This window comes from Listeria rocourtiae FSL F6-920, assembly GCF_000525975.1.
In the GTDB taxonomy this organism is placed as follows: domain Bacteria; phylum Bacillota; class Bacilli; order Lactobacillales; family Listeriaceae; genus Listeria_A; species Listeria_A rocourtiae.
In genome coordinates, this window is record NZ_AODK01000012.1 from 57,672 (window position 1) to 105,373 (window position 47,702).

Below are 47,702 nucleotides of genomic sequence, written 5' to 3' on the forward strand. Positions count from 1 at the left end.
GCAGCGATTTTTATTATTGTTTGGGCATTTATTAGATTTCGCAAGTTTTTCTGGCTTCATATTACGTATTTAGTTTCTACGATTATTGGTGCGTTCATCATGTTTTCAAATGGAGCTTATGCAAAGATTTTTAGTGGAGAAGACACATATCGCAGTGTTGATAGTGACATGGGTATTTTTGCGAAAATGTATGACACGTTTAAAACGACAATGTATCAATATCTTGTGATGAATAATGTTGGTTTGAATATCGTACTAGCTGTTATTGCGATTTTTATTTTAGTGAAAGTAGCGCAGAATATTTCAACAGTTCAACTTGTTTTCAAAGGGTTTTTCATCATAGTTTTAACGATTTATCCTTTATATCAGCCGGTTGTTAAGGGAATATTTGATATTTCATCTGAAACAACAACCACATTTGAAGCTTATTTATCCTTATTATTCTACTTAGTGTTAGTTGCGACTGTGTTGATGTTTATTCCAAAAAACGGTTTGAAAGCAGAGTTAACTTTCTATCTTATTTCTGTTGTAACGCTTGCAGCACCATTATTCTTTGTTACGCCATTCGGACCACGTAACTTTATTATTTGCTACATGTTCTTTGTGCTTTTCGCTGTTCGGACGGTACAATTTTTACAAGAAGAAGGGTATCTCAATTTACGAGCGCTTTACTTGCCTCTATTTGCTTTAGTTATGGCGTTTGTTTTAGCATATTCTTACGTATTCACACAAATTGGTCAAGCAAACGATGCGCGAGTTAAAAGCATGAAAGAGCAAGCGGCAGCTGGTGAGAAGGTTATCGTTGTGAAACGGTTACCATATCAACAATACTTATGGATGAGTACACCGATTCAGGATGGTCCTCATGCACCAATTTTTGCGGAATATTATAAATTACCTAGTGGAGTGACCTTAAAAATAGTTCCTTATAAGACCACAAAATGACACCATTGTAATGTTGTTTTAACTCCCAAAGTGTGAAATAATAGAGCTGTACGCAATTTATTTCAAGGAGGTAAGGGTCAATCAGAAAAAAAAATAGTAACAATGGCGTTAGGGTTTGCTGCGACGTGTGCGGTTTTTGTGATGAAAGAACCGTTGCAGGCTGATGCGGCAACTCCGAGTTCGTGGGAAGCGAGCTATTATAACAACAAGACGCTATCTGGCACCCCGGTCTTAAAACGGACGGAGAAGGATCTTCATCTGGATTGGGGCTATGGTTCACCGAGCGCTGCGCTTCCAGTGGATGGTTTTTCTGCGACATTCCGTAAGACGATTACGGTTGGCACGACGGCAGATTACCGTTTAATTGGGCGCGCCGATGATGGGATTCGTGTATATGTCGACAACAGGCTTGTGTACGATAATTTCAAACCGAGTATGGCAAACTTAAACATGACAATTCCGTTAACAGCAGGGACACACGAAATCAGAATCGATTATCTTGAAGCAGGTGGCGCAGCATACATCACAGCGGATCTAGTTCGTGCGGATGAGTGGCATGGCGTTTATTTTCCAAACAATAATATGACAGGAAACGTAAAATTGACTGAGAGCATTGGCAATAAAACGTACCTGAATAAAGTTTGGGGTTATGGTTCACCTGGTGCAGGTATCGGCGTTGATAATTTTAGTGGATTCTTTTCAAAGCAATACGATATTGCCGAAGCTGGTAATTATCGTTTTGTTGGTAAAGTAGACGATGGCATGCGGATTTACGTAGATGGCAAGGCGATTGTGAACAGTTGGGATTCTTTTCAAGATAACCTAAACGTCACGATTCCATTGACGAAAGGTAAACATCAAGTCACCGTGCAATACCGTGAAAAGACTGGTGCGGCTCACTTACAAATGAATCTCGTGAAAGCAAACGCTTGGTATGAGCAGTATTTTAACAATACGACGTGGGGCTTGAATGCTATCCATACGGCAGTTGGTTCAACAACGAATAAACTGTCGCATAACTGGGGCACAGGTTCACCACATGCTAGCGTGAATAAGGACAATTTTACAGGTATTATGGATAAACAAATTGAAGTTGCAACAGCTCGTGATTACCGAATTATTGGGAATGTGGACGATGCAGCCGCAATTTACGTAGATGGTAAGCTCGTGACGAATTTAACGACACGTGGTGAGTTTAATACGGTTGTTTATTTAGCAAAAGGCACACATGATGTTCGGATTAAGTTTAAAGAAGGCGGCGGTGCAGCATATGTTAACTTTAATGTTATCGATGCTAATGTTTGGTATGCTAAATACTATCCGAATGAAACTGTATCTGGCTTTCCGTATGCTTTTGACGAAGTAACTAGTATGACAACGATTGCGAAGAATTGGGGTACAGGTTCACCAAACAGTGCGGTACCAAACGATCATTTCTCTGCAAGGATGCACCGTCAAATCGAAGCTCCAGAATCAGCGCACTATCGATTCTATGGTGACGTGAAGGACGAAGCAATTATCTATATGGATGGCAAAAACATGGGCACTGTTTCCGGTCAATACAATCAGGTAATCTGGGTTCCAAAAGGCAAACATGCGATTACAATTGTGTATAAACATAAAACCGGTGCGGCTTCCATCAATATGAATATCGAAAAACTGGATAAATGGTTTGCGCGCTACTACAAAAATACCAATATGACTGGTGCTTATGTAGCTAAGCTCCACGACACGCAAACAGCATTTTATCAAAACTGGGCATATGGTAGTCCAGATCCAGCTATTCCAAACGACAATTTCTCAGCGGTCATTGAAAAGCAATATACCGCTCCTAAAACAGGGAACTACAATATTGTAGGACGTGCGGATGATGGCATGCGCGTAACGATTGATGGCAAAGTTATTTTTGATAACCGCAGTCAAGCGTATGTGCGCGAGGAGAATTATGTTATCCCATTAACGCAAGGTACGCATAACGTGAAGGTCGAGTATGTCGAACGTACAGGTGCGGCATCTATTGATTTTAATATTTTGCCAAGCAATACATGGTTGGCGAGATATTATCCAACAGATAACTTCTCTGGACGCCCTGTATACAAAATGATGAGTAGTATTAATGATAACTGGGGAGCAGGAAGCCCAGATCCGAGCATTCCGAATGACCGCTTCACGGCTCGCTATGAGTCAACATTGAACATGGCGAAAGACGGTAATTATGAAATATCAGGTCGCGCTGATGATCGTATCCGCGTAAAAGTAGATGGCCAAGTCGTGTATGAAGACTGGACGGCAGGCTTAAACAATTATAAAGAAACGATTCCGCTCACAAAAGGAAATCATAAATTCATCATTGAGTATATGGAAGATACTGGCTCGGCAGCTCTATCATTCAATATCAATTACGTAACGGGTATCGAAAAGAACTACCGGACGCAAACGTATACCTCTACGTTGGCACAAGCCTTGGCAATTCAAATGCAAGGTTCACCACAAACGAGTGTCAAACCGCCGAACACTTACGTTCGTAGCAATTTTGTCACGCTAAATGCTGGTGGGGCAACTGGAAAAACAACGGCTGCAACAAGTGTTCGTGATACTGCTAATCCAAATGCTTTTGTAGTTGGACCGCTCGCGAAAGATTTAACAATCACCATTACAGGAACTGTTACAGGTACTGATGGCGCGAAATGGTATAAATTCAATTACACTCGTGCATGGGTTAATGCTTATCAAAAAGATGTGCAGTTTTATATGGATCCGAACAATTTTGTGAAAGATTCTAAAGAATATTTGCAGTTCCTTGTGCTTTCGAAACCAGCAGGGATTAATACGGCAGAAGTGAACAGCAAAATTCTCGTGAACAAAGGAATCTTAACTGGACAAGGTGCTAGCTTTGCGACGGCTGCGAGAACGTACCAGGTTAATGAAATCTATTTGATGAGCCATTCGCTCCTAGAAACAGGAAACGGCTCATCACAGCTTGCAAACGGCGTGCTAGTAAGCTCTGTTGATGGTCAGCCAGTAACGCCGAAACGTGTGTACAATATGTATGGCATCGGTGCTGTAGATAGTAACCCGCTAAAAGGTGGTTCTGAGTATGCCTATAAACAAGGCTGGGACACACCTGAAAAAGCAATCATTGGCGGTGCGCAGTTCGTAGCGCAAAACTATGTAGCAAGAGGACAGGACACTATCTATAAAATGAGATGGAATCCTGCTAATCCAGGAGTTCATCAATATGCAACAGATATTAGGTGGGCAGTGAGTCAAACGACGAATATGTACAACATGTATAGCTTACTCACAAGCTATATTCAAGACTTCGAAATACCAAAATATAAATAAAAAATGCTTGGGGTTTCAGATTTAATCTGGGGCCCCAAGCATTTTTGCTATTTCTTTTTTTTCGTATCTTTTTTATGAATATCTGTGTATAATTCGTCGATTAATGCTGCGACTTCATCTTTAATTTCAGGATGTCTTAGCGCGAATTGCATCGTTGTTTTAATGAAGCCAAATTTATCACCGACATCATAGCGCTCGCCTTCAAAATCATATGCGAAAACACGTTGAATTTCATTGAGACGATTGATAGCATCTGTCAATTGAATCTCACCGCCAGCGCCAGGCTCTTGCGTTTCTAGAAAATCAAAAATTTGTGGTGTCAGTAGATAGCGACCGAGAATTGCTAAATCAGATGGCGCTTTAGCTGGATCTGGTTTTTCGACGAAGCCTTTTACATTGTAGAGGCCTTTGCTGTACTCATTCACGGGATCGATAATACCGTAGCGATATGTTTCTTCATGTGGCACGTGTTGCACACCGATTACGGAACTATGCGTTTTTTGATATTGATTGATTAGTTGTTTCGCGCAAGGCGTTTTGGATTCTACGATATCATCACCTAACATAACGATGAATGGCTCGTTACCAACAAAACCTTTTGCTTGTAGAATCGCATCACCTAGACCTTTTGGCTTCGATTGGCGGATGAAATGCAAATTGATGTTTGTTGTTTCTTCAATAAGATGTAGCAATTCAAGTTTATTTTTTTCGCGTAGGTTGTTTTCTAGTTCAGGCACGGAATCGAAATGATCTTCAATCGCGCGCTTTCCTTTACCAGTAACTATCAAGATATCTTCAATTCCTGATGCAACAGCTTCCTCGACGATATATTGAATCGTTGGTTTATCTACAATCGGTAAAATTTCTTTTGGCATTGCCTTTGTCGCTGGTAAAAAACGAGTTCCAAGACCCGCAGCAGGAATGACCGCTTTTCTAACTTTCATAATGGGATTCTCCTTCAAAATATATTCGTCTATATGCAACCATTATACGGTATGCATGTGGCGTGTGACAAGTTTTGCGTGTAAAGAGGTTAACAAATCGGCAATAGGTAGCGGAAATACCAATTTTTAAACAGTGGGTATCCTTGACATTTAGCTGTAATTGTAATAGATTGAGAATGATAAATAAAAGTTTTAAGGGAGAAATAGAATGCTCTATGAGATCGTAAAATCAGCTGAAATAGCTGAACCTAAAGTATCGGTTGTTATTCCAGTATATAATGTTATTAGCTACATTGATGAAACCATTGAATCTTTACTTAACCAAACGCTAAAAGAAGTGGAAATCGTGCTTGTAGACGATGGCTCTTCGGATGGCAGTTTAGAAAGAATTATCGAGCTGGCGACGGAACATCAGAATATTTGTGTGGTCAAAGAACCGAATGCAGGACCAGGAACAGCGCGTAATAACGGCTTAGATGTTGCACGTGGCAAGTATATAAGTTTTGTTGACTCCGATGATGTTTTACCAGAAAAAGCTTTAGAAATCATGTATCATGCGGCTGAATCTGAGCAGGTTGGTGTCGTAACTGGTATTTCTGTAAGTTTTAACAGTAGCCGCTCGTGGTTTATCGGCGGGCATTTCAAGAAAGGCGTTTTCAAAAAAAGGTCATAAAACGCTTGTGAAGAACCCAGAAATGCTCTACACACTTGGACCATGTAATAAGATGTACCGCGCGGATGTGGTGAAAGAAATTCGTTTCCCTACATCTATTAAAGTTGCGGAGGATCATCCGTTTGTGCTTGAAGCCTATTTGAAATCAGGCGACATTTATACTGTGGATGAAATCATTTATAACTACCGTGCACGCGAGGATGAGGGAGATGTTTCTTTATCGCAAATCGTGAAATCAGATCCTTATGTGAGCTTTAAAGATATTATTGAGAGTACGAAGTTGGCGGATCCATTGTTCAAACAATACGTTAAGAACCCGATTGCGCTTGGAAAAATTCGTACGGATTATTATGACCGGATTGTGTCGGCAGATATTTGGCCTGCGTATAAGGGCATCATGATGGAAGGAAATGCTGGGACGCAAGTGAAGATGTTCGATGCTTTCTATGACTTAGTCGATTCAATGGATTTGAATCTTTATAATAGCCTTGGTGTGTTGCAACGCCTGCTTACGTTTGAGACGATTAATCGTTATACGTTTATCAAGGAAAAAGCGCGCCCAAATTATTTACGTGTTTTGAAGTTGGCATATAGCAAACTTGATCCTGGTTCGATGAATAAATTGCTTTCTTCGGCTTACCCACAAGAAGTTCGTGCGGGGCAAAAAGCGGCAAATCGGAATTCGGTGCAACCAATTTATCAGCGACTTGCTGTTCGGAAGGCGGCAACAATTATCTCTGCTGGTTATAAAAAAATAGTAGTCGGGACTTGGAAAAAAGTGCAGGATATGTCGCGTAACTTCTATGCGCGTCGTATTGCTTTTCCGATTTATAAATTGAGTCAAAAACAAGATAAGATTGTTTTTCTAACGAATAAGCATAACGTGTTGGCGGATTCGTTTAAGGCGGTTTACGATGAAGTGTTGAAGCAGAAGCCAGATTATGAAGTGGTAGGCTATTTAAAACAGCCTAAACGTTCGCTTCGAGAGCTTTTGTCGTTATATAAAGATGTAGCAACGGCTAAATATGTCTTTTTAGATGACTATTACCGTCAAATGTATGGTTTGACAACGGGCACTGGCACAGAAGTTATTCAACTTTGGCATGCTGCTGGAGCATTTAAGAAGTTCGGATTTAGTTCGATCGGTTATGCAGACAGTAATACGGAGCATTTTGAACGTGGAGCGCATAGAAACTATACGAAGGTCGTTGTCTCTTCTAGCGAAATCGTACCGTTTTATGCAGATGCATTCGATGTTCCAGAAGTGGACGTCAAGCCTTTAGGTGTGCCAAGAACGGATCGCTTTTTCAATGAAGATTACAAAGACTTTATCAAAGCTTCATTCCTAGGAAAGTACCCGCATTTGAAAGGTAAAAAAATTATCACATATGCGCCAACTTTCCGAGGTGGACCTGGTGAGCGTCAGAACTTTGTGATGAATTTGAACATTCGTCGTTTAGCAGAAGAGCTCGGCGATGAGTATGCGCTTATCTTGAAAATGCACCCATCTGTTACGCGCGGTGTTGGTGTACCATTTGACTTGCAAGAGTTTGCGTTTAATATGAGTCGGGAAGATATTAATGATGTGCTGATTAACACCGATATTTTGATTACAGATTATTCGTCGGTTGTGTTTGACTTCTCGATTATGGAGAAACCAGTGTTGTTTTACGCCTATGATTTAGAGAATTATCTTGGCGAACGTAATTTTTACTATGATTATGAAGAGTTTGTCCCAGGACCAATTGTTCGTACAAATGACGAGATTATTAGTGCTATCGAGACGAATGATTTTGATTTAGATAAAGTTCGCGCCTTCAAAGAACGCTTTTTCGATGATTTAGATGGTAAAGCGGCAGAGCGAATCGTACGCGAATTGATTAAATAAATTTCAGCGAGGTCAAGATAAGGCTCATTTTCATACAAAAAAAGCAAGATATCACAAATCTTTTTTTCAAGTAGGATGTGAATCTTGCTTGACGCAAATCGAGCGAAAGCGTGTGTATTCAGGGGGATTTGGTGGAAGTCGGAGTAGCTCTACGTGTGGATTGTACATGATGACTGAAAGCAGGAGGGAGTCGTATCCCGACGATGCGAGAAGTTATGCGAAGTGCAGCCGTAGAAGAGCCCGAATTTTGCCAAATCCCCTGAGTGCGAGCGCTTGAGAGCCGATTTATTTGGGTTATGTCCAGCCAGGCTGAAATTTTGGTGGTACGGGTAGGTTTTCAAATGGGATATATGTTACAATGAACCTGTCAACATAAAAAACAGTTAAAGGAGATTAGAGAATGATATACGCTCAAATTTTAGCTGGAGGAAAAGGTACGCGGATGGGAAATGTCAGCATGCCAAAACAATTTCTATCCTTGAACGGTAAGCCAATTATCGTGCATACAGTCGAAAAATTTATTTTAAATAACCGCTTTGATAAGATTATTATTTCGTCTCCAAAAGAATGGATTAATCACGCGGAAGATAATATTAAGAAATACGTTTCGGATGATCGGGTTGTTGTCATTGAAGGTGGCGCGGATCGGAACGAAACGATTATGAATGGCATTCGTTACATCGAGTCGAATTTTGGCCTAACAGATGATGATGTTATTATCACCCATGACGCAGTGCGCCCGTTCTTGACGCACCGGATTATTGAGGAAAACATTGATGCAGCGCTAGAAACTGGTGCCGTGGATACAGTTATTGAAGCGATTGACACGATTGTAGAGTCGTCAAATCATGATTTCATTACGGACATCCCAGTTCGTGATCATATGTATCAAGGCCAAACGCCACAGAGTTTTAATATTAAGAAGCTCTACAGTCATTATCAAGATTTGTCTGCGGACGAGAAACAAATTTTGACGGATGCATGTAAGATTTGTTTGCTTGCAGGAGACCGTGTGAAGCTTGTGAAGGGCGAAATCTTTAATATTAAGATTACAACGCCATATGACTTAAAAGTGGCAAATGCGATTATTCAGGAGCGTATTGCCAATGATTAATCAAGTATACCGACTAGTATCGGAGCGACAATTCGAAGTTGCCAATGTAGATGAGTCTTTGAATGAAGATGTAGTCGTTGTTCGTCCGACTTATTTATCGATTTGTGCGGCGGATCAGCGCTATTATACCGGTTCTCGCGGCAAAGAAATGCTCTCGAAGAAATTACCGATGGCGCTTATTCATGAGGGAATCGGCGAAATTGTGTATGATGCGACAAAAGAATTTAAACCCGGCACAAAAGTAGTAATGATTCCAAATACACCAATGGAAACGGACCCTGTCATTGATGAGAATTATTTACGTTCGAGCAAGTTCCGCTCTAGCGGTTATGACGGACTGATGCAAGATTACGTATTTATGCGCCGTGATCGTGTCGTTGTATTACCGGATGAGGTTAACCCAAAAGTAGCGGCGTTTTCTGAGTTAATTTCTGTTGCTGTACACGCGATTTTACGTTTTGACCAAAAAGCAAATGAAAATCGTGAATCGTTCGGTGTTTGGGGCGATGGGAACTTAGGATTTATCACGGCCCTATTATTAAAAAACTGGTATCCGGAAAGCAAAGTTTACATTTTCGGAAAAACACCATATAAATTAGACTTCTTCTCGTTCGTGGATGGCGCGTATTCGATTGATCATATTCCGTCAGATTTGGTAATCGATCAAGCCTTTGAATGCGCAGGCGGACGTGGAAGCCAGTATGCGGTTAGTCAGATTATCGATTTGATTAAGCCGGAAGGTACGATTTCGCTACTTGGCGTTTCTGAGTATCCGATTGAATTTAACTCACGCATGGTGCTTGAAAAAGGATTAACAGTATATGGAAGTAGTCGCAGTGGTCGTGTGGATTTTGAGAAAACAGTCGAATTCTTAACGGAGAACAAGCGAGCAGTCGAATACTTACAAAACCTAGTTGGTGAAGTGCATAAGGTCAAGTGCATTCAAGATGTGATAGAAGCATTCGAAGCTGACCTCCGTAGCCCTTGGGGTAAGAGCGTGATGGAATGGGGAATATAGAGTGCTGAACGGGCTCGTTCAGCTCCGAAAAAAAATTTGTTAGGGGGCGCAGTAAAAGTCCTCCTTTGACTTTTGCGGAGGCCACGAAAATTTCGAGGAGCTAGCCCGTGAAGCCGGATTCGAAGATGGCTAAACGTGATGTAGAGCAAGGAACGAATGCTCCCTGCGTTCGCACTCGTATTGAGGCTCTAACTCGGCAAGAGATGCCTCATAAGAGCCACAACATAGGGGGCGCAGTGAAAACCATCTTTTGGTTTTTACGGAGGCCAAGAAATTTCCGAGGGTCTGGTGAGTAGAAGGCAGTTTCATTGCATTCAACTGCATATTGAGGTTCTAAAAAAGCAAATAACGCTTTTCAAGAACCACAACAAAGTCGGATTCGAAGATGGCTGAACGTGACGCAGAGCAAGGAACGAATGCTCCCTGCGTTCGCACTCGTATTGAGGCTCTAACTCGACAGGAATTCTCATAAGAGCCACAACAATGGATTACATGTTCACTTCGTTCTCATGCATATTGAGGCTCTAATTCAGCACAGTACGCTTCTTAAGAGCCGCAACAACTCAGCATAATACGGCTTCGTAAGATTCTAGATTCTCAAAACTGTCCTAGGGCTATATCTCTTGATGAGGAGGATATAGCCCTATTCTAATAGGGGGTGAATAAATGAAATTCGCAATTATAATACCGTTTTATAACGCTGAAAAACGGTTAGAAATATCTGTAGAAAGCATCATCAAGCAATCATATGGTTTTACTGAAAATGTTCAAGTCCTCTTAGTCAATGATGGTAGCACAGACAAAAGCGGGGATATTGCCGACACATTAGTCAGAAAATATCCACAAAATATCTACCAAATCCATATCAAAAACGGTGGGCCAGCTCGTGCTCGTAATATTGGTCTCATGCATGTTAGAAATGATATTGATTTCGTTGGCTTTTTAGATGCAGATGATGTATATTCGTTACATATGATACGCGAAATGGCGCATTTTGCAGAGAAACATGCAGAAATTAATATGATGGTTCCGCCGTTTTACTATGTGGATGACTTAGGTACACGTAAGAAAATCGGCGCGCACAAACTCAATACACGATTTGAACAGGGGAGTCGTGTTGTGAATATCCAAGAAGAGTATAGGGCAATCCATTTCTACATCGGTGGCACTTTTTTGCGTTTCGAAAGGTTGAAGAAGCTGGCGTTTGATGAGTCACTCCATTTCGGTGAAGATCAGCTGTTGATTACGAAATTGCTATTGGACGATGAGGCATACGGTGTAGTCGCTGATGTGGGTTATTTTTATTACCGAGATATGAAAAATAAGAGCTCGCTGGTAAATAAGTCATGGCAGAGTAAATCGCGTTATGAAGCGTTTTTGCAGTCGGTTTACCAGTCATATCTGGACGTTTCGAAGGCAAAGTTTGGTTCGGTGATTCCGTACGTGCAATATTTGATTAGTTACCATGCAAAATTATATTTTTATAAAGAGAATGTGTATTTCCGTGAAGTGCTGACTGAGCAAGAACAAGAGGAGTTTGTTACAGCATTCCAGCAAATTTTCAGCGAGATTGAGGAAAAATACGTTTGGGAGCTAGATACAGCGCAACCAGTGAAGGAAATGATGTTGTCACTACGCAAAAATGGTTGGCCAGTTCGTTTTGAAACATCATCGATTGCGGACGTTCCGATAGTTGCGCTACATAAAAAATGGCGCGGGAATGGTCATGCAGAGTTGATTTGTGATATAGAAGAATCGCGCGTGGATTTGCCGGAAAATAGTTTCTTTGCTGCGAAAACACTATTTTCAACAAAAAAAAGCAATTCTGGAGAAGCGTTCTGAGAACCAATTGATTTGGGATATTGTGGTACGACCGGTAGGAACGATTAGCAAGGCGAGAATCGGCTTAAAGCCTTGGGAACTAAGAGGCAAATGGTTTTATCAACAGGCAGATCGAAAAGTAGAGTTGGAGCATTTTCGTTTAATGGCAGAGCTTAGACAGAAAGCAAAACGGCGACTAAAATTAAAACGAGCGCTGAATCAATAGAGATAAGAGGGTCAATAGATGGCAAAATTAATCCAATCTGTGTATTATTTTTTATTTAAACTAGCAGGATTTTTACCGCGAAAACAGAATTTAGTTATGTTTGAAAGTTTTTCAGGCAAACAGTATAGTTGTAATCCGCGCGCGATTTATGAATATATGCAAGAACATGAGCCTAGTTATACGTTATTATGGAGTGTGAATGCGCGCCATACGGAGCTTTTTGAGGAGCATGGTGTTCCTTATGTGGCACGATTTTCGGTGAAGTGGCTGTTTACGATGGGACGAGCAAAGTATTGGATTTCGAATAGTCGTTTGCCACTGGAGTTGCCGAAGCCAAAGCAGACGGTATACGTGCAAACGTGGCATGGGACACCACTCAAGAAGCTTGGTGTGGACATTGATGAGGTACATATGCCGGGTCAGACGACAGCTCAATACAAAGATGATTTTGTGCGGGAAGCGGCGAAATGGGATTATTTAATTTCGCCAAATGCGTATTCAAGCAAAATTTTTCGGAGTGCATTTGGGTTTCAAGGTGCGATGATTGAGTCAGGATATCCGCGCAACGATGTACTTTTTAGTCCCGATAAAGATATATTGATTGCGGATATTCGCCGCAAGCTCAAGATTCCAGATGGAAAGCGTGTTATATTGTATGCTCCAACGTGGCGTGATAATGATTTTCACAAAGCTGGTGAGTATAAATTTGATTTGAAGTTTGATGTCGCGGAAATGAAGGCACGATTTGGTGATGATGTTGTATTACTCGTTCGGATGCACTATTTGGTAGCGGAGCAGTTCGATTTCGCGCAGTATGGTGATTTCATTCGCGATGCTTCGGCGTATGATGATATTCGAGATTTGTATTTAGTGAGCGATATGTTGATTACGGATTACTCGTCAGTCTTTTTTGATTATGCGAATTTGGATAGACCGATGATTTTCTTTACGTATGATTTGGCGGAATATCGTGATACGTTACGTGGTTTTTATTTTGATTTTGAAAAAAATGCACCGGGGCCTTTAGTGGAGACAAGCGAGCAACTGATGAATGAAATAGCAATAATATTGGAGCAACCAGCCAAGAGTAATAGTCAATTCTTCCAGCAATTTTGTGAATGGGAGGACGGGCACGCAGCGGAAAAAACTGTGGGAATCGTTTTTAAAAAGTAGGTGTTAATGATGAAAAATGTAGCGATAAAGCTATACATGATGATAGTTCAAGTGTTAGGTTTTGTATTTGGGCGTTTTCCAGTGCAGCAAAAAGTGGTGATGCTGATTAGTTTTCCCGAGAATCCTGCAGCGATTTTGCGAGAGATGGAGAAATCGCATTTTACTCCTGAAACAATTGTTTTTTACGATCCACGTTTGAATGTGGATGGTATGGCACGGAATTTTATGCGCTCTTTACCAAAAACAAACGGGAATTTGATTCGATTGATGTTTCATTTGAGTACGGCAAAAGTAGTGGTGACGGATAATTATTTTCCAGAATTGGCTGGTGTTACGTGGCGCGATTCGATGGAATGTGTACAAATTTGGCATGCGAATGGTGCGCTGAAGAAATTTGGCTGGGAAGATAAGGCTGCGCAAAAACGCTCAGATTCGGATAAAAAAACGTTTTCAAGCGGTGTATAAGACTTTTTCTAAGATTGTTGTTGGATCGGATGAGATGGGCGAACTTTTCAAGCGTTCGTTTTTAGTAGATGATTCGCGATTGATGAAACTGGGTGTACCGAGGACGGATTATTATTTTGATGGAGTGGCTTTGGAGCAGAATAGAAGTGCTGGACTTGCGAAATACGGAGTCAAGGATAAAAAAAGTGCTTCTGTATGCACCGACGTATCGCGATGAAGAATTGGCAGAGACGAAGCTGCATCTTGATGTTGCTGCGATGAAGGCGAAGTTTGCTGGTAAGTACCAACTTTTGTTGAAATTGCATCCTTCAATGTTAGCAGATTTACCAAAGCAAAATGATGATTTTTGTGTGTATGTTGAGAAAGAAACGGAGCTTGAGACGCTTTTGCCGATGGTGGACGTGTTAATTACTGACTATTCCTCTATCCCGTTTGAATTTGCTTTTTTTCAGAAACCGATGATTTTCTTCGCGTATGATCTGGATGCATACGATAATAGTCGTGGTTTGGCAGATGGGTATTTGGAGGAAATTCCGGGTACACTGTGTAGGACAACTGCTGAGGTTATTGCTGCAATTGAAGAGCCAACAATGGATGCAGGAGTGGTGCAAGCGTTCAGCGCGCGATGGAATAAATATTCAGATGGTGTGTCGAGTAAACGTTTTGTAACCTTCTTACAGGAGGAAATGGAGCGAGAATAAGCTAGCGAAATGCGCCTATTCTTGCTATACTAGTGACTAGGAAAGTAGGTGTTTTCATGAAAAAAGTGATTACATACGGCACATTTGATTTGCTACATTGGGGTCATATCAAGCTTCTTGAGCGTGCAAAGTCGCTAGGAGATTATTTAGTTGTGGCAATTTCGACAGATGAATTCAATCGGATAAAGCATAAAGAAGCCTACCATAGTTTCGAGCACCGCAAACTAATTTTAGAAGCAATTCGTTATGTTGATGAAGTGATTCCAGAGAGTCATTGGGAACAGAAGATTCAAGATGTGAAGGATCATGATATTGACATTTTTGTGATGGGCGACGATTGGAAGGGTGAATTTGATTTTCTGAAAGATTATTGTGAAGTCGTTTATTTACCGAGAACAAATGGTATTTCAACATCTAAAATTAAAGATGACTTAAGATAAATTCAAAAGCCGCGAAGAATGGTGTTTTCAAAAACTGTTTTTCGTGGCTTTTTGTATCGAATCTTAAAAGTTCCTTAAATTGCACTAAAATATCTTGTGAAAAACTGTTTTTCGCTATATGCTTGGTGTAGAGTGAGACGAAATGAGGAAATGAGCATGTCCATTAAATTACGCTTTATGCTATCTTATATTGCAGTTATCATCTTAACGGGAATTTTTTTTAATCTCGGCTTTTTTTTCTAGGAGTATACACGCTGACAGGCGCTTCGCCAGGGGAATTATACAAAGCAGCAACACTTCAACGGCCACTGTCAACAGATGAAGAAAATGCTTTTTTAGAGCTAAAAATGTTGGCAAAAAGTACGCCAGATCAGTTGTTGGAATATCAGAATTTCAAATCGCTAGAAAAAAGTGATGTGCAGATTGTGGTACGAAAAAACGATACAATTGTGTATTCGTCTGCAGACTTATCTAAAAAATCATTGCTTGTGCATCAGCCTAACTATGAAATGAATAATTTAAATATGCGTGGAACGATTGATAATCAAGGCGATTTGTTTCGTTATATTAAGTTTGATTATCTTTATTCAGACGGTTCAGAAGGCAGTTTCATGGTGCTCCAATCAGAGAACTCCTACACAGAGATACTACAAAAATGGGGCGCGCTTATTATCGGAGCGGTTTTATTATTTGGTGTTTTGGTGATTGGATTGCTTAGTTACTTTGTAGCCAGAAGTGTGATACGACCTATCGTTCATCTGAAAGAAGGAGCAGAAAAGATTGAGGCTGGTAACCTAGATTTCGAAATGGAAGAGCCAAAGGGAAAAAATGAAATTTCGACGCTTATTACGACATTTGAACAAATGAGAATCAGGCTAAAAAAAATCGCTAGAAGTCCAAGAACAATATGAAAACAATCGCAAAGAGTTACTATCGAATATTTCACATGATTTAAAAACGCCGATTACATCGATTGTTGGATATATTGAAGGGATAAAGGACGGTGTTGCGAACACGCCAGAAAAACAAGCGAAGTATTTGGAAATTGCGCATGCGAAAGCGAAGGATATGGATGCTTTGATTGATGAGTTATTCTTATTCTCTAAGCTTGATTTGCATAAAGAACCATTTTATTTTAGAGATGTGGATCTAAATGCTTTGTTGTCACAAGTAGCGGAAGAATCAGAATGGAGTTTTGAACAGGCGAATTTTGAGGTAATTGTTCCTGCGGAGAAATTGGTGGTCGAAGCAGACCGGGATAAATTGAAGCGGGTTTTAGAGAATTTAATTCAAAATAGTATTAAATATATGGATAAGGAGCAGGCAAATATCGAGATTCAGCTTGAAAAACGGGAGATGGACGCAATAATCACAATCCATGACAATGGTATGGGAATTTCTGATGCTGGGCAAAAAGCGATTTTTGATCGTTTCTATAGGGAGGAAGTATCAAGGAATTCGGCAACAGGTGGTAGTGGACTAGGCTTGTCGATTGCAAAACAGATCGTAGAAGAGCATGGTGGCGAAATTTGGGCTGTAAGTGAGCTTGGAGTCGGGACGAGTGTTTCGATTAAATTACGATGTAACAGGAAAGTAGTGGATGAATGATGAAGCGGATTTTGTTAGTAGAAGATGAGCTGGAAATTGCGGAATTAGAGCGCGATTATTTGGAAATCAATGATATGGAAGTGGTGATTGAGCGAAATGGTGCGAAAGGGCTTGAGCGAGCGCTAGGTGATGATTTCGATTTGATTATTCTTGATATTATGTTGCCGGATATGAGTGGATTTGATATTTGTCGTTCTATTCGAGCAGAGAAAGAAGTACCAATTTTGCTCGTTTCTGCGCGTAAAGAGGATATTGATAAGGTTCGTGGGCTTGGTTTAGGCGCAGACGATTACATTACAAAGCCTTTTAGTCCGAGTGAATTAGTGGCGCGTGTGAAGGCTCACTTGGCGCGTTACGAGCGATTGGTAAAAAGTAATAAGGGAACACAAAACGAGCTTTTAGAAGTGCGCAATTTGACGTTGGATTTAGACGGTCGAAAAGCATTTCTAGAAGATCAAGAAATTATTTTTACGACGAAGGAATTTGATTTGCTCATCTTCTTAGCCAAGCGACCAAATCGGGTTTGGAATAAAGAACAACTTTTTGAGCAAATATGGGGAATGCAAGCTGCCGGAGATGTATCAACGGTTGTTGTGCACATTAGGAAGATTCGGGAGAAATTGGAGTCTCACGGCGCAGATGCTGAAATGATTGAGACAATTTGGGGTGCGGGATACCGTTTTAATTTGTAGAAGAGTAAGCGTTGGTGGCTGACATATTGCTACTAGCGTTTCTTTGTTGGAAATCTTAGGAATAGTACTACCGTTCGTTAGATTACCAATATGAGTGAGAACGAAGTGAGCATTCGTTCCATTCGGCTGAAAATGAAGAAGAAAAAGTGAAATGAGACTCCTTTAGTTAGCTTTTATTTGAAATTTAAGCTATGATGTTTTATAAGAAAACATAGACAGGAGTATGGAGTATGACTTTATTTCCAGATGATAGTAAGACATTGCACACTGATTTGTATCAAATTAATATGATGAAGGCGTATTGGGATGATAACATGCACGAACGCCGCGCTGTTTTTGAAGTTTTTTTCCGTGATATGCCATTTGATACGGGGTTCTGCGTATTTGCTGGGCTTGAGCGTATTATTGATTACATGGAGAATTTGCGTTTTACTGATACGGATCTTGCTTACCTACGTGAAGAAACGATTTTTGAAGAGGATTTTCTAGATTATCTGAAAAATTTCCGATTCACTGGGACGATTCGCTCGGTTGTCGAAGGTGAATTTGTATTTAAAACGGAACCAATCATCCAAGTAGAGGCGAACCTTGCAGAGGCGCAACTAATTGAGACGGCTTTGCTTAATATTGTGAATTTCCAAACGCTAATTGCAACGAAAGCAGCACGTATTAAAAATGTCGTGGAAGGCGAATCACTCGCAGAATTTGGAACGAGACGTGCGCAGGAAATGGATGCGGCGCTTTGGGGTGCACGTGCGGCTTATATCGGTGGTTGCGATTCAACGAGTAACATTCGCGCTGGCAAAACGTTCGGAATTCCAATCTCAGGAACGATGGCGCACGCAATGGTACAGGCTTATCGCGATGAATATGATGCATTCAAACGATATGCCGAAACGCATAAAGATTCCATTTTCTTAGTAGATACCTATGATACGCTGAAATCAGGTATTCCAAACGCGATTAAAGTTGCACAAGAAATGGGCGATGCGATTAATTTTATCGGCATTCGTTTGGATAGTGGCGATATGGCCTTCCTATCCAAAAAGGCGCGTCAAATGCTTGATGAAGCAGGATTTCCTGATGCGAAAATTTTTGCATCGAGTGATTTAGACGAAACGACGATTCTCCACCTCAAAGCACAAAAAGCGAAAATCGATGCGTGGGGCGTTGGTACGAAGCTAATTACGGCTTATGATCAACCAGCGCTAGGTGCCGTTTACAAACTTGTCGCGATTGCCGATGAAAACGATGTTTTACAGGATTCCATCAAGCTTTCCAGCAACACCGAAAAAGTGACGACACCTGCCAAGAAAAAAAGTGTACCGCATCATTACAAATGAAGATGGTCCAAAGGCAGAAGGTGACTATATTTGCTTGGAAAACGAGTCATTAGAAGGCGTTGACACACTAACGATGTTCCACCCGGTCCACACATATATCACAAAAGAGGTCAAAAATTTCACCGCAAAAGAATTATTGGTTCCAATCTACGAAAAAGGGGAACTAGTATACCAAAGACCATCTTTAGAACAAACCCGCCAGTATAAAGAAGAAAACCTAGCCTTGCTATGGGATGAATATCAACGGACGGTGCGACCAGAACAATACCCTGTAGATTTAAGTGTGAAATGTTGGAAAAACAAAATGCAAAACATCGAAAACGTTCGTAAAACCGTACAAAAACACTCACCGGTTAATTTTGATATTCCGTTTTAAGTAAGTGAAGGGGGTAAGAGAATGAGTTTGCAAAAACAGATTATTGCAGAAATGCACGTGTTACCAAAAATCGATGAAACCGCTGAAATTCGCCAAAGTGTGGAGTTTTTAAAAGCGTATTTGACGAAATATCCATTTATCAAGGCGCTTGTGCTTGGTATTTCTGGCGGTCAAGATTCAACGCTTGCCGGCAAATTATCACAAATGGCCATCAGTGAACTGCGCGAAGCAACAGGTGATGAGTCATATCAATTTATTGCTGTGCGTTTGCCATATGGGACGCAATTTGATGAGGCCGATTGTCAGGATGCCCTAGATTTTATCGAGCCAGATCGCGTTGTGACGATCAACATTAAGGATGCAGTTGATGCTAGCGCGGCGACATTATTGGCAGCAGATATCGAACTTTCGGATTTTGCAAAAGGTAATGAAAAGGCACGTGAACGGATGAAAGTACAGTACAGCATTGCCGCGATGAATCATGGTGCCGTTGTCGGAACCGACCATTCCGCAGAAGCTGTGACTGGATTTTACACGAAATACGGCGATGGCGGAACGGATATTAACCCATTGTTTCGCTTGAATAAACGCCAAGGCAAGGCACTTTTAAAAAACGCTCGGTTGCCCAGAACATCTCTATCTGAAAAAGCCGACTGCCGACTTAGAAGAAAATAAACCAGCCCTGCCTGATGAAGTGGCACTCGGTGTGACGTATGACAACATCGATGACTATTTGGAAGGCAAAAAAATCCCCAATGACATCGCGATTCAAATCGAAAATTGGTATTTAAAAACACAGCATAAGCGCCACATGGCAATCACAATCTTTGACGACTTTTGGAAAAACTAGTTTTAGGAGGAGATGACAATGAAAATCGCATTTGGTTTAATTACTAAATTCAAAGCGCACCCAGGAAACAGGAGGGCGCTCGTTAATATTTTACTTGAGGCAGCGGCAGGGCTTGATAAATACAACGCTTGCATCCAGTACGTTGTTAGCGTCAACGAAGACGATCCAGATACAGTTATCGTGACAGAAGTTTGGACAGATTCTGGTCATCACAAAGCATCGCTTGATAACGAAGAAGTAAAAGCCGTAATCGAGCGCGCGAAACCGCTTATCGAATCCATCGAAAAAAGTGTAAGCATGGATGTTGTTGGCGGAAAAGGACTATAATTTTATGGAACTGCTCTTGAATTTAAGGGCAGTTTTTTAGATAGAGAGGAAGATTGCAGATGAAAAAATTACTCATTGTGTGTGCAGGCGGTGCAACGTCAAGCTTGATGGCGCAACATGTCGTGAAAGAAGCAACGAAACAAGGCATGAGCGCAGCACTTTTATTTCCAGAAGATCTCAAATATAACCGTTTCGAGTTGCATCAAAATAAGGATTTTGTCGTTATCATGGGCCCAATTGACATGGTGACGACCACGCGCCTTCAAGGATATGCAAAAGTCGATGCGGTTCTCGTTTCTCCACAAGTCAAATATCTGTTCAAAAACGCTGAAACAGTTCTGAATGAACTCGAAATCCCGTGCGCCAATATCGATTCCTTGTCGTTCGGAAGGATGCGCGGAGATGTTATTTTAAAGCAAGCGCTGACATTGATGAATCCCTAATTTTACGGGTTGCAAGAATGAAGAGCAGACGTTACAATAAAGAGAAGCACTTGAACCACGCGCAATTTACATAAATAAATTTTAAAGGGGTTTTGTGAAGGAATATGAAAGATTTTACAGAGCAAGAGAAAATTATCGTTCTTGATTTTGGCAGTCAGTATAACCAATTGATTACACGTCGCATTCGTGAATTTGGCGTATACAGCGAGTTACATCCACACACAATCACTGTAGAAGAAATGAAAGCACTCAATCCAACTGGGATTATTTTCTCTGGCGGCCCGAACAGTGTCTACGATGAAGGCGCGTTCCGTTGCGACGAAGACCTATTTGAGATGGGTATTCCAATCCTCGGCATTTGTTACGGCATGCAGTTAATGACCAACCATTTCGCTGGAAAAGTAGAGCCAGCAAAAGACCGCGAGTACGGCAAAGCAACAATTAATGTTGAGAAACCATCTCGTCTTTTCGCAGCCCTACCAACTGAACAAATCGTTTGGATGAGCCACGGCGACCTTGTTGTTGCAGAACCAGCAGGCTTTGAAGTCACTGCTACGAGTCCGTCATGCCCAATCGCTGCAATCACAAACGAAGACCGCAAAATGTACGGCGTGCAATTCCACCCAGAAGTACAACATTCCGTTCACGGCAATGAGTTGCTAAAAAACTTCGCACTAAACGTCTGTGGTTGTAAAGGCGACTGGACGATGGAGAACTTCATTGATGTGGAAGTGGCCAAAATCCGCGAACAAGTCGGCGATAAAAAAGTACTCTTAGCTCTTTCTGGTGGCGTAGATTCCTCTGTAGTCGGCGTGTTAATTCACAAAGCCATTGGCGATCAGCTAACATGTATATTTGTCGATCACGGTTTGTTACGTAAAGGTGAAGCAGAACAAGTGATGGATACACTATACGGCGATTTCCATATGAATATTATTAAAGTGGATGCCAAAGACCGCTTCATGACAAAACTTGCTGGTATTTCTGATCCTGAGCAAAAGCGCAAAACAATCGGTAATGAGTTCATCTACGTATTTGATGATGAAGCTACAAAACTAGATGGTGTTGAATTCTTAGCACAAGGAACACTATACACTGATATTATCGAAAGTGGAACAGCAACGGCGCAGACGATTAAGTCTCATCATAACGTTGGTGGACTGCCAGAAGACATGCAGTTCCAATTGATTGAGCCATTAAATACACTATTTAAAGACGAAGTTCGCGCATTGGGACTTGAGTTAGGAATGCCCGACGCAATTGTTTGGCGTCAACCATTCCCAGGACCAGGACTAGGAATACGCGTATTAGGTGAGATTACCGAAGAGAAACTGGAAATCGTCCGCGATTCTGACTATATTTTACGCGAAGAAATTAAGAACGCCGGACTTGACCGCGAAATCTGGCAGTACTTCACAGCCCTACCAAACATCCGCAGCGTAGGCGTGATGGGCGACGGCCGTACGTATGATCATACAGTTGTTATTCGTGCGGTGACCTCGATTGACGGCATGACAGCAGACTGGGCACGCATTCCATGGGAAGTGTTGGAGCTGATTTCAACGCGAATCGTGAATGAAGTAGCGCATGTGAATCGCGTTGTTTATGATATTACGAGCAAGCCACCTGCGACTGTTGAGTGGGAATAATAAACAAAGCCCTAAAACCTTAATAACGATGAGGTTTTAGGGCTTTTTTATATTCAATATGACTTAATAATGAACGAATTTAAACAATAAAATATATAAATGATCAGTAAAAGTGAGCTATTGGAGTTAGTAACATATGATATAGTGAAGTAGGGCAGGTAGATATATCTGCTTTTATTATTTATTAAGCGATTGAGAAAGAATGTTAAAATTGGTATAATGAGGTAACAAGGATGGGGAAATGAGATTTTATATTAAGGGATGATGGATATAATATGAGAAAAATAGATTTTCTGTGGGCGCGACAAGGAGATAAAGAAAAATTTGAATTCGATTATACAAACAAGCAAGGAAATAGAAAGACCCATAAACCAAACGGGATACAAAATATTGATGAGTCGAAAGGAAAGGTATTATTATTATTCAATGAGAGATCCTTTGAATACGTTATAGATAGAATGGAGAGCTTACGTCTAAGAAGTAGTGAGGCATTTATTAAAACTGTTCCTGTGAAGAAGGAAATTAAATATGAGAATAAAGCTTATAAGTCCAATAATATATATAGTTACTATAATGAAATAATTGACTACTTAATAGCTGGAAATATTAAAAATAATCCTAAAGGTGCTGATGGGCTGAATTTCAGTATGCAGTCAACAAAAGAAAAAATTTTATCAAGTGATGCCCGTAAATTTAATAAAGCAATATTCAAAAAATTTATGAATGGGAATAAAGCAGAAAGAATAATTTTGAATCAAGAAAGTAAACCACCGGTGCTTCCTTTTATTTCAAATCAATCTCAAAAGAAGGCTGTTTCCAATGCTTTAGAGTACGATATTTCGGTTATTCAAGGGCCACCTGGAACAGGTAAAACGCAAACAATTCTTAACATAATTTGTAATGCTATAATTGAAGATAAAAAGGTGCTTGTGGTATCAAATAATAATAGTGCTATTGATAATGTCGCTGAAAAATTAGATAGGTTAGAAAAAATGTTTAATTTTTCAATCCGACTAGGAAATAAATGTTATACAAACAAGCTAGTGGATAATATTCAAGAAAAACTGAAAAAAGATTCGGAACGATTGAGAGAAGAACAAAAAAGTAGTTGGAGGAAAATAGATCTAAGAAAACTAATTAATAAGATTAATCTACTTGAACTTGAGTGTGCAGAACTTATTAAATATAAAAATCAATTAAGCGAATTATATACACAAAAAAAGGCATATTGATAAAAAGATAAGCACATATAATGCAGATGAAACAAAAATAGAAATAAATAATTTACTTGTTTTTCCATCAGAATTAAAAAGAGAAATAGAGTTTTTACGTAATCAAAGAACAAAAGCAGATACGCTATTGAATAAGGCATATTTTCGTGTGCGATTTTCAGAAAAAAGAATTGATACTGATAACTATACGATGTATCAATGGAGGCTAGAACAACTTTATGCAATAAAGATGATTAAATATCTGGAAAATAAAACTCGTAAACTTCCAGAAAAGCAAGAAAAAATAGGCAAGCTTTATGAGGTATATAGAAAAGAGTCAATTGAACAAATTAATAATAAAATAAAAAATAAGTTTCAATCATGCGAAAATGAGTGCAATAATATTATACAAAAAAGAAAAAAATCGATAATTTTTTTAGTATAAAGCAACAAATATTGAACATTTATCCAGTTGTTCTTACCACCTTGGACTCAGTTGTGTCAAATGTAGGGTACTCAAGATATGATTATGTTATTATTGATGAAGCATCACAAGCGAATATTATTACAGCTATACCAACATTAAACAATGCTGCGAAGATAATAATAGTGGGTGATACAAAACAGCTTTCTCATATAGTTGACAAAGAATTAGCGATAGAAGATGAAAAGCTAATAGAGAAATATAATATAGATTATAAGTATTCTTTTTCAAAGAAGAATCTATTGGAATCTATTCTAAGTGTGTGTGAACCACCCGAGGTATTGCTTAAAGAACACTATAGATGTGATTTTAATATTATCAATTATTGTAATAAAAAAATTTTATAATGATGAGTTGGAAATCTATTCTAGGAATTCATTATCGGAGAGCATAAAAGTCATGGCATTAAATCAAGAAAAAAAATTCTGATTATGGTTTAAGAAAAAATGGTGATGGGAGCTATTTTAATAGAATAGAGGAAGTTGCAATTAAAAAATATATAGGAGATAATTTTAGCAACACTGCAATAATCACACCATATGCGAAACAAGAAGAAAATTTAAAAGAAAGTATTACAGAACTTGCAGCAACGACAGGGACGATATATAAGTTTCAAGGGAGAGAAAGTAAAAGAGTTATCCTCTCAACCGTCCTTACTCATGAAACAGAACATTGTAAAAATACGAATACATTAGGAAACGAGACTATTAATGTGGCTGTATCAAGAGCAGAAGATGAGTTTGTTTTATTTACACATGATAAATTTTTTAAAGAGCAAAAGCATGAGTTGAAAGATCTCATCGAGTATATTGAAACGTATGGAAATATACTGGAGTCAAATGTGAATTCGATATTTAGTTATTTATATAAGCAGATACCTTATTTTAAGAAGACAGCTACGTATGACAGTGTCTGGGAAAAATCGCTCCATGATAGAATACTAATAATTATGGGGAATTATCCTGGGTTTTCAATAAATATGAAGTTAGCGGTTGCAGATGTAGCAGGAGATAAAACATATCTAAATGCACATCCAGAACACAAAAAAATTTGCTTTGAATAAAAGAGCACATCTTGACTTCACAATCGTTAACGAACTTACAGAAAAACCAGTACTAGTAATTGAACTTGATGGAGAAAGTCACAAAGAACCTGAGCAACAACGGAGAGATAAAATAAAGGAGCAAATATTAGAGCATCATGAGATTCCATTATGGCGAATAAGTAGTAAAGATGCACTAGAACATGAAAATTTAGAAAAGGTTTTTAGTGAGTATATGGGTGAAGCAGAGTTAGGACTTAAGTTGAGTAGTTTTCTTGAGGATAATAAATGGAAGTATTAATTGAAGGAAATCAAGTGATTAAGATGAATGAGGCTGTTATGGAAAATAATATGAGGCACTTTTAGAAAAAGCTCTCTTCCGAAATTTGGAATGGAGCTTTATTTTTTATGTGCATATGGTATAATATTTTCCAGAAGTACTAAATTAAGGTAAGGTGAAGCGAAATGTCAAAGAAAATACAATTACCAAGTGGCCGATTAGCAGAACATGCGACTGCTATTGGAAAGAATGCGGATGCCTTAGCGTTAAAATTAAAGCCAAACGTAGATTACTCGACTGGTACAGCGCAAGAGTTGGTATATGATTGTATGGAACTAGCACATTTTTTACAAGCGTTTCCAACTGCTTTTACAAAAGATGTTCAGAATTTAAAGAACGTAGAAAAGGCATTTGTTGCATCTGAAAAACATATCGCAAAACTGTTGCAAACGGGAGTCGATTTTTCTTGGAAGGAATAAACTTGACGGGAGTGAACAGATGATGGAAAAAGAGAAAGCATTATTAGAGCAACAATTAATGACTGTTACGAATAAACGGCGTAAATTAGAGGATATTCAGATAGAACTCGTGGAGTTGAATCGACAAAAGGCTCGTATTCTTACAAGTTATAGTGATGCATGGCAAGGAAATCTGGCAGATAATACGATTAGCAGGTTGGAAGATGACATGGAACTGGAGTGGCGAGAAACAAGAAAAAATGTCAATGCGCTTGAAGATAATTTAATAGAGGAAAAGCGTCAAATTAGGATGAAATTAGACCAGCTTAAGGAGAAAAATACAGATGTCCAGAATTGATATTGCGGAAATACATAATTTTATAGCGGTATTTATTAGAGAGTCTCAACGGGTTCAAATGGAGTTAGACCATCGTAAAAAAGCGATTGCTACCTTTTTATCTGATGCTGATATTCAAGGAAACATAGGAGATAAAGCGAAAGAATATTATCGAAGTGTTTACTTGCCACTTATAGATGCAACGAAAACGGGCTTGGTGGATGCGGAAGAACGCTTAAAAAAATATGAGGCTGATTTTCATTCACAAGTAGACCCATCCATGAATGCACGCTTGGATTTGGCACGTATGTATGAATTACAAGCAGATATGCGAAAGTACGAGAATAAAATAGAGAATTTGAAATCAGAAGTTAATTCTACGGCAAATAGCATGGAAGCGATTGGGAACAGTATCGGGTTGCGGTTAGGGATGGAAACAGCACTTGGTAATTATAGACGAGAAGAACAGATATTAGAAAAATATGAGCAATTTGAAATGACGCATCGGAATGTACTCCATGATGTACTTTCTAAATTACACCAAGTGAAACAAAGCTTAGCACAAATAGAAAGTGGAACGGCTTTTGATGCTAGTACTCATATGTTCCAAGCGAGTAAAATAAAGTTAGGCGCACTACAACCAAAGAAATCGAAAACATTTGATTTTGATAAATATGAAAAAAAACGTTGCAAGGGAGCTATTGGGTCTTAACGAAGAATGGCAAAACAGATGCGGAGGCAGCAGAGGCAACGATTGCCTACAATAAAGGGGTTAATGATGGTACAATTGTAGTTCCGAAAGACTCTAATGCCGACTTTGATGCCGAGCGAATCAAAGGTATTATGGAACACTACGATGTGATGACTGGAAACGAGTTGACAAGTATGCAAAGTTTCTCAATTCTTGCAGGTATGGCAACAGGATTGGTCACAATTAAAGGTCGTGGGAAAGTTTATAAAAAAACTGATTTAGAAAATATTGAGGCTGGTTTAAAGAATAATAATATATATAAAGTGAACAAAGGCAAGGAACATGTAGGGACGTTGAAAAAACAAGAAGTGAGATTACCGAATGTATATGAGCAACCAGTCAATTACACAAAACGAGATCGAGTTGAATTTAATAATTTGCGAAAAGAATTTGACAATGGAATTAGAAAAAAATTCTTGAAATCTTTGGCTGGTGATAATGGTCTAGTTGCAACTTTTGAAAAAGTGGGTCTTTCAACACAAGATATTAAAAAAATGGAGGCAGGTAAAGTTCCAACCGGGTATCAGGTGCACCATAAATTACCATTAGATGATGGGGGAACAAATGATTTTAAAAACTTGGTATTAATTAAAAATGACCCGTTCCATAAAGTACTCACTAATACTCAAAAGACATTAACGAAAGATTTAAATGTGGGGGAGACTATGAAACTAGAATGGCCAATACCGGATGGTTCAATTTATCCGAAAAAATAAGGAGGATTAAGAATGCTTATAGATTTATTAAAGCAGATTGCAGAGGAGCAAAAATCTTTCGATGAAGAACCAGAGCTACCTGCAACTAAAATAGAAATTTTGGAATTGAATAAGCGAATTGCTAATGACCGATCTAAAGATATTTGGTTCAATGACTATGTAGCGTTTCTCGAAATACGGAATGGTATCGATTATGATGGGCTTGTTATTTATAATGCTAATATCAATGATGAGAATAATGGATTTATTGCAGCGAATGAAGTGTGGAATGAGAATGAATGGGAAGATGATTATATATTTTTTGGAGACTCTAGTATTTCTTGGTATTGTTATAGCAAAACGAAAAATACTTTTATGGAGTTAGATAAACCAAGTGGAGATGTTGTTAATAATTTTTCATCACTGAATGAGTTGCTAGAATTTGCTCTTAAAAATATTTTGTAAATAGTAATAAAAAAGTCTTATTTGGGTAGGGTATCCTTGGTATATAAGTTGCCTGCTAAAAACCTATCAAGTGTCGATATTTTACTGTTAAGTTGTTGGTACGAATGCTTTTAGATGACTATAGTTTTATTAAGTGGAAATAGCGAGCGGTGGGTCGAAAATCTTTATTATCAAGGATGTTCGACTTTTTTTTATAGATTATACTTTTTATAATTTTTGTCGTAAAAATTCCTTAGTATGTTGATTTTTTGTGATGTATCTAGGTTTTCAAGGGAGGGTTTGTAGTTAATAATTCCTTTTAATCTAGTAGCTATCACGAAGGTGTTTTTTGGATAAAGGCGTCCATAGGTTTCAAAGGTTATTTCGATATCCTCATGACTTAAACAATCTTTGGTGATTATGGGATTTTCCCTATGAGAGTTAACAAGGTTGCGTGTGAATGCCATAATGCGTAGATTGAACTCTGGAATAGGCTATACTTAGTTGAACAGAAAAGATAAGGACTTTATTAGTTAATTGGATTTAAAAAATTTATAAAAATATGCTATGATGGGGTGAGCTAATATTGATTAGAATGAAAGAATATGGGGTTTTTTAGATTGCAAAATATAAAATTAATTAATAATGTATTTAAAGCAGATTGTATAAAAAAAATGAAATTGATTGAAACGGAATCTATAGATATGATTTTGTGTGATTTGCCATATGGACATACTCAAAATAAGTGGGATAGTATTATACCATTGGATATTTTATGGAAAGAGTATGAGCGAATAATTAAACCTAATGGTGCAATTGTCTTAACATCAAGCGGTATGTTCACTGCGGAGCTTATGTTGAGTAATCCTAAATTATTTAAGTATAAAATTATTTGGGAAAAATCTAAGGCAACCAATTTTTTAAATGCTAAAAAACAACCTCTCAGAAAGTACGAGGAAATATGCGTTTTTTACAAGAAACAGCCTACATATAATCCGCAAATGAGCATGGGAGTTCCATATAATAAGGGTACTAGGAAAAATCAGCTGACTGGTAGTTATGGCGATTTTTTACCAGTAGAAGTGAAAAGCGAAGGAGCACGCTATCCTAACGATATAATTTATTTTAAAACAGCAGAATCCGAAGGGAAGGTATATCATCCCACACAAAAACCAATTGAATTGGGGAGATATTTAGTTAAGACCTATACTAATTTGGGAGATACTGTTTTAGATAATACTTGTGGAAGTGGCTCGTTTCTTATATCAGCATTGTTGGAGGGGAGAAACTTCATTGGTATTGAAAAGGATGAGGACAGTAACAGGTTTAAAGCGGATAGTGTGAGTTATGTTGAAATATCAAAAAAACGAATTAAGGAAGCATATCTGACGTTAGATAGTGAGTCAAAAGAGAGAATCACTTTGTATAAAAGTAAATTATTCAAGGAGAGATAGAATGAGTATCATCATGAATGAAAATGAAAGAAGTGCTGCTATTGATTTAATCACAGAAATAAATCAATATGTGTCTACGGTGAATATTGTAATTAAAAAAGCTGGTGGTGAGATCACCATGAATAATTTTAAGAATGCGGAAGGGAATTCAAGGAAGATAATGTTTCCAGACGTATTACTGTACTCTGACACTAATAAGATTAATTTGTTACAGGGCTGGGAATTAAAAATGCCTGATGTAAGTGTTCATGATAATACATACATATTGGACGCACAGGATAAAGCTGAAAAGCTAGGACTAAATACTACTGTACTTTGGAATTTCCATGAGGTAGTACTTTATGTGAAGAATAATGGGCAATGGATTATTGAAAAGCAATGGGGAGATTTATTAGAAATAACAACGAGAGAAGATGTGGTGAAGAAACAAATCATTTGGAAAAACTTCTTGCCTTCATTATTAAGAGAGTTGAATGAATTCTATCATACAGGTGTTATTAAGGAGAAAAAATTAGATGAAATTTCTGATAGAGTTACTACTTATTTAATTGAAGATCATAAACAATTATTAGCAGATCATTTAAAAAGTAAGGCAAAGGAAAATCGGATAATTGATGCAAAAATTAACGAGTGGTGGAAAGTAACTAAAATAGAGTACTTAAAAGACGAAGCAGATCCATATATAGCTTTTTCTAAAAATATTTTATTAAACTGGATCACGAGATTCATATTTGGAAATTTAATAATGCCTGTTCATGATGTAGCTAAATGTATATTAGATATCTCTACATTAAACAAGCCAGATGAAGTAAATAATATGTTTGAGAAAATAACCAAGATAAGCGATTATTATACAATTTTTCAAGCACAACAATTTAATAATTTGTTACCAGAGCTAGTATGGAATAGATTGATTGATTTTAATGCATTTTTGAACGATAAGGTTGTAACTCATGAGATTTTGCAACAATTATTGGAAAGCTCTGTAAATCAATTCAAAAGGGAAATAATTGGGCAATATACAACACCTGAAAATGTTGCAAAGTTACTAGTTCTATCAACTGTTGTTGACAGCACTTCTAATGACATTGATCCTTGCTGCGGTACTGGAACTATACCTAAGGAAGTAATGAAGCTTAAACAAAAACTTGGTATAACGGAAAGAGAAATTCATGACACTACTTGGGCTTCTGACAAAATGATGTTTCCTTTACAAGTTGCTAATATGGCTCTAACTACGCCTACTTCAATGAATATGATTAATAAAGTGTTTCAAAGAAATGTCTTTTCTTTGGCGAATGTTAGCGAAACCGTAAAAATAACATCTCCTGAAACAGGAGAGCTCATGGAATTTACGTTACCTAAATTTAAAAACATACTGTCTAACTTACCATTTGTTCCATTTGAAATAATTGAAAAAAAATGAAAAAAATTTCATAGATAATGTATTAAATAAACTTCAAAAAGATACGGATGGAAAGATAATGTTAAGTCGCAAATCAGATTTTTATTATTATATTATTCTTAGTCTAAATGATATTTTAGATGTTAATGGAAGAATTGGAGTTATTCTTTCTAATTCTTGGCTAGGCACGGTGGCGGGTAAAGAATTTTTTAAAGCTTTAAGTTTTTACTTTAATATTAAGACAATAGTAATATCTGGAAATGGACGTTGGTTTCAAAATGCAAAAGTGATTTCATCTATTCTTATTCTTGAGAAAAAAGAAAGATTTGAAGAAATTCAAAAAAATCCAATCCAGTTTCTTGTCATTAATAAAAAGATAGGTGAACTGAATAGTTCGGAAATCTCTAGTATCGCGAATTCAATACTTTCATCTGCGAGTAATTCATTGGTTTATTCAATTGAGTACAGCCTACCTAAGGTTGAGTCATATTTGGAAAATAAGTTATCCTTAAATACCCTTTTTTATGATGTTACCTGGTTAGATGATGTACAGTCAGTGCTTGTTCCACTTACTGATGTATTTACATTAATAAGAGGAATGAGACGAGGATGGGATGCTTTGTTTTATCCAGAGAAGGGACACTCTATAGAGGGCACGTATATTAGTAAAATCTTAAAGAACACTAAAGATACAATAAATTATGATACAGTAGCTGATGCAGATGCATTTTGTTGCTCTAAGACAATTGAAGAGCTTGAAGAATTGGGACATAATGGGGCATTGGGTTGGATAAAAAGGTTCGAAACTGGGGTGAATAAGGTAGGTAAACCTTTACCAGAAGTACTTGGAAATAGTAGACAGCTATGGTATGAGATGCGTTCTGATGGTGCAACGGCTGAAATTATTACTTCATTGAATCCGGGAAAAAGATTATTTTGGGCTAAATTAGATAGTAATGCCTTTATTAATCAACGATTAGTAGGCCTTACAAGGTCTGTTAAGTATTCCGATGAGAGTGTGGATCTACTGCAAGCACTGTTAAATTCTATAATAGGGCTGTTCTTTATTGAAGCGTCTGGTTTTGGAAGAGGGGATGGGGTCTTAGATTTATCAGCACATAATGTTAAACAAATAAAGATGTTGAACCCGTCTCACCTAACTAATGAACAAAGAGTAAGTATATTAATTAAATTCAATAAATTGAAATCAACTCCAATTCCTAATACATTAGAAGGAATAGAATCCAGAGAACGGATGGAATTTGACGAAGAGGTGCTAAGGTCATATGGTCTGATAGACAACTATGAAAAAATTAAATTAGGATTGACGAGAATGTTGAAAACGAGACTTTCGGTAAATGATTAGTTCTGGCATTATAACGAGCAAAATTCTGGTGTATAAGAAACAATTAATTATTGCATTAAATGGAATGGAGTAATCACAAGAAGAACTGTACGATATCAATTCAGGAGCTCGTATGGAGTCAAATAAAAAATCTCTTTCTTTTGAAATATTGCGGAGTATCTAATTAGGTAAGATGAATTATAAGTTGCCTACCAAAAACCTGCCAAGTAAAGATATATGTTCTTGAAATGATTGGCATGACTGCATTTAGATGCCTATAATCTTATTGAGTGGGAATAGACAAATAAAAAAAGTCCTTATTATAGGGGCTTTTTTGCGTATTTAAAGAAATCAATAAATAAGTTAACTTCTTATCTAATCCAGAGTATCAATACAACCACTGTACCGAATAGCGCAGAGAAGAATTTACCTCGATTATTTTTATAGTATGCAGCCATCGCACTTAAGAATGAACCTATAAGCAGCAAACGAATAAATAGTAAGTTTACGCTTGATGGAAGAAGGAAGTAAATGAATACAGCTATCAATGTAATCGTTAAAAGTATATAGAATATCTTTTCCATAAGTTATACTCCTTATCTTGACTATATATTCAAACTATTATAACATAATAAGTATAAATTGAATACAAAAAGGAGTAGATTACATGTCTAAGAAAATGAAAATTGCAACATTTGTATGTACGTCAACTTTAGTCCTCTCAAGCTGCTCCTGCTGTTAATGGAAAAATGATTGATGGAGGGAATTGTCGGAATAATTCGGATTATTACAATCCAGAAGTCACTATTGCAGATGAGCGTTTTGTGACTTTTGGGGAAGGGATCAATTTAACTGGTGCAATGCAAGCAACATCACGAGCGAATGTCCCCGTCGATAGCGCGGTGGATCGCCTTATACATTGCAATCGTAGTTCAATGGAAGTGACGCTTACAACCAATAAGATTAAGGAGTTTAGTACTCGTTTAGCAAGTAGCTTTGGAGTAATGAAATTAAGTAAATATGCAATTACTGTATGGAACGTGGATTTTAGTACAATATATGCGAAACCGAAAACGGAATACTATACTACAAGAATCTACACCAAGATTAAGGGTGGGAAAAAATATGTAAAAACAATTCTTTTTACATATAGCAATTCAAAGAGGACTAAATTGAAAGCAACGCGTGAGCATATTATTTGGTTCTATGTGTGATGGCTTAGGAATACAATCTGTTAAGTAAAAAAAATGTTTTAATAAAATTAAAAATAATTTGATTTTTCCTCTCTTACATAAGACGCATATTGTCAAAAATTGTAGAGAAGTATCCAACATACTGGAATGATGAGATGAGTCTGTTCGATACTAGCGACGCAATTCTGAACATACCCATTCAATTCAATTGAAAAATTGAACGCTAAGCCCCCAAAAAGGCCTAGCGTTCGGTCTTTTTCATCGTCTCAACAACCTACGCAATACATAAGCCAGCACGAACCAAACAACAACGCTAATCAAAATCGTCGTAACCCAGCCGAGCGAATTATGCTCCAGTGGCAAAGGCATGTTCATTCCGAAAAATCCAGTAATAATCGTAGGAATCGTCAATAGGATTGATAACACTGTCAAAATCTTAATCGTATCATTCAAATTATTATTTAAAATATTATTATACGTCCCTGATAACTGTTGTAAAATTTGCGATGACAATTTCGTCATTTCTACCAACTGCTTCGCCTCAATAACAGCATCCTCAAATTGCTCTTTTTCACTTGCATTTAGCGTTCGATAAATAATATGCGTTTTGACCTGCTCCAACAAAACTAGATTTTGTTTTGAAGCGGAAACAAAGTAAACGATACCAGTCTCTAAATCAGACAGGGAAAGCAGGTTTTGCTTCGTCGTTTTTTCCTTCAATTTATCATTAATCATTTTTCGATCCGCATCCATTTCCTCAACGAACGGAAAATAAGTGTCGGTAATCAGGAACAGTGAACTAAATAAAAACTCAAAAATGGTTTTTCCATCGTTTTTATCCAAAAAGCGTTTCATTTTGTCCGCAATATATTGATTTTTGCCATTGGTTACCGTTATAAATTGCGAACCTTTAATCAAAAACGTCATCGGCACCGTCTCATAATGATCGTCAATCTTTTCATTATTCGGTACATTGAAAAACAGTGCAAATGTATTTGTTTCCGCCTCGTATTCTAAGCGTGCTCGCTCATTTCTATCTAATGAATAAGCCACGATCTCATCGTCAATATTATATGCATCATAGAACTTTTTTAATTCACTAGGATTATCAATGTTGATATTAATCCAATCGTATTCCCCATTATGAAAGGGTATTTTAGTAATCAATGCTTCATCTCCCTTTTTCTGACTGAGTCTTTTATTATTATAGCAGTAATTTCGAATAAAGGAAGTATTGCTTGACCCTAAACTTATAGATTGAGCAAAAGAAAACTACATAGGTGGATCTTTATACATCGAAGAGCAGAACCGCACTAGCATTGGAAACGGTATCAGATGTTGAAATTGAAGAATGGTATGCATAATCAAATCAAAAAAGATTTCCCGTCTAAACACAGGAAATCTTTTTTAAAACCATTGAATCAGTAAAACACCGCCAATCATCGAAAGCACACCAAGTACGCGATAACGGTTAATTGGATGTTTAATAATGCCAAACCAACCGAAATGGTCAATCGTCAGTGCAATGATCATCTGGCCGCAAAGTGCTAAAACCACAGTCAGTGCAGAACCAAGTAACGGTAACAGTAAAATATTTGATGTTACAAAAATTACGCCAAGCGCGCCCCCTGTAAAAATCCACCACGGAATTCGACCAACACCGCGCAATGGAAATGTTAGCCTGCGTTCGACAACGAGAGAGATAAGTAGTAGGAGCATCATCCCGACTAAAAATGAAATAAGTGAGGCGATAATCGGTGAATCAACTGCAATCCGTAAGCGGCTATTGATTGATGTTTGAATCGGTGACATCATGCCCGCAACAAGCCCCATGAACATAAAGGCAATCATAGATTTAGATTTTTTTGCTGTCATAAAAAGCCCTCCTTTAATAGCGCTGCATCAAAATAACGCCGAAAAACATCATTGCGATCCCAATGACTCGCGGTAAATTAAGTTCGTGAATCGGCACGTTGAACCATCCGAAATGATCGATTAAAAGCGCCATCACCATTTGTCCGCAAAGCGTAATCACGACAGTTAAAGCTGATCCGAGTCGGGGCATTAATAAAATATTCGATGTTAAAAAGAACACACCAAGCGCACCACCGCCAAACCAGATCCACCAAGGATTCACGACAAGCATATGTACATCAAATGTCCAGCCGTGTTCAAAGATGAGTGCTAAAGCAATTAAAATCGTACTTCCAATTAAAAAAGACACCCAGGAGGCGATAAATGGTGATTTTGTATAGTCGCGTAGTCGCGAATTGACTGCTGTTTGAACAGGAATAGTCATACCCGCCATAAGGCCAGCCAGCATTAATAATAGTGTCATCAAGCAATCCTCCTTTTTCAGTAGTAATATGATTATAGAACAAATGTGCTAACCTGTCGTTTATAATGCTTTTACTATTAAAATTTCTTTTAACTTCTCCCAATCCGCAATGAGATTCTGCTCTATTTTTCGATTGTAGAAAATAGCTGCGGGATGGAACGTCGGAAAAATATCGTATGCTCGCTTGGATGGCACATAGTTAGAATCGGCACCAAGTTGCTTTATTTTTCCGTGCCAAATGTTGCCGTGCGATTCAGAAATAGTCATTTTGTTGTCGATGAGCCGTTTCAATGCACAGCCACCTAGAGCAATGATTAATTTTGGCTGAACTTGAGCAATTTCATAATCAAGAAGTGGCGCGTGTAAAAGAATTTCTTGCTTTTTCGGCATCCGATTTGGACGCTTCTCGATTTTTTGTCCCGCTTTATCGATCATCGTCTTCTTACCAAAAGGGCGGCTACGGACAATGCTTGTTATATAAACCTGATTGCGTGTTAAACCAGCGATAGCAAGCGTCTTGTTGAGTTCCTTGCCTGAACGACCGGTAAATGGAATACCTGTCCGAATCTCTACTTCGCCTGGAGCCTCACCAATCAACATAATATCAGGTGAAAAATCCCCATTGCCAAAGACAAATCCTTCTAAGTCAAATGCTTTATTTTTAATGATAATCGGATCGATTAGTTCACGCGGATATGTCATCTTATTACCCCCAAAACTTGAACTTTCTTCTATTAAATTATAACATGAGAATAGAAGAGGAGGAGAGCAGATGCACTTTTTGAAACTATTTTTTAATGCGCTAGTTATTATTGGTCTTATTCTACTTGTGGCTAGATTAGTGACCGTTGCTTTGCGGTTTGCAGGAATTGAGTTTACAACGTTTTTTGTCGATTATTCGTTCCCATCTTTAGGAATCCTTCTAGTTGGTGCTTTAGGAAGCTGGTTTATCGATAAACGTCAAAAATAAGAAAGTGGTCTGCTCCATATAATGGCAGACCACTTTCTTACTATAAATTAATAACCGATAGCCTTTACTGTGATTTGTGCTTTGCCATTAACAGTGTAGACATTCGTTGCAAAGAAGGCGCTAGAAGGTGTTGTACCAATTAATTCCTGCAACCCTTTGGCATTTTTTTGATAAATTTCATAGTAGCGAACGTTCCCAAGCGCTGTGTCCCAAGTGATGCGAGCGTTTGTTTGACGTTCTGGTGTAACTTTTTCAGTCACTTTGACATTTTTAACAGTGCCTACATACCCAATATCTGTTTTTCCTTGTAATGCGATTTCACCGATTCGGATTTTAGCATTTGATTGTGCTGTAGTCGTTGTTGATTCTAATGATATCTCTTTAATTACTTTGCCGTAATAAGGGCTAAGCGTTGTGCTCCAATTAACCCAACCCGTGCCAGAAGCCTTCAATACAACTTTACGCGGATTTTTCTCACCAGCGAATTGTAAAATAAGTTTGTGAGTAGCGCCTGTATCTTTTACCTTCATCGAAAAAGTCGTATCTTGCTTCACCTTAATATCTGTTGCAAAAAGTTTCGTTGTGGTTGTGCCATTTTTTGCGGTACTACCAGATAGAAGCAGGGAAGAAGCGCCTGTATAAGCATCATCAGAGGCAATGCTCGCTGCCAATGTATTGCCACCAGTGTTATCTAAAATAAAACGATAGGTCGGCATAACATCTTGCATCCCGCGCTGATTCCATGCTCCGGTCTGTAAACGAACGCCACTTTTATTGAAAAATGTTCCTTTTCCTGTATTAAAATTTGTTTTGAGTGGTAATGCTGAAATACCTGATTTTTCTGGGAAGTATTTTGCGATACCTTGCCAATCTTTTGCCCCAGTTACGTTTTCAGGATAGCGCGGATCCACTCTATTCCCGTTCCAAAACTTATTTTCTTTCGCGATAAAATCTGCCTCGTTCGTTGCATTGTAGTAAACCCAACCAGGAATATAGAGACCTAAAGAAACAATCGGTGCTTGTCCAGCGGGTGGGAAAATTGCGCTCCAATTTACATTACTGTTATAGCCGTTGGATTGAACGTCCACACCAGCATATAATTTATGCGGACTAACACCTAGTGCTGTCGCATTTTGATTAGAGGCAACAAGGCGATCAGGATTCCAACGAAAATCAATAAACATGCCATTAGAAACCGCCTTATTATTTTGCGTTAAGAAAGGACTATTTTTTTCGTTCAAAGCCCCTTGCCAGTCGATTTCACCAGTTGTTGTCATTGAATCATACCAAATAATTTGCTGATTAGCGTCCTTTTTAGCTTGCATGTACTTCAAAACATTTTGCATAGCAATCGAGTCTGCGGCAGTAAATCCGGTAGTCTCCTGATTAATAAACCAGCCGTCAAAACCGTAATAGTTCGCCACCTCAAGTAACTTATCAGCCACAGGGTAGCGCCCATTTGCATCTTTCGTAATAAACTGCTTCACCCACTCAGGTTTTCCACCATATACATTCGGCGGGAAAAATACAGTCCCGACGACCGGTACGCCATTTTTATGCGCCATATCAATCGTATCAGCACTCGGTGGAATAATAATCCCTTCACCAGAAGAACCAGCCCAAGCAACGAGTACATCGACATATTGCCATTGTGTTGGGTTGTACACTTGAATACTTTTAAAACCTTGCGAAGGCGTTCCAGCTGTGTGTTGATTAATAATATCAAGCGACATGAGTTCGCCCTTGATTGTTTGTGTACCATTGGATTTGGCGGAGATCACTCGCTTTTTCAAAGGAATCGTACCCTTATTAAATGGTGCATCGGGATCTGTTTTTGGGCTCCATTTCAATAATTCATTTGGAAACCAGTAAGACGCAAATGGTTGCCCCGTCTTCGCTTGCGTTGCTTTGTCCTCCTCAGTCATCGCATACGCGTTTAGTGATGGAGCTAGTAATGAGGTGAAAAGTGACAAACTAAGTAAAACTGCTAACATTTTTTATTTTTTTTCATGTGTCTCTCCCTTTCTAAAATAATAATGCGCTTACATTTATAGGAATGAAAACAAGCTGTTCCTCTAAGAATACTACAAAAATTTCCAATAAAAAAGTAGCTGATTTAAAGATTCCTAGACTAATTTTAGTTCTGCACTTGACTCTCTACCTATGTCATCGTTTAGAATAAGATTATAATAACGTAACAAGGAGGTATTATATGTTTCAAATAGGCGAATTTTCTAGACTAGCTAATGTTAGCATACGATCTTTGCGCCACTATGATAAAATCGGTTTGTTAGTCCCTGAAAAAATAAACATCGAAACCAATTACCGTTACTACTCAGCAAAGCAATTGCAAACTATCAACAAAATTCAAAAACTAAAAGAAATTGGCTTAGGCCTTTCTGTTATCAACGAAATTCTCTCATCAGGCTCAGACGTAAAAACAATCCAATCCCATTTTGCGATTCGTGAACTTGAGTTACAAGAAGAATTGGAAACTATCACACAGCAACGGTTACTTTTGGAGAGTTCATTAGCCGTGCTCAAAGAAAATAGTGCGAAATGGAATTACCATATTATCAAAAAAGAAATCCCAAAACGCTTTGTGGCAAGTGTTCGTGATACAATCCCAACCTTTGCAAGTGAGGGGTTACTTTGGGAACGGTTATACGGGGAAATAATACCACAGCAAGCTCAATTTGCGAAGGAACCTTTTAGTATGGCGATTTTTCATGACGAAGTTTATCGCGATGCGGATGTGGATGTGGAAGTTCAAGTGTCGCTCAAAACCGCAGCGTACGATTCTAGAAATGGAGTTGCTTTCAAAGAAGCCCCGGAAGTGAGTGTAGCATCCGTTATAATAAATGGAAGTTACGAACAAATGACAGCTGTGACCGAAGCCGTTGCTGTTTGGCTAGAGAACCACGAATATCAATTAAACGGACCAATGTTCAATATATACCACGTGTCGATTGCGACAGAACCAAACCCAGAAAATTGGGTCACCGAAGCATGTTTCCCAATAAAGGAGGAAAATCATGAAGTATGAATGGCGAAAACAAGACAAAAATATCTATTTACCAAAAGCAAAACCAGAAATTATTGATTTAGAGCCAATGACGTATATCACGATACAAGGAAAAGGAAATCCGAATCATCCATTATTTTCAGAATTAGTTACGGCGCTTTATGCAACATCCTATGCGATTAAAATGATGCCAAAAAAGGGAGACATACCAGAAGGATACTACGATTATACCGTTTTCCCGCTAGAAGGATTTTGGAGTCTAGAGCCTGGAAGCTTAGCATTTGATAAAGAAAAACTCACATATAAAATAATGTTACGTCAACCAGATTTTATCACACCGGAATTATTCGAAATGGCAAAAGAGAAAGCAGCAAAAAAAGTTGCAGAAGAGCACGTAAATCAATTAAAATTGGAAGAAATAACAGAGGGTTTGAATTTGCAGATGTTACATGTGGGAAGCTTTGATAACGAGGCTACATCTTTTGCAAAAATGGAAGCATTCTGCGAAGAAAATAACCTGGAGCGACTAAGTAAAAACCATAAAGAAATTTATTTATCAGATTTTAAAAAGGTAGCACCAGAAAAACTAAAAACGACGCTCCGCTTTGAAATAAAGTATAAATAAGAAAAATGAAAAATCTTGAGCTAACTAAAAATGGGCTTGAGGTTTTTTAACACCCTTATATATAGAAGAAAAACGATTTTTTACATAATAATTGTTTTCTAACCGATTTTCATACTATAATGGATGGAAGGGAATCTGAGAAATTTCATTTAGATGTTGTTAGTAAAGATTGTAAGAAATGAGGTCAAAATAGTTATGAGAGCACAAGCATTGTCGAAGGAATACAACATTGTTAACGACAAAAAAAGAATGCAAACGATTAAAATAATGGCCGCCACACTTACTGTAATCATGCTAATAGTCGGAATCATATTAGCTTTGCGAGAATCCGTGCCAGTAAATTTTACGGTAATAGGAATAATTCTATTTTGTATCGCATTATATATCGTTTTCACTATACATGAGCTCATTCACGGACTCCTTTTCTGGGTGCTTGGTAATGGTAAATTAAAAACAAGTCAAAAAAAAGGAATTGTTTATTTTAACTGTCCCGATCAATTATTTTCAAAATGGCAATTTAACATAATCAGCATTGGACCATGCGTTTTATTAACATTGATTCTCGTTATTTTAGCATTGGAATTTCCAGGTGATGTGGTAGCTATTTATTTGTTAATTGTGGCTCATTCAGCCCTGTGTATAGCAGATATGTACACGATGAAGATTGTATCATCTGCGCCAAAAAAAGCAAAGATAGCAGATACAAAAGAAGGAGTCATCATCGTATCAGAAAAATAATTTTTGCTGGTTAGTAAGCCTAAGATGGTTGCAAAGAGTACTGCTTTTCCGATACAATGAGACAATAGGGTAAAAAGGGCATCAAGGTATAGAAAGTAGGTTTTACCAAAATGAGACGTCGGAAAAAAAAGCCACTTCTTATTGGAATTTTACTTGCAGGCGTTGTACTCAGCGTGTTGACATTTTTCGTAGTGGCTAAGCTATTTCTTATGGAAGATGAGCCAGTAGAAGTTACGCGAGTTGATCCAAAACAAGAATTCATTGAGCTACTCGCCGGACATGCACAACAGATACAAGAAAAAGAAGGTATTCTGACAAGTATTACACTAGCCCAAGCCATTTTAGAGTCTGACTGGGGAAACAGCGGACTAGCTACAGAAGGACGGAATTTATTTGGTATTAAAGGAAAGTATCAAAACGATTCTGTGATGATGCCAACAAAAGAATATGAGAATGATAAGTGGGTAACCGTTGATGCTGCGTTCAGAAAATATCCAACTTGGTACGAATCATTAGATGATCACGCAAATCTCTTTTTAAAAGGAACATCTTGGGATAAAGACAAATATCGTGAAGTTGTCGAAGCAAAAGATCATCGAACAGCAGCCAATGCATTACAAAAATCTGGTTATGCGACAGATCCAGACTATGCCAATAAATTAATCGAATTAATTGAGCAAAGAAATTTACAGGCTTACGATAAAATTTATGACACGATTATTTCTAAAAAAGCGATGCACGAAACTGGCTCACCAAAACTTACAAAAAATACTACAATTTGGTCTAGTCCACCTAAAACCAAAGGGGCAAAAAAGATAAATGATATAGCTAAATATGGAAATGAAAAAATGAATATTATCCAAGAAATGAAGACTGAAAGTGGAAAATGGTACCAGATAAAAGAGGGGTCAAAAACTCTTGGATGGGTAAATAAAGATGTGATTCGCATTAGAACGCCATAAAATTATGGCGTTTTTTTTTTTCATGTGTTCAAAAATAAAACACATCTAAGAAGTGGCTATAAATAGCGGTATAGATACATTTTGTAATATTATAAACAGAAATGACACATCTCTGTAACCTAAATGAAATACTATTTTTGCTAGAATGAACCCTGTTGATTTGAAAAGATACATGAAAACAAAAATACTATAAAAAAAAGCAGAAAGAAGTGTAGAATAAATCGAATGAAAAAATCAGTCAAACGCAACGTAGCTATTTTAGGAACCATTGGAATGATGATGGGCACAATTGGTATCCCAGTTAGCACATATGCGGCAGAACGAGAAAATAATTCATCTATAAGCTACACCAATTCCCAACAGGAATTTCTAAATAAAATAGTGCCAGATGCGCAGAAGCTTCAACGCGAGCATGGCGTTTTAACGAGTGTAACGATTGCCCAGGCTATTTTAGAATCAGGATGGGGGAAAAGCGGCTTAACACAACAAGCCAATAATCTATTCGGAATTAAAGGTAGCTACGAAGGCGAATCTATCACAATGAACACGAAAGAATTTTTTAACAATAGTTGGACAACGATAGATGCACCATTTCGCGAATATCCTAGTTATTATGAGTCACTAGAAGATCATGCCTTACTATTTGTTAATGGGCCTTCATGGAATCCAAATAAATACGCAGGTCTTGTTGGTGAAGAAGACTACAAGAAAGTAGCACAAATCATTGAAGATGGCGGTTACGCGACAGATCCCAATTATGCAGAACAACTTATTGCAACGGTAGAAACATATGGCCTTGCGAAATACGATCAAGTTTACGATACAATAGTAGCTAAAACAAGTCTATATGCATATGGACAAGTAAAGCCTAGCGCCCAAGCAGCAGCATGGAGCGTGCCGGAAACAATGAAAAATGCCGCCGAGAGAGTTTCTTTAACAAATTACAAAAATAAAAGCTTGCGACTAGTTAATCGAGCAAAAGTGAGTGACGGTTCTACATGGTATGAAGCAACATTTAATGGCCAAAAAATTGGCTGGATTAATGCGGCGAATCTAAATCTCCTGTATACGACAGCAATGGAACAAGAAGTAAACTTGATAAGAGGTGTTGAGAACGAAGCTGGTAAAATATACGCTTTCCCAGTTGTAGATAGCAGTACTGTTCGAGGCACACTTGCAGGAATAGATGAAGTACACGTTGATAGCCAAGCGGTTGTTAACAATAAGATTTGGTATCGCATCAATGACGGTGGCAAACGACTTGGTTGGGTTGAATCACCAACATTAAAATAATAATAGAAAAACTCGTATCCGAAAAAAGTTGGATACGAGTTTTTTTATGCATTTAAAAGGATTTTACGGATTTATGTCGAATAAGATATTATGAGTACCTACAGAGTAATCATTAATTCCACAGGACAATGATCTGATCCCATAACATCTGCATGTATCACGGCTTCCTCTATATTATCCGCTATACGCGCTGAGACAATAAAGTAATCAATGCGCCACCCAGTATTCCGAGCACGTGCATTCATTCGATATGACCACCATGAGTAGGCATTCTCTAAATCTGGATATAAGTAACGGAAAGAATCGGTAAAACCGCTCGCAAGTAATTCTGTGAATTTGCCACGCTCTTCGTCAGAGAATCCAGCATTTCTACGATTTGTTTTAGGATTTTTTTAAGTCGATTTCTTGATGGGCTACATTCAAGTCACCACACATAATAACTGGCTTCATTTGATCTAATTTTTTTTAGATGCTTTAAGAAAGTGTCTTCCCAATCCATTCGATAGTCAAGACGCTTCAATTCATTTTGCGAATTCGGCGTATAAACTGTAACCATATAGAACTTAGGGTATTCAAGCGTAATGACACGTCCTTCTTGATCATGTGCTTCAATGCCTAGACCGTACTGTACTGAAATAGGCTTAGTTTTTGAGAAAATGGCTGTGCCGGAATATCCTTTTTTAACAGCATAGTTCCAGTAATCATGATATCCCGATAAGTCTAAATCGATTTGCCCTTGTTGAAGCTTTGTTTCTTGAACGCAAAAAATATCTGCATCCACTTCTCTAAAATAATCCATGAAGCCTTTCTTTTCTGCTGCTCTGAGACCATTGACATTCCAAGAAATCAATTTCAATTCCATCACTCCTTTGATATCTCTTATTATACCTCACAATAATTTTTAGGTATAATAAGAAGTGGGAGGTAGAAGATGAAATATATTATATTCTTAAGGGCAATAAATGTAGGTGGAACCCGCAAGATTAAGATGGCTGATTTAAAAGAAGCCTTTCTAAGCGAAGGCTATCAGAATGTCATCACTTATATTCAAAGTGGGAACGTTATCGCGGAAAAGGAACAAATGAATCATGAATTTGTTCAGCAAGGAGTAGAGGCGCTAATAAAAAAACATTTTGATTTTGAAGTTCCCGTTGTTGCATTTAAACCGTCTGAGTATGAGGAAGTATTAAGACAGAATCCTTTTGGTGAAGAAAAAGTGATGGTTCATTTTCTTGATAAACTACCCAAAGAATCTGCAGTTGATAAGTTACTAGAGTTAAACGCATCAAGTCCAGATCAGGCTGCAATTGTGGGGAGGTTCTTATACGTGTCTTTGAAGGCAGGAGTATCCGACAGTGTATATTCAAATAAATTCGTTGAGAAGGTATTGCAAGTAAGAGCAACAGCCAGGAATTGGAATACTGTGTTGAAGATGTCTGAGAAGCTGAATAATCTGAGTTAGGGAGGAAAGATAATGAAGAATGAAATAATGGAACGCTTTATAAAATATGTACAAGTAGATACACAATCTGATGATTCTAGTTCAACGGTTCCAACAACACCGGGACAACTTGAATTAGGAAATATTTTGGTGGAAGAATTAAAGGCGATTGGCATGGAAGATGTTACGATTGATGCGAACGGTTATGTAATGGCAACCCTTCCTAGTAATACGACTAAAAAGGTAGCTACTATAGGATTCCTAGCGCATATAGATACAGCTACAGATATGACTGGTAAGAACGTATCTCCGCAAATTCATGAAAATTTTGATGGAGAGGCTATTGTGCTAAATAAGAATTTAGGAATTATTCTTTCACCAGAAGCATTTCCAGAGTTATCTACATATAAGGGACAAACGCTAATCACAACGGATGGAACAACCCTTCTTGGCGCAGATGATAAAGCTGGTATGACCGAAATAATGGTCGCAATGAATTACTTGTTGCAGCACCCAGAGATAAAGCACGGACCAATCCGAGTAGCATTCACACCTGATGAAGAAATAGGCCGAGGTCCGCATCATTTTGATGTAGAAGCTTTCGGTGCAGAATTTGCGTATACAATGGACGGCGGCCCACTTGGAGAACTAGAATATGAAAGCTTTAACGCAGCCGCGGCTCGAATTACATTTAAAGGAAATAGCGTGCATCCGGGAACAGCTAAAGATAAAATGGTTAATGCCAATAAAATAGCAATGGAATTTCATAGCCATTTACCAGCAGGCGAAGTACCAGAAAAGACAGATGGGTACGAAGGTTTTTATCATCTAATTTCATTAAACGGAGACGTGGAACTTGCGAAATCCTACTATATTATCCGTGATTTTGATCATGATGGATTCATTGAGAGAAAGTCGCGAGTGTCTGAAATAACAAAAGCATTGCAAGCAAAGTATGGCGTTGAAAATATTGTTTTAGAGATGACTGATCAATATTATAATATGAAAGAAAAAATAGAACCTGTTAAAGAGATTGTTGACATGGCTTATAAAGCTATGAAGAATTTAAATATCGAACCAGATATTCGCCCAATTAGAGGGGGAACTGATGGTTCACAACTATCGTTCAAAGGTATGCCTACACCTAATATTTTTTCAGGAGGAGAGAACTACCATGGTAAATTTGAATATGTCTCTGTAGAAAATATGGTGAAAGCAACGCAAGTTATTATTGAGATAGCACGTCTATTTGAGCAAGAAGCTGAGTAATGCATAATCGCGTACGAGGAAGTTTTCTCGTACGCGATTATGCATCATTTAGGGAATACAGAAATTTGTCCATTATCCAAAGTAATGACATCTACAGCATGACAATAGAAGGAAGATAATTTTTCTGTGGTAAGCATAGTTTGAGTGGGACCGGCATCATACTTTTTACCGTCTTTCAGCAGTAAGGTGTGGCTAAAGCACGGTAAAATTTCTTCCGTATGATGTGTTACATAAAGAATAGTTGGTGTATGAGGAAGGTTAGTAATAATCTTAATACGATCTAATAGACGTTTCTTTGCAAAAATATCAAGACCTGTACATGGCTCATCAAGAATTAGTAGTTCAGGTTTTGCCATAAGGGCTCTAGCAATGAGAACAATCTGCCGCTCACCTTGAGATAAAATAGCATAGCGTTTGCCTATTAGTTCTTTCCCACCACACTCTATCAAAATATTGCAAGCAGTTTCTTTTTCTTCGGCAGTTGTATCTTGATATAATCCAATACTTGCAAACTTTCCACTAACAACGATAGACTCAGCAAAATCATATTCTCTTAATTGTTGTTGTAGAGACGAACTCACCCAACCGATAGATTTTCGCAATTCGGGGAGTGATGTTTCTCCAAATTTGTGTCCCAAAACATCAAGTGAACCAGATGTAGGCCACAGGTAGCCATTCAACAATTTTAATAAGGTAGTTTTTCCAGAGCCATTTAATCCAAGAACAGCCCAATGTTCCTGTGGTTTAACGGCCCACTCAATTGAATCTAATAAAGTTCTTCCATCACGTTTTAAGTATACCTGGTCGAATTTGAACATATCATCATTCCTCCTAGTAATATATTGGGTCTTAACATCTATTTTACATAAAAATAAGAAAATTAGAAAATGTAAAGTGAGGTATTAGAGCAAATGGATAATCACATTATAGAAGAGGCCAAAGCATACATAAAAAAAAGAGTTCGCTAATGAAGAGACTGGACACGACTGGTACCATATTGAAAGAGTGTACCAAATGGCAACATATCTTCAAAGCAAAGAAGGAGGTAATCTTACAGTTATTAAACTGGCTGCTTTGTTTCATGATTTCACTGATTCAAAGTTAAAGAAGGACCCTGAACAGGCGCAACAATCTATGGAAGCATGGTTTAGAAATCACTATTTATCAGAAGAACAAATCCGGAGTATTTTATCAATCATAGAGCATGTATCCTTTAGTCACGAACGTGCTGGAACAGTAGAACTAGGTTTGGAAAGCAAAATTGTCCAAGATGCCGATAGACTGGATGCAATTGGAGCTATAGGAATAGCCAGGTGTTTTACTTATGGAGGGGCCAAAGGAAGACCTATATATAACTTGGAAAACATGGAATCAAGTAGTATACAGCATTTTTATGATAAGCTTTTAGTAATTAAAGATAGGATTAAAACAAATACAGCTAAGCAGATAGCCTATTCTAGGCATGATATGATTTTGACATTCTTAAAAAACTTTAAAAGTGAATGCAATATACAAATTTGATGAATTAAAACAAAACAGTTGCATTTTAAGAATATCTATTATATACTTAGAAAGTTCTCGAGTTGAGAGCGGAAAAATATTAATAAAATAAGTTGTTGACACGCTAATAACTTTTATGATAAGATGTAAAAGTTGTGTTAAACAAAGTAATGACCTTTGAAAACTGAACAGAAACAAAGATAAAACCAATAGAGACAGTAATGTTTCTAGGTAAGAATCGCAGGGCGGAAATAGAGAGCTATTTCCAAAAAAACTACTAGTAAAGTAATTTGCTAGCGAAGTCAATGTGACGCAAGGATCTTATTCACGGTGTTGAATAAGTATTCAAATTCAGCTTTATTTTAAAGAGAGTTTGATCCTGGCTCAGGACGAACGCTGGC

General features: G+C 38.0%; 44 protein-coding genes and 5 pseudogenes (1 of these 49 only partly in view). 41 read left to right on the top strand and 8 right to left on the bottom strand.

Features of this window, described 5'->3' with window-relative positions; translation table 11 throughout:
• Both PROCOU_RS05000 and PROCOU_RS16400 read left to right on the top strand, forming a co-directional pair.
• A protein-coding gene (locus PROCOU_RS05000; RefSeq protein WP_149023616.1) for a DUF6056 family protein crosses the window boundary here: on the top strand, positions 1–945 show its 3' portion. The gene continues 480 nt to the left of window position 1, outside the view; only the last 945 of its 1,425 coding nucleotides appear in the window; the start codon falls outside the window, past its left edge; it ends in the stop codon at positions 943–945.
• A gap of 102 nt (positions 946–1,047) precedes the next feature.
• Positions 1,048–4,290 carry a PA14 domain-containing protein gene (locus PROCOU_RS16400; protein WP_051994203.1) on the top strand — a complete coding sequence of 1,081 codons (3,243 nt, stop codon included), beginning with the start codon at positions 1,048–1,050 and terminating at the stop codon, positions 4,288–4,290.
• Between the two features lie 47 nt (positions 4,291–4,337).
• Here PROCOU_RS16400 and galU read toward each other — a convergent pair whose 3' ends face one another.
• The gene (galU, locus tag PROCOU_RS05010; protein ID WP_036070061.1) at positions 4,338–5,234 is read right to left on the bottom strand and encodes a UTP--glucose-1-phosphate uridylyltransferase GalU; all 897 of its coding nucleotides are present in this window, start codon (positions 5,232–5,234) and stop codon (positions 4,338–4,340) included.
• Positions 5,235–5,442: 208 nt separating this feature from the next.
• Here galU and PROCOU_RS18275 point away from each other — a divergent pair, with 208 nt between their 5' ends.
• The 30 genes and pseudogenes from PROCOU_RS18275 (at position 5,443) to PROCOU_RS05170 (ending at position 33,161) form a co-directional block, all read left to right on the top strand.
• A complete protein-coding gene (locus PROCOU_RS18275) occupies positions 5,443–5,907 on the top strand; it encodes a glycosyltransferase family 2 protein (protein ID WP_244266233.1) in 465 nt (154 codons plus the stop codon).
• Positions 5,908–5,914: 7 nt separating this feature from the next.
• Positions 5,915–7,795 carry a CDP-glycerol glycerophosphotransferase family protein gene (locus PROCOU_RS16405; RefSeq protein ID WP_244266234.1) on the top strand — a complete coding sequence of 627 codons (1,881 nt, stop codon included), beginning with the start codon at positions 5,915–5,917 and terminating at the stop codon, positions 7,793–7,795.
• A 400-nt stretch (positions 7,796–8,195) separates the two neighbouring features.
• The gene (locus tag PROCOU_RS05025) at positions 8,196–8,909 is read left to right on the top strand and encodes an IspD/TarI family cytidylyltransferase (RefSeq protein WP_036067202.1); all 714 of its coding nucleotides are present in this window, start codon (positions 8,196–8,198) and stop codon (positions 8,907–8,909) included.
• Positions 8,902–9,927, top strand: coding sequence for a ribitol-5-phosphate dehydrogenase (locus tag PROCOU_RS05030; RefSeq protein WP_036070063.1), 1,026 nt, complete (start codon positions 8,902–8,904; stop codon positions 9,925–9,927). The genes PROCOU_RS05025 and PROCOU_RS05030 overlap by 8 nt, the downstream gene beginning before the upstream one ends.
• A gap of 666 nt (positions 9,928–10,593) precedes the next feature.
• Complete coding sequence (locus PROCOU_RS05040) at positions 10,594–11,769, top strand: glycosyltransferase family 2 protein (protein WP_244266235.1); 1,176 nt, start codon at positions 10,594–10,596, stop codon at positions 11,767–11,769.
• A gap of 7 nt (positions 11,770–11,776) precedes the next feature.
• Positions 11,777–11,974, top strand: a complete 198-nt coding sequence (locus PROCOU_RS18280) for a hypothetical protein (protein ID WP_036070066.1) — start codon at positions 11,777–11,779, stop codon at positions 11,972–11,974.
• An 18-nt stretch (positions 11,975–11,992) separates the two neighbouring features.
• On the top strand, positions 11,993–13,147 hold the full coding sequence (locus PROCOU_RS05050) for a CDP-glycerol glycerophosphotransferase family protein (RefSeq protein WP_036070068.1): 1,155 nt from the start codon (positions 11,993–11,995) through the stop codon (positions 13,145–13,147).
• Positions 13,148–13,156: 9 nt separating this feature from the next.
• Positions 13,157–14,313: pseudogene (locus PROCOU_RS05055) on the top strand (CDP-glycerol glycerophosphotransferase family protein).
• 56 nt (positions 14,314–14,369) lie between these two features.
• Entirely contained in the window at positions 14,370–14,753 is a 384-nt protein-coding gene (gene tagD, locus PROCOU_RS05060) for a glycerol-3-phosphate cytidylyltransferase (protein WP_036070070.1), read from the top strand.
• Between the two features lie 156 nt (positions 14,754–14,909).
• Positions 14,910–16,361, top strand: a pseudogene (locus PROCOU_RS05065) (sensor histidine kinase).
• Positions 16,361–17,053, top strand: coding sequence for a response regulator transcription factor (locus PROCOU_RS05070; RefSeq protein ID WP_185343536.1), 693 nt, complete (start codon positions 16,361–16,363; stop codon positions 17,051–17,053). The pseudogene PROCOU_RS05065 and the gene PROCOU_RS05070 overlap by 1 nt, the downstream one beginning before the upstream one ends.
• 230 nt (positions 17,054–17,283) lie before the next feature.
• Positions 17,284–18,772: pseudogene (locus PROCOU_RS05075) on the top strand (nicotinate phosphoribosyltransferase).
• Between the two features lie 21 nt (positions 18,773–18,793).
• A pseudogene (gene nadE / locus PROCOU_RS05080) lies at positions 18,794–19,622 on the top strand (ammonia-dependent NAD(+) synthetase).
• Positions 19,623–19,640: 18 nt separating this feature from the next.
• The gene (locus PROCOU_RS05085; RefSeq protein WP_036070072.1) at positions 19,641–19,949 is read left to right on the top strand and encodes a putative quinol monooxygenase; all 309 of its coding nucleotides are present in this window, start codon (positions 19,641–19,643) and stop codon (positions 19,947–19,949) included.
• Positions 19,950–20,008: 59 nt separating this feature from the next.
• On the top strand, positions 20,009–20,392 hold the full coding sequence (locus PROCOU_RS05090; RefSeq protein ID WP_036070073.1) for a PTS sugar transporter subunit IIB: 384 nt from the start codon (positions 20,009–20,011) through the stop codon (positions 20,390–20,392).
• A gap of 104 nt (positions 20,393–20,496) precedes the next feature.
• A complete protein-coding gene (guaA, locus tag PROCOU_RS05095) occupies positions 20,497–22,041 on the top strand; it encodes a glutamine-hydrolyzing GMP synthase (protein WP_036070075.1) in 1,545 nt (514 codons plus the stop codon).
• Positions 22,042–22,316: 275 nt separating this feature from the next.
• Positions 22,317–23,273: an AAA domain-containing protein gene (locus tag PROCOU_RS05100; RefSeq protein ID WP_036070077.1), complete on the top strand. Its 957-nt coding sequence runs from the start codon at positions 22,317–22,319 to the stop codon at positions 23,271–23,273.
• Between the two features lie 127 nt (positions 23,274–23,400).
• On the top strand, positions 23,401–23,697 hold the full coding sequence (locus PROCOU_RS05105) for a hypothetical protein (protein WP_036070078.1): 297 nt from the start codon (positions 23,401–23,403) through the stop codon (positions 23,695–23,697).
• A gap of 53 nt (positions 23,698–23,750) precedes the next feature.
• Entirely contained in the window at positions 23,751–24,083 is a 333-nt protein-coding gene (locus PROCOU_RS05110; protein WP_244266236.1) for an AAA domain-containing protein, read from the top strand.
• A gap of 140 nt (positions 24,084–24,223) precedes the next feature.
• Entirely contained in the window at positions 24,224–24,799 is a 576-nt protein-coding gene (locus PROCOU_RS18790) for an AAA domain-containing protein (RefSeq protein ID WP_279625168.1), read from the top strand.
• The gene (locus PROCOU_RS05120; RefSeq protein WP_036070083.1) at positions 24,762–25,079 is read left to right on the top strand and encodes a DUF2726 domain-containing protein; all 318 of its coding nucleotides are present in this window, start codon (positions 24,762–24,764) and stop codon (positions 25,077–25,079) included. Before PROCOU_RS18790 ends, PROCOU_RS05120 begins: the two co-directional genes overlap by 38 nt.
• 164 nt (positions 25,080–25,243) lie before the next feature.
• Positions 25,244–25,537, top strand: coding sequence for a hypothetical protein (locus PROCOU_RS05125; protein WP_036070085.1), 294 nt, complete (start codon positions 25,244–25,246; stop codon positions 25,535–25,537).
• Between the two features lie 19 nt (positions 25,538–25,556).
• Positions 25,557–25,874 (top strand): hypothetical protein, encoded by a 318-nt coding sequence (locus PROCOU_RS05130; RefSeq protein ID WP_149023617.1) that lies wholly within the window; start codon positions 25,557–25,559, stop codon positions 25,872–25,874.
• Positions 25,861–26,565: a T7SS effector LXG polymorphic toxin gene (locus PROCOU_RS05135; RefSeq protein ID WP_036070087.1), complete on the top strand. Its 705-nt coding sequence runs from the start codon at positions 25,861–25,863 to the stop codon at positions 26,563–26,565. Before PROCOU_RS05130 ends, PROCOU_RS05135 begins: the two co-directional genes overlap by 14 nt.
• The gene (locus PROCOU_RS05140; RefSeq protein ID WP_244266237.1) at positions 26,541–27,320 is read left to right on the top strand and encodes an HNH endonuclease signature motif containing protein; all 780 of its coding nucleotides are present in this window, start codon (positions 26,541–26,543) and stop codon (positions 27,318–27,320) included. Before PROCOU_RS05135 ends, PROCOU_RS05140 begins: the two co-directional genes overlap by 25 nt.
• A gap of 12 nt (positions 27,321–27,332) precedes the next feature.
• Positions 27,333–27,764, top strand: coding sequence for a YrhA family protein (locus tag PROCOU_RS05145; RefSeq protein ID WP_051994204.1), 432 nt, complete (start codon positions 27,333–27,335; stop codon positions 27,762–27,764).
• A 599-nt stretch (positions 27,765–28,363) separates the two neighbouring features.
• Positions 28,364–29,197 carry a DNA-methyltransferase gene (locus tag PROCOU_RS05150; RefSeq protein WP_244266238.1) on the top strand — a complete coding sequence of 278 codons (834 nt, stop codon included), beginning with the start codon at positions 28,364–28,366 and terminating at the stop codon, positions 29,195–29,197.
• A gap of 1 nt (position 29,198) precedes the next feature.
• Entirely contained in the window at positions 29,199–30,623 is a 1,425-nt protein-coding gene (locus tag PROCOU_RS05155) for an N-6 DNA methylase (RefSeq protein WP_036070089.1), read from the top strand.
• Between the two features lie 58 nt (positions 30,624–30,681).
• Positions 30,682–31,968 carry a hypothetical protein gene (locus tag PROCOU_RS05160; protein ID WP_149023618.1) on the top strand — a complete coding sequence of 429 codons (1,287 nt, stop codon included), beginning with the start codon at positions 30,682–30,684 and terminating at the stop codon, positions 31,966–31,968.
• Positions 31,969–32,696: 728 nt separating this feature from the next.
• A complete protein-coding gene (locus PROCOU_RS05170) occupies positions 32,697–33,161 on the top strand; it encodes a hypothetical protein (protein WP_036070092.1) in 465 nt (154 codons plus the stop codon).
• A gap of 237 nt (positions 33,162–33,398) precedes the next feature.
• Here the strand turns inward: PROCOU_RS05170 and PROCOU_RS05175 are convergent, their stop codons facing one another.
• From PROCOU_RS05175 to PROCOU_RS05190, 4 genes are all read right to left on the bottom strand, one after another.
• Positions 33,399–34,307 (bottom strand): magnesium transporter CorA family protein, encoded by a 909-nt coding sequence (locus tag PROCOU_RS05175; protein WP_036070093.1) that lies wholly within the window; start codon positions 34,305–34,307, stop codon positions 33,399–33,401.
• Positions 34,308–34,547: 240 nt separating this feature from the next.
• Entirely contained in the window at positions 34,548–35,015 is a 468-nt protein-coding gene (locus PROCOU_RS05180) for a DMT family transporter (RefSeq protein ID WP_036070094.1), read from the bottom strand.
• Positions 35,016–35,028: 13 nt separating this feature from the next.
• Positions 35,029–35,478, bottom strand: coding sequence for a DMT family transporter (locus tag PROCOU_RS05185; protein WP_036070095.1), 450 nt, complete (start codon positions 35,476–35,478; stop codon positions 35,029–35,031).
• 60 nt (positions 35,479–35,538) lie between these two features.
• Positions 35,539–36,180, bottom strand: coding sequence for a uracil-DNA glycosylase (locus PROCOU_RS05190; RefSeq protein ID WP_036070096.1), 642 nt, complete (start codon positions 36,178–36,180; stop codon positions 35,539–35,541).
• Positions 36,181–36,250: 70 nt separating this feature from the next.
• Here PROCOU_RS05190 and PROCOU_RS05195 point away from each other — a divergent pair, with 70 nt between their 5' ends.
• Positions 36,251–36,448 (top strand): hypothetical protein, encoded by a 198-nt coding sequence (locus PROCOU_RS05195; protein ID WP_036070097.1) that lies wholly within the window; start codon positions 36,251–36,253, stop codon positions 36,446–36,448.
• A 47-nt stretch (positions 36,449–36,495) separates the two neighbouring features.
• Here the strand turns inward: PROCOU_RS05195 and PROCOU_RS05200 are convergent, their stop codons facing one another.
• Complete coding sequence (locus PROCOU_RS05200; protein ID WP_051994205.1) at positions 36,496–38,442, bottom strand: endo-beta-N-acetylglucosaminidase; 1,947 nt, start codon at positions 38,440–38,442, stop codon at positions 36,496–36,498.
• Between the two features lie 218 nt (positions 38,443–38,660).
• On the opposite strand from PROCOU_RS05200, the gene PROCOU_RS05205 reads away from it, so the two are divergent.
• The 5 genes from PROCOU_RS05205 (at position 38,661) to PROCOU_RS05225 (ending at position 43,091) form a co-directional block, all read left to right on the top strand.
• Positions 38,661–39,494 carry a MerR family transcriptional regulator gene (locus PROCOU_RS05205; RefSeq protein WP_036070100.1) on the top strand — a complete coding sequence of 278 codons (834 nt, stop codon included), beginning with the start codon at positions 38,661–38,663 and terminating at the stop codon, positions 39,492–39,494.
• A complete protein-coding gene (locus PROCOU_RS05210) occupies positions 39,484–40,098 on the top strand; it encodes a GyrI-like domain-containing protein (RefSeq protein WP_208293608.1) in 615 nt (204 codons plus the stop codon). Before PROCOU_RS05205 ends, PROCOU_RS05210 begins: the two co-directional genes overlap by 11 nt.
• 195 nt (positions 40,099–40,293) lie before the next feature.
• Positions 40,294–40,836 carry a DUF3267 domain-containing protein gene (locus tag PROCOU_RS16410; protein ID WP_159101185.1) on the top strand — a complete coding sequence of 181 codons (543 nt, stop codon included), beginning with the start codon at positions 40,294–40,296 and terminating at the stop codon, positions 40,834–40,836.
• 110 nt (positions 40,837–40,946) lie between these two features.
• On the top strand, positions 40,947–41,798 hold the full coding sequence (locus PROCOU_RS05220; protein WP_036070103.1) for a glucosaminidase domain-containing protein: 852 nt from the start codon (positions 40,947–40,949) through the stop codon (positions 41,796–41,798).
• A gap of 225 nt (positions 41,799–42,023) precedes the next feature.
• Positions 42,024–43,091: a glucosaminidase domain-containing protein gene (locus tag PROCOU_RS05225; protein ID WP_036070105.1), complete on the top strand. Its 1,068-nt coding sequence runs from the start codon at positions 42,024–42,026 to the stop codon at positions 43,089–43,091.
• A 98-nt stretch (positions 43,092–43,189) separates the two neighbouring features.
• On the opposite strand, the pseudogene PROCOU_RS05230 reads toward PROCOU_RS05225, so the two are convergent.
• Positions 43,190–43,947 (bottom strand): annotated as a pseudogene (locus tag PROCOU_RS05230) (exodeoxyribonuclease III).
• Between the two features lie 75 nt (positions 43,948–44,022).
• Between PROCOU_RS05230 and PROCOU_RS05235 the strand changes: the two are divergent.
• Positions 44,023–44,553 (top strand): DUF1697 domain-containing protein, encoded by a 531-nt coding sequence (locus tag PROCOU_RS05235; protein ID WP_036070107.1) that lies wholly within the window; start codon positions 44,023–44,025, stop codon positions 44,551–44,553.
• 12 nt (positions 44,554–44,565) lie between these two features.
• On the top strand, positions 44,566–45,801 hold the full coding sequence (gene pepT, locus PROCOU_RS05240) for a peptidase T (protein ID WP_036070108.1): 1,236 nt from the start codon (positions 44,566–44,568) through the stop codon (positions 45,799–45,801).
• A gap of 44 nt (positions 45,802–45,845) precedes the next feature.
• Here pepT and PROCOU_RS05245 read toward each other — a convergent pair whose 3' ends face one another.
• Positions 45,846–46,619, bottom strand: coding sequence for an ABC transporter ATP-binding protein (locus PROCOU_RS05245; protein WP_036070111.1), 774 nt, complete (start codon positions 46,617–46,619; stop codon positions 45,846–45,848).
• A gap of 178 nt (positions 46,620–46,797) precedes the next feature.
• On the opposite strand from PROCOU_RS05245, the gene PROCOU_RS05250 reads away from it, so the two are divergent.
• A complete protein-coding gene (locus tag PROCOU_RS05250) occupies positions 46,798–47,322 on the top strand; it encodes an HD domain-containing protein (RefSeq protein WP_279625169.1) in 525 nt (174 codons plus the stop codon).
• The last annotated feature ends 380 nt before the right edge of the window (positions 47,323–47,702 follow it).

What these genes read in the sequence shown, in the direction of transcription:
- PROCOU_RS16400 (WP_051994203.1), top strand. Translation starts at nt 1,048, where the DNA reads ATGGCGTTAGGGTTTGCTGCGACGTGTGCGGTTTTTGTGATGAAAGAA.
- PROCOU_RS05245 (WP_036070111.1), bottom strand. Translation starts at nt 46,619, where the DNA reads ATGTTCAAATTCGACCAGGTATACTTAAAACGTGATGGAAGAACTTTA.
- PROCOU_RS05030 (WP_036070063.1), top strand. Translation starts at nt 8,902, where the DNA reads ATGATTAATCAAGTATACCGACTAGTATCGGAGCGACAATTCGAAGTT.
- PROCOU_RS05225 (WP_036070105.1), top strand. Translation starts at nt 42,024, where the DNA reads ATGAAAAAATCAGTCAAACGCAACGTAGCTATTTTAGGAACCATTGGA.
- guaA (WP_036070075.1), top strand. Translation starts at nt 20,497, where the DNA reads ATGAAAGATTTTACAGAGCAAGAGAAAATTATCGTTCTTGATTTTGGC.
- PROCOU_RS05180 (WP_036070094.1), bottom strand. Translation starts at nt 35,015, where the DNA reads ATGACAGCAAAAAAATCTAAATCTATGATTGCCTTTATGTTCATGGGG.
- PROCOU_RS05050 (WP_036070068.1), top strand. Translation starts at nt 11,993, where the DNA reads ATGGCAAAATTAATCCAATCTGTGTATTATTTTTTATTTAAACTAGCA.
- PROCOU_RS05200 (WP_051994205.1), bottom strand. Translation starts at nt 38,442, where the DNA reads ATGTTAGCAGTTTTACTTAGTTTGTCACTTTTCACCTCATTACTAGCT.
- PROCOU_RS05210 (WP_208293608.1), top strand. Translation starts at nt 39,484, where the DNA reads ATGAAGTATGAATGGCGAAAACAAGACAAAAATATCTATTTACCAAAA.
- pepT (WP_036070108.1), top strand. Translation starts at nt 44,566, where the DNA reads ATGAAGAATGAAATAATGGAACGCTTTATAAAATATGTACAAGTAGAT.
- PROCOU_RS05235 (WP_036070107.1), top strand. Translation starts at nt 44,023, where the DNA reads ATGAAATATATTATATTCTTAAGGGCAATAAATGTAGGTGGAACCCGC.
- PROCOU_RS05090 (WP_036070073.1), top strand. Translation starts at nt 20,009, where the DNA reads ATGAAAAAATTACTCATTGTGTGTGCAGGCGGTGCAACGTCAAGCTTG.
- PROCOU_RS05025 (WP_036067202.1), top strand. Translation starts at nt 8,196, where the DNA reads ATGATATACGCTCAAATTTTAGCTGGAGGAAAAGGTACGCGGATGGGA.
- PROCOU_RS05100 (WP_036070077.1), top strand. Translation starts at nt 22,317, where the DNA reads ATGAGAAAAATAGATTTTCTGTGGGCGCGACAAGGAGATAAAGAAAAA.
- PROCOU_RS05130 (WP_149023617.1), top strand. Translation starts at nt 25,557, where the DNA reads ATGATGGAAAAAGAGAAAGCATTATTAGAGCAACAATTAATGACTGTT.
- PROCOU_RS05160 (WP_149023618.1), top strand. Translation starts at nt 30,682, where the DNA reads ATGTTAAGTCGCAAATCAGATTTTTATTATTATATTATTCTTAGTCTA.
- PROCOU_RS05155 (WP_036070089.1), top strand. Translation starts at nt 29,199, where the DNA reads ATGAGTATCATCATGAATGAAAATGAAAGAAGTGCTGCTATTGATTTA.
- PROCOU_RS05205 (WP_036070100.1), top strand. Translation starts at nt 38,661, where the DNA reads ATGTTTCAAATAGGCGAATTTTCTAGACTAGCTAATGTTAGCATACGA.
- PROCOU_RS05135 (WP_036070087.1), top strand. Translation starts at nt 25,861, where the DNA reads ATGTCCAGAATTGATATTGCGGAAATACATAATTTTATAGCGGTATTT.
- PROCOU_RS05145 (WP_051994204.1), top strand. Translation starts at nt 27,333, where the DNA reads ATGCTTATAGATTTATTAAAGCAGATTGCAGAGGAGCAAAAATCTTTC.
- PROCOU_RS05040 (WP_244266235.1), top strand. Translation starts at nt 10,594, where the DNA reads ATGAAATTCGCAATTATAATACCGTTTTATAACGCTGAAAAACGGTTA.
- PROCOU_RS18275 (WP_244266233.1), top strand. Translation starts at nt 5,443, where the DNA reads ATGCTCTATGAGATCGTAAAATCAGCTGAAATAGCTGAACCTAAAGTA.
- PROCOU_RS05220 (WP_036070103.1), top strand. Translation starts at nt 40,947, where the DNA reads ATGAGACGTCGGAAAAAAAAGCCACTTCTTATTGGAATTTTACTTGCA.
- PROCOU_RS05185 (WP_036070095.1), bottom strand. Translation starts at nt 35,478, where the DNA reads ATGACACTATTATTAATGCTGGCTGGCCTTATGGCGGGTATGACTATT.
- PROCOU_RS05195 (WP_036070097.1), top strand. Translation starts at nt 36,251, where the DNA reads ATGCACTTTTTGAAACTATTTTTTAATGCGCTAGTTATTATTGGTCTT.
- PROCOU_RS05170 (WP_036070092.1), top strand. Translation starts at nt 32,697, where the DNA reads ATGATTGATGGAGGGAATTGTCGGAATAATTCGGATTATTACAATCCA.
- PROCOU_RS05120 (WP_036070083.1), top strand. Translation starts at nt 24,762, where the DNA reads ATGCACATCCAGAACACAAAAAAATTTGCTTTGAATAAAAGAGCACAT.
- PROCOU_RS05190 (WP_036070096.1), bottom strand. Translation starts at nt 36,180, where the DNA reads ATGACATATCCGCGTGAACTAATCGATCCGATTATCATTAAAAATAAA.
- PROCOU_RS16410 (WP_159101185.1), top strand. Translation starts at nt 40,294, where the DNA reads ATGAGAGCACAAGCATTGTCGAAGGAATACAACATTGTTAACGACAAA.
- galU (WP_036070061.1), bottom strand. Translation starts at nt 5,234, where the DNA reads ATGAAAGTTAGAAAAGCGGTCATTCCTGCTGCGGGTCTTGGAACTCGT.
- PROCOU_RS05085 (WP_036070072.1), top strand. Translation starts at nt 19,641, where the DNA reads ATGAAAATCGCATTTGGTTTAATTACTAAATTCAAAGCGCACCCAGGA.
- PROCOU_RS05070 (WP_185343536.1), top strand. Translation starts at nt 16,361, where the DNA reads ATGAAGCGGATTTTGTTAGTAGAAGATGAGCTGGAAATTGCGGAATTA.
- PROCOU_RS05125 (WP_036070085.1), top strand. Translation starts at nt 25,244, where the DNA reads ATGTCAAAGAAAATACAATTACCAAGTGGCCGATTAGCAGAACATGCG.
- tagD (WP_036070070.1), top strand. Translation starts at nt 14,370, where the DNA reads ATGAAAAAAGTGATTACATACGGCACATTTGATTTGCTACATTGGGGT.